This window comes from Eubacterium sp. 14-2, assembly GCF_000403845.2.
Taxonomy (GTDB): Bacteria; Bacillota; Clostridia; order Lachnospirales; family Lachnospiraceae; genus Petralouisia.
In genome coordinates this window covers 1,243,071-1,300,741 of sequence record NZ_KE159568.1, presented here as the reverse complement: position 1 = coordinate 1,300,741, position 57,671 = coordinate 1,243,071, and the positions used below count along the sequence as shown (strand labels likewise).

Here is a 57,671-nt window from a genome sequence, read left to right as displayed (position 1 = left end):
AAGCAGGAATTTACCCGCCGGTTAAGCTGCTGTAACCGGGGGGAAATGATTGTGATTATATATGACATACTTTTTTCCCATCTGGAGGATGCCCTGGCAGCACAGGAAAAAGGAGCTTATGAGGAATTTCGGGAGGCAACAGGAAAAGCCGGGCAGGTGGTTAGAAGACTGATGGATGATCTGGATTTCTCTTATCCCATAGCCGGAGAGCTGTATCCCATTTATCAGTTTGTCAGCAGGCTGCTGGCTCTGGCGGTATGTAAAAATACAGCTCAGAATATACAGGATGCACAGAGGATTCTGAAGGAACTCTATGAGAGCTTTGTGGAGGCGGCAAAGCAGGATTCTTCAGAACCCCTGATGCAGCATGCCCAGCAGGTTGTGGCAGGTATGACATATCAGAAAGGAAGTCTGACAGAGACCGTTCAGGGCTCTGACAGTTCAAGAGGATTCTTTGCGTAAGAATCCTCATTGTACTGTTTGGCCTTGGTCAGCAGGAATTTGTAACGCATCTGCATGGCGTTTACCTGATAAATACAGCAGTCAATCAGGTCCGGATCCATGGCGTTTTCAAAGTTATTGTAGGCCAGGTCCAGATCATATCTGGCCTGCTCCAGGTCATCTAAAAGTAAAGAGTAAGCAGTTGTATGAGCGATTCGCTTTTTTGAAATTTGAAACATATGCGTCCCTTTCCTTTTCTGTAACGATTCTCCAAAAACTCGGAGGATACCGTTTTCTTACTTAAAGTATAAGCAAAAAGTTCCGGCTCTATACAAAAAAGTCATAAATTTTTCCAGAAAGTATATAAATAATATCAGGAGAATTCTGGTTCAGAGAAAGGGACAGCCATGGAAAAATATTATGGAATTGCAGCTATCGGTCTGATTTGTCTGGTGGTACTGCTGATGGGAAATATGAAGCAGAAAGCAGGGATGATTTCCACCTTTGTGCTTCGTGCATTTGCAGGGGCTCTGGGCATCTGCGTGGTGAATGAAATTTTAAAAAGCCAGGGGATTGCAGTGGCGCCGGGCATTAATCCGGTAACGGTTTTGACAGTCGGAACCCTTGGTATCAGCGGGTTTGCGTTGATTTACGGACTTTTTTTCTATCGTTTATTGTAACATTCTGACAAAAATAAAAAAGTTTCTCCAATCTACTTTACAGGAGCCGGAAGCTGGTTTATAATCCTAAGAAATCGTCCGCTTTATACTTACGGACAGAAGGGAAAGAGGTGGTAGATTGGAGGAATCAGAATTGTCATCAGCCTGTTGCTGACAACTGCAGCGGTGGTGACGGACATACGAACAGGCAGAATCAGTAACCGGCTGATTGTAAGCGGCCTGACAGCAGGACTGTTTTTTCGGATTGCAGAATCCGGATGGACAGGAATTATCGTTTTTCTTTTAAACGTATCTTTACCGGTTATCTTATGTTATCTTTTATTTCTTATGCATGCCCTTGGGGCAGGCGACATCAAACTGTTTTCCGTAATAGGTGGAATATGGAGTTTAAAAATTCTTATGGCAACCCTGGCAGTATCTTTTCTGGCTGGCGCAGGAATGTCCCTTTGCAGACTTCTGTATTATCATGAACTGGTTCCCGGGCTGAGCAGGTTCGGCACATATGTACGCCGGTGCATTGCAGAGGGAAAACTGGCAGAATATCCCGCAGAATACAGGGGAAAACAGCATATCATTCATTTTTCAGCAGCAATATGGATTGGATTTATCATTGCTTTGGAGGTGGCTTATTGAAAAAAATTTCAGTTGCCGTCTGTGATACGGATCAGGCATATGGAAAAAAGCTGGGGGAATGGATTTCCCTGGAAAAAGGAGAAAGACTGCGAGGCTGCAGTTTTTCCGGACCGGAAGGGTTTCTGGAATTCCGGAAAGAGCAAAAGACGGAGATTGTGCTTCTGGGCACCGGATTTTGGGAAGATGTGCGGATTCTGGAACAGATAAAAGAACCAAGGATAGAAGAAGGAGAGGAAGAACCGGAAAACCTGCAGGGAGATACGGTGTGGATATATCTCCATGACCCGGAGCAGGAGGCAAAAGTGCCGGAAGCAGTAAAGAAGCTGCCCGCCATAGAGAAATATCAGGCAGCGCCGGACATTGTCAGAGAGATTTTCCTGTATTACCGGAAATACGGACAGGAAACACAGGAAATCACAGGTTCCGGGAAAGAAGTTCTGGGGATATACTCGCCTGGACACAGCATTCTGCAGACGCCCTTTGCCCTGACGCTGGCTCAGGCCTTCACCCAAAAAGGCAGGGTACTTTATGTGAATTTAAAGGAATGCGCCGGGTTTGCCAGATGGCTTCAGGAAAATTATCAGCGGGATTTACTGGACGTCATGTATCTTTGCCTGAACGGGGAGCGGAATATCCCTGACTGTATCAGAAGCGCAGCCTGCTCTCTGGAAGGGTTTGATTATATCCCTCCGGCAGAGGATGGAATCTGTCTGGGGGAGACGGACAGAAAGGATTATGTGGAATTTGTCACACTGCTGGCAGAAAAAAGCGGGTATGATGTGGTGATACTGGATTTCGGCATGATGATTCCCGGATTTTTTGATATTCTGGAGAAGTGCAGCCATGTATATATTGCATTGGAACAGGAGGAACTGCAGGAGGAAGCAGTCTGCCATTTCAGGCAGATGATGTCCAGGCAGAATCGTCCTCTGCTGGAGGAACATGTTACTTTTCTCCGGCTGCCTGCTGCCAAAACAGGGAGATACCATGGGGTACAGAGGCTGCAGCAGTGGATCTGGGGAGAACTGGGGGACTGTGCCAGACAGCTGGCGGGGGGATAATGTGGAACAGATCAGAAAACGTGTACTGGAACAGCTTGATATGACCAGAGAGCATGAGGAGGAAGAGGTGCTGGCAGTTATTGATGAGGAAATCTGCCGGGCGGCCAGGGAACGGGTGATACCGCTGAACTGGAGGAAAGAGCTGCGGATGCAGGTATTTCATTCTCTGCGAAAACTGGATGTACTGCAGGAGCTGTTAAATGAAGACGATATTACGGAAATTATGGTAAATGGAGCAGATCATATTTTCTATGAAAAAAAGGGGGAGATACTGTCATGGGACAAATGTTTTTCCTCCAGAGAGAAGCTGGAAGATATTATTCAGCAGATGGTTGGAAATCATAACCGAATGGTCAACGAGGCGGAACCCATAGCAGATACCAGACTGGCGGACGGCTCCAGGGTAAATGTGGTTCTGCCGCCGGTGGCACTGGAAGGCCCGGTGATATCCATCCGCAAATTTCCGGAGCACCCTATTTTGATGGAGCAGATGACAGAGAGCGGTTCTATCAGCAGGGAGTGTGCCGAATTTCTGAAAAAACTGGTGGAAGCCGGTTACAATATTTTCATTTCCGGGGGAACCGGGTCAGGGAAAACAACATTTCTGAATGCCCTTTCTGAATTTATTCCAAAATCAGAGCGTGTAATTACAATTGAAGATTCCGCAGAGCTGCAGATTCAGGGAATTGCCAATCTGGTACGTCTGGAGACCAGAACAGCCGGAGCAGAGGGAACCCTTGCCATTACTGTACGGGATCTGATTCGAACTGCTTTGCGTATGCGGCCGAACCGGATTATCGTGGGTGAAATCCGGGGCGGGGAATGTCTGGACATGCTTCAGGCCATGAATACAGGTCACGACGGTTCTCTGAGTACGGGCCATGCCAACAGCTGTCAGGATATGATCAGCCGTATGGAAACCATGGTGCTCATGGGCATGGAACTGCCTTTGACGGCCATCCGCGCCCAGATTGCAGCCGGAGTGGATATACTGGTACACCTGGGCCGGCTGAGAGACAGAAGCAGACGTGTTCTGTCCATCGTGGAAGTTGCCGGGGTGGAACAGGGAAATATCATACTGAATCCCCTGTATGAATTTGTGGAAATGGGAGAAAAGAACGGGAAAATTACCGGAAGCTGGCAGAAAAAGGGAGAGCTGATCCACCAGGGTAAGCTCTATCGTGCAGGAATGGAGGGGACAGGTGCAGGATTATAGATATTATGTGCTGAACTGGAAAGAAAAGCTGCTGTGTATAGGTATCACCGTCACAATGGCGGGAGCCATATCCTGGCTGTTTTATCGAAATGTTTATGTAATGGCAGGGGGCGTGCTTTTGTATCGTCCGGTAGAAACCAGCGTCCGTACCCGCCGGCTGGAAAAGCGGAAAAGTGAGATGCTGTTTCAGTTTAAGGATATGCTTCAGATGATATCGGCAGCATTGAAGGCAGGCGCTTCCATGGAACATGGATTTGTACATGCCAGGGAGGAATTTGAAAAGCTGTATGGGACTCAGGCTGTTATGACACAGGAACTGATCTGGATAACCCATCAGGTTAATCTGAATGTGCCGCTGGAAGAACTGGTGGAGAATCTGGCAGAAAGAAGCGGTCTGGAAGAAATAAACAGTTTTGTTCAGGTGTTCGTTTTTGCCCGGCGAAGCGGCGGGGATTTTATGAGGATCTTCCGGAATACAGCAGATAAAATCAGGGAAAAGGCAGAGGTGACGCGGGAAATTGAAACGGTAATGGCCGCGAAGCGGCTGGAGATGAATATTATGAATCTGGTGCCTTTTGGGATTCTGCTGTATGTGGGGATCAGTTCTCCGGAATTTCTGGAGCCTCTTTACGGAAATCCAGTGGGAGCGGGGATTATGACCGTTGCCCTTGGAGTTTATGGCTGCACCTGCAAAATGGCAGAGAAAATGGTAAAGATTCAGGTATAGGAGAGAGGGACATGTATGGATATATTGTGGGTGCTGTCTGCAGCGGCGGAGCTGCCTGGTACATAAAAAAGAGTTCAAAGAACAGGAAATGGTACGAGGCATGTCTGATTCTGACAGCAGGGTTTTTTCTGGCAGCGGTGCTCTGGCAAATGGATAAAAGCACCGGGAATCAGCAGAAAATAGCAAGAAATCTGCCGGGGCAGGGAGTGGAAGAAAGGGAATATCTGGTGGATGTGGAAGGGGTACTGGAGGAATATCCTCTCCATGTTCAGGCAGAGGAAAAGAAACTGACCCGGAAGGAGAAACAGGAATATCTGGAGCGTGCAAAACAGGAACTGGATCAGGTTATTTCAGGAGAAAATCCTTCTGTGGACCATGTGAGCAAATCTCTGTACCTGCCAAAAACCCTTCAGGATGGGGCTGTGGAAGCAGAGTATACTTTTTCCGATTATGAGGTATTTGACCCGGAAGGAAATCTCACCGGAGAAGTAGACGCTCCGGTTCTGGCAGAACTTACCGTAGAACTGGCCTGTCAGGGAGAGAAATGTCTGTATCAGTTTTCTGTGCAGGCAGAACCGCCGGAGCAGTCTGTTGAAGAACGGTTTGTGAAGTATCTTAAAGAGGCTTTGTCTGCAGAAAACCAGAAGACAGATGCTGAATATCTGGAACTTCCGCAGAAACTGGAGGGGAAAAAGATTATCTGGAAAGAACAGACAGAAACCAGGAGCACAGGAGGCCTGATTCTGGGTGCAGCGGGAGCGGTGGGAGTTATTCTGGCAGAAAAAGAGAAACAGAAACGCCAAATCCTGGCCCGTCATCAGCAGATGCTTCAGGATTATCCGGAAATTGTCAGCAAACTTTCTCTATTATCCGGTGCAGGTATGAGTATGATATCAGCCTGGGAGAGGATTGCCCTGAGTTATCAGGCCGGCAGGGAAAAGAAAGGCGGAAAACGGCGGGAGGCCTATGAAGAGATGCTGACAGTTCTTCATGAAATACAGGCCGGGACAGGAGAACTGCAGGCTTTTGAAAATTTCGGGGAACGGTGCGGACCGGATGTTTACCGCAAATTGTCTTCTCTGATTGTACAGAACATCCGAAAGGGTGCAAAAGGTATGCAGCGTCTGCTGGAGGAGGAAGAGAGGGAGGCTTATGAACAGAGAAAAGCCAGAGCCAGGAAAGCAGGAGAGGAAGCAGGTACCAGACTGCTTCTGCCCATGGGGATTATGCTGATTCTTGTGCTGGTTCTTCTGGTGGTTCCTGCAGGTCTGACTCTGCAAATCTGACGGAAGGTTATAAAATTAATGAATATTTAAAAAGGAGATAAGGTATGAAAGAATTTACAGCAAAATTATCGAAGGGATTCAAAAGAGAATGGAAACGTTTTTTACAGGAGGAAGAGGGCATGGGCGTAGTAGAAGTGATTCTTATTGTAGTGGTGCTTATCAGCCTGGTTGCTTTATTTAAAACTCAGATTCAGAAGCTGGTGACAGATATTCTGAAAAAGGTAACAGAAAATGCAAAGAAAATCTGAGGGAAAAGGAAAAAGGTGTCAGGGAAGTATCACCTTGTTTCTGGCCCTGATTCTGACCCTGATTTTTTCGGTACTGTTTTCTCTGCTGGAAGCGGCCAGGGTACAGAATCTTCAGATGATTGCCCGGCGGAATTTGCAGCTTCGTCTGGAATCTCTGTTCAGCGCTTATAATCTTCCCATGTGGCAGAATTATCACATGCTGTTTCTGGAGGGGGCTTCCGAAGAAGGTCAGCTTAAGCTGACAGGAATGGAGGGAATCGTGATGAAAGAAGGGGCTCAGGAACAGAAGGGAGCCGGATTTTATCAGATGGAATTAAAGGATTTTCGCATTACTGCCTGCGCACTGGCTACAGATTATCAGGGGGCATATTTTAAGGAACAGGCAGCCAGGGCAGTCAGAGATGGATTTGCAGCAGATATGAGCGGGCTCTGGAAGAAAAAGCTGGAAGAGGGCGGTAAACTGGCGGACAGCCGGAAAGAACTGGAGAAAACGTGGGAGGCAGCGCAGGCTGCAGAAGAGGACGCCAGAAGATCCCAGGAGGAAAGCATGGAAGATGAGGGAAGGAAAGACAGTGGGGAAAATGTTTCTTCCGTAAAACAGCCGCTGCCGGAAAACCCCATGGAACTGGTGAAGCTGTGGAAAAGTTCTCCCATACTGGGACTTGTTGTGGAAAACCCTTCCGGGTTATCTGCCGCAGGAGTTTCTGTGGAAGAATGTCTGCAGAACAGAAAAAAGAAACAGGGAAATCTGGAAAAGCCCCGGACAGACACAGGGGCAAAGCTGTGGCTGATACGGTATCTTTATCACTATTTTTCCTGTCAGAACGGAGCCGGAGAGAAGGGTGGCAATACCCACGCACTGGAATATGAGCTGGAATACTGTATCGGCGGAAAAGGGAGTGATCGGGAAAATCTGGAGCAGGTGGTCAGAGAACTGTTATTGCTGCGGGAGGCGGGGAATTTTGCCACTATTCTAAAAGACAGCGGGAAACAGGCGCTGGCTCTTGAAATAGCCACAGCAGCAGTGGGATTTACCGGTCTTTTGCCTCTGATACAGGCAGTGCAGACAGGAATCCTTCTGGCCTGGAGCTATATGGAAAGTATACTGGATGTGCGGTGTCTCCTGGCAGGAGGAAAGGTGCCGCTGATAAAAGAGGTATCTGAGTGGAAAAGTGATGTGTCAGCCGGATATAAGGTACTGGAAAATCAGACGGGGGCCGAATCAGAGGAGCGGGGGCTGACCTACCGGGATTATCTGCAGATTCTTCTGCTTTCAGTCAGGGAATCGCTTCTGACCGGCCGGGCCATGGACATTATGGAATATAATATCAGACTTCTGCCGGGAAGAGAAGGGTTTCGCATGGATCATCTGCTGCAGAAGGCGGAAGCAGAGGGAACCTACGGGGCAAATCCCCTGTTCCTGGGATTTATCACCGGCGGAAAAGGAAAGGACGGGATGTATCATTTTGATGTCAGCTGCAGAAGTTCCTATTAACAGTAAGAGGCGTTACGGAAAGAAGGATGATATTGGCAGTAAGAGGTGTTTCGGAGGGAGTAGCGATATGGGCAGAAAGAGACATCCTGAAAGGAGGGATGAAAAAGTGCCCTGGATAACAGGAAAGGAAAACGAAAAATTCTCTCTCAGGCAGCAAATAAAAAACGAAAAATGTTATGGAATAATTTGCGGAGCACATTCGGAATGTTATTCCCGCTTTTGGCCAGGGGCACTTTTTCATTCCTCTGTTTCAGGCAGTCTGACGGTAGAGGCAGCGCTGGCACTCCCTGTTTTTCTGTTTGCTGCGGTTATGATACTGTTTATTTTTCGAATCATGCAGATTCAGTATATTGTGGAAAACTCTCTGGACAAAGCAGTGGCAGAAGTGTCCCTTATAGATGGGATTTCCAGGCAGCAGGCAGAAAATCTGACAAAGGCTGCATTTTACAGGGAACTGGCAGTGCAGAACTGCCCCCTGTCCCATATTGAACGGGAAATCGGCGGATTTTCCTGGAAAAATACCTATGTGGATGAAACGATGATTGATGCGCAGGTGGGGTATTCGGTGTCTTTTCCGCTGAGATTTTTTGGCAGAAAGAGGATAAAGCTCCAGGATGTGTGCAGAATGCGCAGATGGATTGGGGAGCGGGCGGTCAATTCCGGAAATCAGGAGCAGGAATGGGTGTATGTGACCCCCAAAGAACAGGTTTATCATGTAAGCCGGGCATGTACCCATCTGAAGCTGTCTGTAAAAGCGGTGTCCTCTGACGGGCTGAAATCCCAGTGGAAAACCTGCGGAGCCTGTGGGCACTGTGCAAAAGGAAAAAAAACGGGGGCTGTGGTTTATGTTACCCGTGAAGGAGAGTCTTACCATCTGAATATAAACTGCAGCGGATTAAAGAGAACAGTGTATATGATACCAAAAGAACAGACAGGGGGAAAAAGGCCCTGTACAAGATGTGGAGGAAAATAAAATGCAGAAATATGTATTGCTGGGGTTGTTAAGTTTATGTACCTGGGAAGATATCAGACAGAAGAAAGTTACATTGATTTACATTCTGATATTTGGGATTATCGGTGTCTGGATGCACCTGTTTGCACCTGCATGTTCTGTTTACAGTATGCTGTGGGGAATGGTTCCGGGAGCAGTGATGATAATGGTAAGCCGGTTCAGCCATGGCAGTGTCGGAGTGGGAGATGGGATTCTGCTGACAGTAACAGGAATCTATCTGGGCAGTCCTGGCAATCTGGAACTGTTTCTCACAGGGCTTTTGCTGGCCGCCTGTTGGGCGCTGTTTCTTCTGGCCACCGGCAAAAAGAAAGGAAAGGAAACAATCCCTTTTATTCCCTTTCTTCTGGCTTCTTATGTGGTCATGATAGTCAGGTGGCAGATATGAAGGTCAGAGGCAGTCTGACGGTGGAAGCTGCGCTGATTCTTCCGATTGTTCTGTTTTGTATTCTGCTGATTCTGAATCAGGGGCTGGAACTGTACAGAGAGGTCACTGAGACTGGGAAAAAGCAGGAAATGTGGGAAGAATCTGACCCGGCAGAACGGTTTCGCGTGTTAAAATTACTGGAGGAAATATAAGAGTGAGGAATGAGAGTATGGAGGAGAACAGAGAAGAAAGGGGAACAGAAAAGAGGCCGGGTATACATGAAGCAGGTCTGACAGTAACTTACAGAAGAAATCTCCGCAGAAGTCATATGTATATCAGGGAACAGGGGACGGTTGAAAGGCATGAAGTAAAAGTGCTGGAGGGCAGACAGGTGCCTCATTTGCTGAAGGTGGAAACCAGTGTTGTGGAAGGAGAAACGTATTATCTTTATGATATCAGCGGAAAACAGCAGATAGAAGATTATCTGTCCGGGAAAAGGATGGGATATGAAATACTCTGGCAGCTGCTGTTCTCCATCGGGGAATTGTGCAGAGTGCTGCCGGATTATCTGCTGCGGGAAGAAGGAGTCTGCCTGCGGGAAGAATACATTTATGTGAATCTTGAGGACGGCAGCCTGTATTTCACCTACCTGCCTTTCTGGCAGGAAAGCCTGACGGAATCATTTGAACGCTATATGGAAGGTGTGCTCAGAAAAACAGATCATCAGGACCAGGAGGCCAGGGAGCTTGCGTATCAGGTGTACCAGATGTGCCTGGTGGAAAATACCAGTATACATAAAATACTGGAAGCTGTAATGACAGACAAAAAGAAAGAAGAACCTGGTCTGGAAAAACGGGATAAGCCTGCGGCAGAGTATTTTTCGGAGGAAGAAGCAGAAGAAACTGTGAAGGAAAAAAGAAAGCTGTGGGAGCAGGCAGCTGACAGAATGATCAGTGGTCTGAGCAGCATAGCCCTGTTCAGTCAGCTGTCGGAACAACTGGAAAAACTGCTGAAAAAGGAACCGATTCATCTTAAACATAAAATTTCCGGACAGGAGAAAAAGGCAGATAAAAGGAAGAAATTCCGTAGTAAAGGGGGTGGGAAAAAATGGTTTCGGAATGCAGGTATCCGAAGCAGGAAGGAAGAAACGTCCCATTCGTCTTTCGATGAAACTTCTGCCCCAAAGAGGAAAGGGTTCTGTTTATCTGAGACTTCTGCTTATCCTGCAGAGACGGGAGAAGGAAAGACAGGGGAATGGGGCATGAAAAAGGAAAAGGCAGAGGAATATACACCGGTTCATCCCACGGAAATCCTGGCGGTCCGCGGAGGGGAACCTGTGGGAAAACTGATGTATCAGGGCATACACGGGTGCCAGGATATTTTCATTACCGGGGATGAGTTTCTGATTGGAAAGAACAGACGGCAGGCTCAGGGAATTATTGAAGCCCAGGGAGTCAGCCGGCTCCATGCCAGAATCAGCCGGCAGGAAATGCGGTATTATCTTGAAGATCTGAATTCCACCAATGGTACATATCTGAATGAAATCCCTCTGGAGTATCATCAGAAGAAGGAACTGTGCAGAAATGACCGTGTTCGTTTTGGGCTGGAAGAATATCTGTTTTTCTGAATTCGGGATATGCAGGCAAGCCCGTAGTTGACTTTGCCCCCAAAAATTTATATACTAAGGATATTGAAAAATTTGGAGGCTCTGGTATGAAAGTAAATATTTATTATGGCGGACGGGGATTACTGGATGATCCCACCTTATATGTAATTAATAAAATGCAGGAAGTTCTGAGGGAGCTTCGGGTGACAGTGGAGCGTTACAATATATATGAACATAAAAACAGTATTTCTACCCTGCCCCAGACCATTAAGAATGCAGATGGAATCGTTCTGGCCACTACGGTGGAATGGCTTGGAATTGGCGGCTATATGCAGCAGTTTCTGGATGCCTGCTGGCTCTATGGAGATAAGGAGAAATTTGCCACAACCTACATGCAGCCCATCGTAATGTCTACCACATATGGAGAAAGAGAAGGAGAGATTACCCTGGCAAGTGCATGGGAAATTCTGGGCGGACTGCCCTGTGCAGGTCTGTGCGGGTATGTGGAGGATTTGATTTCTTTTGAGATGAACCGGGATTATACAGTGCTGATTGAGAAGAAAGCAGAAAATCTGTACCGTACGATTTCTCAGAAACTGAAAAGTCTTCCCAACAGCAATCAGGCGGTAAAACAGTCTGTTCTGCGGCCTCAGCAGCTGGAACTGACGCCTCAGGAAAGCGAACAGCTCTCGAAGTTTGTCTCAGATGATGTCTATGTGAAGAAACAGAAAGAGGATATTGAAGAGCTTAGCAGCATGTTCCGGGATTTGCTGGGACAGAGTGAAGAAAATGCGGAGATGGCTTATGTGATGGAGCTGGAAGCCCATTTTGTTCCGCAGGAAGATTTTTCCGCTACTTATCTGTTTATGATAGACGGGAAGAAAAAACCCCTGACCGTGGAAGTGCACAATGACGAACTGCGGGTACATTACGGACAGGGAGAAAAAATTGACGTCTATACCAAGCTGACCCCTGCAGTTATGGATAATATTATTCAGGGCAGAATGAGTTTTCAGCGGGCCTTCATGACAGGGGAAATGACTGCCAAAGGAAATTTTAAAACATTAAAAATGCTGGATCAGATATTTATTTTCAGCTAGACAGGAGGATAGGAATGAAAGAAGACTGTATTTTCTGTAAAATTGCTGCAGGTGAGATTCCGTCGAAAACCATATATGAGGATGAAGAATTCCGGGTAATTCTGGATATCAGTCCGGCAGTGAAAGGACATGCACTGATTATTCCAAAGGATCACTATGCAAATCTCTTTGAACTGCCGGAAGCGCTGGCAGTAAAAGTAATGATTCTTGCCAGAAAACTGGCTGCTCACATGAAAGAAGTGCTGCAATGCGATGGATTTAACCTGGTGCAGAACAATGGAAAGGCAGCAGGCCAGACCGTATTCCACTTCCATATGCATCTGATTCCAAGATTCGAGAATGATGGAAATCAGGACAGGCTGTGCTGGAATCAACTGGAAGTATCGCCGGAAGAAATGGAAGAAATCTGCAGCAAACTTAAATTGAAGGAAGAATAGTTCATCAATGGGATAAAATGTACAGGATACATTTTCTGCCGGCTGTCTGCCAGGAAGCCGGGACAGTATTTTTGTTTCACAGGAAAGACACTTTCACGATTAATGTGCCAGGTCCTTTCCTGTGAAAGGAAAAAGCGCCCCTGTTCTCTGTTTTGAGTTCAGGACTGTCCGGCAATCTGTTCTAAAAGCTGCACCACCGTTTCCACAGAATTGAGCTGTTCACTTTTTGCCATGGCATCCGCATACTGGCTGCGGTTTTTGAACAGATTCCGAACAGATTCCAGAAGTATTTCCTGGCTGAGCTGTTCTTCTTCAATAACCATGCTGAAGCCCTGACGTTGAAAAGAGCGGGCATTTAAAATCTGATCCCCCCGGCTGGCGCTGGCTGAAAGGGGAATCAGAATATTGGGCTTTCGCAGAGCCAGCAATTCGCAGATAGCGTTAGCCCCGGCTCTGGAGATTACAATATCTGCCAGTGCAAACATATCACTTAATTCTTTATTTGCATATTCGAACTGTGCATACCCTTCTGTTTTGTCAAGTGTTTCGTCCAGATTTCCTTTTCCGCATAAATGCAGTACCTGATAATCTTTCAGCAGTTCCGGAAGAAGGCCCCGGACAGTTTCGTTAATAAACTGAGAACCACTGCTTCCGCCGATAATCATAATTACCGGTTTTCCTGCCTTAAAATGACAGTATGTAAGAGCGCTCAGGGGATTTCCGGAAAGGAGTTCCTGGCGGATGGGGGAACCTGTCAGTACAGCTTTGTCCGCAGGAAGATAGTTTAAAGTTTCCGGAAAATTGCAGCATACCCTGGAAGCATTTGGAATGGCCAGCTTATTGGCAAGTCCCGGCGTAATATCAGATTCGTGTATGACAGCCGGGATTCTGCGGTGTTTTGCGGCCATGATTACAGGAACGGAGACAAACCCTCCTTTGGAAAATATCACGTCCGGTTTCAGCTTTTTGAGCAGGGAACGGGCCTGTCCGTATCCTTTGATGACCCTGAAGGGATCGGAAAAATTTTTCCAGTCGAAATACCGGCGCAGTTTTCCGGAGGAAATGCCATAGTAAGGAATACCGCACTGCTCTATCAGTTTTTTTTCAATTCCGTCACAGGAACCAATGTAACGGATATCATAACCCAGTTCTTTTAATCGGGGAAGCAGGGCGATGTTGGGCGTCACATGCCCGGCGGTGCCTCCTCCTGTTAAAACAATTCTTTTCATAATAACCTCCTGACCGTTTTCTGATTTGCCATACTCTTATCTTATACTGTTCTGGCAAAAAGTCAAGAGAAGCAAATTGTCGGAAATGGTTGAAACATGCGGCGAAAAAAGCCCTTTGGGCACTTCACAGACAGGACAGGAATATTTATAATAAAATATGAAAAGGAGGGACATGCTTATGGAAGAATTGATGAAATTCTGGCAGAATTATAATGGAATTCTGACACAGGCGGCCATTGTCTTTGCAGGAATGCTGCTTTTACTGCTTCTTGCAGGGATTTTACGACAGATAAAAAAGCTGAATAAAAGCCTTGGAAATATTACAGGAAAAATACAGGCTTATTTTGATGTGATACTGAGAGAAGAAGAGGAATATGAGGAAGAGATAAAACCGGGTCCGGAACCGGTACAGGTACATACCAAAGAGCAGGAAAGAACAAAAATGTCCGAGGAGCAGGAAAAGAAGAGGAGGGAGGATGAAAAAATATTTAATGCAGTGCTGCAGGAATACTTTTCCTGAAAGGTCTTTTCTGTTTGACGAAGCAGAGCATATTTGTTACAATATTGTGGTAGATGTTGGCAGATATTATGACCTTCGGGCAGTATGAGATGACAACACAACGAATGGATTCTTTTCGAAATGGATGAAAAACAAAGGAGTGGAAATCATGGAAAAAGTATCATTTGATTATGGAAAAGCTGCAGGATTTATCAGCCAGGAAGAAGTTACTTATATGACAAAACTGACAGAGGATGCCAGAGAACTGCTGGTTTCCAAAACCGGAGCAGGAAATGACTTTCTGGGATGGCTGGATTTGCCGGTAGAATATGATAAGGAAGAGTTTGACAGGATTAAAAAAGCAGCGGCGAAAATTCAGGGTGATTCAGAAGTGCTTGTTGTGATTGGAATCGGCGGTTCCTATCTGGGTGCAAGAGCTGCCATTGAATTTCTGAGACATGGATTCTACAACAATGTGTCAAAGGAAATCCGTAAAACACCGGAAATTTATTATGCAGGAAACAGCATCAGCAGCACATATCTTGCCGGACTGATTGAAGTAATCGGTGACCGTGATTTCTCAGTTAATATTATTTCCAAGTCGGGAACCACTACGGAGCCGGCCATTGCATTCCGGGTATTTAAGGAAATGCTGGAAAAGAAATATGGCAAAGAAGGCGCGGCAAAGCGTATCTATGCCACAACAGATAAAGAAAGAGGGGCGTTAAAGGGCCTTGCCACAGAAGAAGGATACGAGAGCTTTGTGGTACCGGATGATGTAGGCGGACGTTTTTCCGTACTGACAGCAGTTGGCCTCCTTCCCATTGCAGTCAGCGGCGCTGACATTGACAAACTGATGGAAGGTGCAGCGAAAGGGCGCGACATGGCTTTGAATCAGCCTTTTGCTGAAAATGACGCCATGCAGTATGCGGCAGTGCGCAATATCCTGCTGAGAAAAGGCAAAGCAGTGGAGGTACTTGCCAATTATGAACCGGCACTTCATTATGTTTCAGAATGGTGGAAACAGCTTTACGGAGAAAGCGAAGGAAAGGATCAGAAGGGTATCTTCCCGGCATCCGTGGATTTGACCACAGACCTCCATTCTATGGGACAGTTTATTCAGGACGGTGCCAGAATTATGTTTGAAACTGTAATGAATGTGGAAAAAGCCCGCAGCACCGTGAAGATCAATGAGGAACCGGTGGACCTGGACGGCCTGAACTATCTTGCAGGCAAAGATATGGATTTTGTCAATAAGAGCGCCATGAATGGAACTATTCTGGCTCATACAGACGGAAATGTACCTAATCTGGTAATCAATATTCCGGAGCAGAACGAATTTTATCTGGGCGAACTGTTCTATTTCTATGAGTTTGCCTGTGGTCTGAGCGGATATCTGCTGGGTGTGAATCCCTTTAACCAGCCTGGTGTGGAAAGCTATAAACGCAATATGTTTGCATTGCTGGGCAAGCCGGGATATGAAGCAGAACGGGAAGAATTATTAAAGAGACTGTAAAAGCACAGGAACAATATGATATGCGTCTGACGCAGCAGAGGTGCCTGTTTCCCATAAAATGAAGGGGAACAGGCACCTCTTTTTCTTCTATAGAGGAAATTCCTCTGGATTTCCTATAGAAGAAAAAAACAATGATGCGCAGCTCGCGGGGGTGATGTTTATTGCTGCGCAATCCGCTCGCGCGCGGAGAATGCGCATAGCGCATTTTTTTTTATCTTATAGAAGATACAGTGTTAAAATATGTGATTTTATGAAAAAAACAAAATAATATTACACCGGAGCATTACTGACTTTGATCTAACTGAAAGGTATCCACATTTGTTTCCAGTGAAGAAGCAATCTCCTGCAGTTTGGAGGCATATCTGGAAATTTCCTGCATAACGTTTGCAACTTCCAGAACTGCAGCTGAAGTTTCCTGTGTATTTGCAGCATTTTGCTCTGCGATGGAGGTCAGGTTCTGTACCACATCCACAATATTGACACGGGCAGAATTTAACTGGTCAGTGCGGTTGGCAATGGTATCCACATTTGCAGCTGAGGAGGCGATACCGCCCTGAACCTGAGTAAAGGCAGAACCGGTCTGAGTCACATTTTCATTTTGCTGCATCATGATTTCTCTGACAGATTCCATAGTTTCTACCGCTTTCTGAGAATCTTCCAGCAGATCATGTATAATGGAATCAATCTGGCTGGCAGATTCGTTGGATTGTTCGGCAAGTTTCTGAATTTGGGAGGCAACCACAGCAAATCCACGGCCCGCTTCTCCGGCTCTGGCCGCCTCAATGGAAGCATTCAGAGACAGCAGGCTGGTTTCGTCAGCAATGGCAGAAATCAGACTGGTGGCTTCTCTGATTTTAAGGGCAGATTCGTTGGTGGTATGGGTCTGTTTATATATTATGTTAATGGAATCAATGGCACGCTGGTTCACGGAGTGCAGTTCATGAAGAGTAGAATCTGCCATATCACTGGAAACCCGGATAGACTGTGCAATGCTGCGCAGAGAGGAAACCTCTGAGGAAGTATTTTGCACCATGTTGCCTATAATCAGGATATCGTCAGAGGCTTTCTGAGTTTCTTCGGCCTGACTGGCAGCGCCGACGGCAATTTCCGAAACAGCCCGTTCCACATTCTGAACGGTTCCTGCGGTTTCAGCAGCGCTGCTGTTCAGAGATTCCGATGTGCGATACAGCAGGGCGCTCTGTTCTTTAATATCAGAAATCACATCTGTCAGGGCGGAGCGAAGAGACAGCAGAGCAGTCCCCATAGCCCCTGTTTCATCTTTGCGTCTGCAGATTTGTTCCAGCCGCGTATCTTCTGTTAAATCCATATTGGCAAACTTTTTAATAATTTCAGAAATAGTTACAATAGGCCTGGTCATCCAGGCAATCAGAAGATAGCCGGAAATACTCAGCAGAAGTGCCAGGATACTGCTGTAAAGAAAGGCAAGTCTGCTGACATCTGTGACAGGCTTCAGAACGTCATTTTCATTTGCAATGAGGAACAGAATGGCCTTTCCACTGTTTACTATATAATAGGAAGCATATATGCCCTGGCCTTTGTAATCATAGCTGAGAATATCGGGTTCCGGGAAATCACCTTCTCTGACCTGTTCCAGCAGACTGGAAACAGCCGGAATATCGGCAGTCTGGCCAATGCTGTTTTTATCCGGATGAAAAAGGATGTTGCCCTCCGGGCCCAGCACATAAAAATAACTGGAATCCACATTTTGCAGCCCTACGTTACCCAGAAGGGTTTCCAGGCGGTCTGCATGGAGATAAATAATGGAAATGTTGGTATTCTGGTCCAGAACTTTTCCATAGGAAGCAGTAAGATCCAGCATGTAACTTTGGGTGGTGGATATAATATTTTTCTTAACATTTGGAATAATAATCCAGATACTGAGCAGTACCGTTGCAATAAGCGAAAACAGGAGAACGCTTACAACCCTTGTTTTAATAGAGGAAAGTCTGCTGGTGCCGGATGCTGCAGTTCTTTTCTCCTTTGCAGGAAAGTCTTTTTCTTTCACTGAAATATCCCCCTTTTTGTATATATGACATAATTATAGCAGTATGCATGAAACAATGCAATAAAAGTAGCATCAAATAGTAAATATGCACAAAAATGTACAAAATATCCATAAAATATTACAGAAGCGGAGGCGAAAAATCAGGTTCCAGAAAGGCTGTAAAAAATTGACAGCTTGACAATTTACAACTTCTTTGCTATAGTGTAACAAGTTCGTAACATTTGTAACAAATTTGAATAAAATAACATACAAATTTTTAAAATTTTTTAAATGTTATTTTAGCGGAAATTCAGGAGGTCAACTATGAAATTCAAGAGGGTTATGGAAAGCGGAATCGTTACAGCTTTTGCACTGGTGATGACAGTTTCTTCCGTGTGCGGCACAAACGTAGCAGTTCAGGCACCAGACAGCCAGGAAGTAGAATTATCAGCAGAACCGGCAGGAGTAAGCAATGGGTCAGAGAAAGCTACCAGAGAAAAAGTGGTAAGACAGGTAGTAGCGGCAGCCATGGCAGAAAATGAGCCTGAACAGACAGCAGCAAATACAGAAAAGATTTCAGGTCAGGAGAAAGCGGCCGATTCGGTAGAAACAGCGGAAGAACCGGAACAGGCAGCAGAACCTGTAACATCTGCAGAACAGCCGGAACAGGCCTCTGCGGAAGAGAATACAGAAACAGCAGCCCCGGCGGAACAGACAGAAGAACCGAAAAAGGCAGAAGAACCGCAGGAATCTGAGGAACCGTCACCGGAGTTACAGGAATCCCCGGAAGAATCACAGGAGATTCAGGAATCTGCAGAAGAAACAGCCGGTGAGGCAGCAGCAGTGGACAGTCTTGTGGCAATGGGAAGCGAAGAGGTTTCTCCCTGGGCGTCTAAATTATTACCGAATGTTGAGGATTATCTGAATATCCGTACAGAGCCTTCCGACGAAGCAGAGCTTGCAGGCAAACTGCACAAAGGAGCGTCAGCAGATATTCTTGAAAAAGGTGACGAATGGACAAAAATCAGTTCCGGAAGCGTGGAAGGATATGTAAAAAATGAATTCTGCGTGGTAGGACTGGAAGCAGAGCGTCTTGCAAACGAAGTGGGAACCGTATATGCCACCGCGACTACCGGAGGAGTGAGAGTCAGAGAAGAAGCCTCCGTTTCTGAGGAAACAGAAATTCTGGACGTACTGGAAGAGGGCGGCAGGATTAAGGTGGATACTGAGACAGAAGCCTCCGAGGGCTGGGTAGCAGTAAAACTGGAAGAAGGCACCGGATATATCAGTGCAGAATATGTAGATGTTGAATTAAAACTTGGGAAAGCAATTTCCATTGAAGAAGAGCGTGCAGCCATTGCGGCGGCGGAAGCAGAAAAAGCCAGAAAGGCAGCTCAGCAGGCAGGCAGCGGCATGTCACAGAGGGGAGCAGTATCAGCCTCCTATGATGACGTTACACTGCTGGGAGCCCTGATTCAGTGTGAAGCAGGCAGCGAGCCTTACGAAGGAAAACTCGCGGTAGGAGCAGTTGTTATGAACCGTCTCCGTGCAGGTTATGCAGGAAGTATTTCCGGCGTTATTTATCAGAGCGGACAGTTTACCCCGGCTTCCAGCGGAAGTCTGGCAGGTGTACTGTCAAGAGGTGTGGACGGAAGCTGTCTGCAGGCGGCTCAGGAGGCCATCGGCGGAGCCAGCAATGTAGGCGGATGCACCAGTTTCCGAAGCGTATCTTCCGGAATATCCGGAATCGTAATTGGAAATCATGTATTTTTCTAAACTTAAAATCAGGAATTTATGACCAAAAGGGCAGTGTAGGACTTCTTACACTGCCTTTTATATCTTATAGGGAACACATTTTCACGTTAATGTGTGAAAGTCTTCCTATAGAAGAAAAAACAATGATGCGCAGCTCGCGGGGTTGATGTTTATTGCTGCGCAATCCGCTCGCACAAGAGGTAAAATATTGCTTCGCAATTGTGCTAAAACGCGATACGTTCAGCATACTGCGTATGCTCTGACGCACCGCAAATGGCGCATTCTTTTTAAATTCCGGGAATCTTTCTGTCAGAAAAAGACAGGCAGCGCGATAAAAAATGTAAAAAGCAGCGGGATATCCATAAAAACCTGCCAGAGTTTCAGCATTTATTCTGCCTGTCCTGACACAAAAGAATCAGTGAAACAGGGATTAAATGTTGTATTATGCGTAAAAATATAGTAAGATAGCAACAGAAACCATACCCCTGAAAGGAGGGAATTTATGGAAGGTATTTTCTGGTTAATTGTAGTGGTAGTCATGGCAGTCATTGAAATTATTACCCTGGGCCTTACCACCATCTGGTTTGCAGGCGGGGCTCTGGTGGCATTCCTGGCCAGTCTGCTGGGCGCCGGACTGCTGATGCAGACCATATTGTTTATTGTGGTGTCTGTGATTCTTCTGGCAGTTACAAGACCCCTGGCAGTAGAATTTTTTAATAAGGGACGCATAAAGACCAATGCGGAAAGCCTGATTGGAGAGACAGCTGTGGTTCAGCAGGAAATTGACAACCTGAGGGCAAAGGGCATGGTAAGCATCAACGGGCAGGAATGGTCTGCAAGGTCTGTGGATAATGAGATCATTCCCAATGAAACTCTGGTGGAAATAATGGAGATCAGCGGTGTGAAACTGCTGGTCAGAAAAAAATAATGAATGGAGGATTTATGTATGGCAGGATATCTTGTATTGGTATTGTTTATTATTCTGGCGCTGATACTGGTAGTGTCGTGTATTAAAATTGTACCTCAGGCACATGCCCTTGTAATTGAGCGTCTGGGGGGATATCAGGGGACCTGGGGCGTGGGCCTGCACTTTAAGGTACCCTTTATTGACCGGGTGGCGAAACGTGTGCTGTTAAAAGAACAGGTAGTGGACTTTGCGCCTCAGCCGGTAATCACCAAGGATAACGTAACCATGCGGATTGATACGGTGGTGTATTTTCAGATTACAGACCCCAAACTGTTTGCCTATGGTGTGGAAAATCCCATTATGGCCATTGAAAATCTGACAGCCACCACACTGCGGAATATTATCGGAGATCTGGAGCTGGATGAAACACTCACATCCAGAGAGTTGATTAATACGAAAATGAGGGCCTCCCTTGATGTGGCCACAGACCCCTGGGGAATTAAGGTAAACCGTGTGGAACTGAAAAATATCATTCCGCCCCAGCAGATTCAGGACGCCATGGAAAAACAGGCCAAAGCGGAGCGTGAACGCCGGGCTGCTGTCACCCAGGCGGAAGGTGAAAAAACAGCAACCGTCCTGGTAGCAGAAGGTAAGAAAGAATCAGCTATTCTGGATGCGGAAGCAGAAAAACAGGCGGCAATCCTCCGGGCAGAAGCCAAGAAGGAAGCTACCATGCGTGAAGCGGAAGGCCAGGCAGAAGCGATTCTGAGAATACAGAAGGCAAACGCAGACGGACTTCGTTTCCTGAAAGAGGCGGCTCCGGACAGTTCCGTACTTCAGTTAAAGAGTCTGGAAGCATTTGCAAAAGCTGCAGACGGAAAATCCACAAAAATTATTATTCCCTCTGAAATACAGGGACTGGCAGGACTGGCCAAATCTGTAGTGGAGATTGGAAAAGAAAATTAAATACATTATTTGGAGCATGTTTGAAAAAGTTCCTGTTACAGCCTCCTGAGGCAATGGGATTTACATCTTTTTCCACATGCTCCAGATTGATATAAGGAGCGGAACCATGAATTTAAAAGGAAGAAGTTTTTTAAAATTAAAAGATTTTACCCCGGAGGAAATTACATATCTGATTGATGTGGCAAAAGAACTGAAAGAAAAGAAAAAAAAGGGCGTTGCCCATGATGAATTAAAGGGGAAGAATATAGCTCTGATATTTGAAAAGACAAGCACCAGAACCCGCTGTTCTTTTGAGGTGGCTGCCCATGATCTGGGTATGCACGTGACCTATCTGGATCCGTCAGGTTCCCAGATTGGCAAAAAAGAAAGCATTAAAGACACTGCCAGGGTACTGGGCAGAATGTATGACGGAATTGAATACCGTGGTTTTGGACAGGAAATTGTGGAAGAACTGGCAAAATATGCAGGCGTGCCGGTATGGAACGGTCTGACCAATGAATTCCATCCCACGCAGATGATAGCGGACATGCTTACGGTTCAGGAAAAATTCGGGCATCTGAAAGGAATCAGATTTGTGTATATGGGAGACGCCCGTTATAATATGGGAAATTCCCTGATGGTAACCTGTGCAAAACTGGGTATGCATTTTGTGGCATGTACCAGTAAAAATTATTTTCCGGAACAGGAACTGGTGGAATATTGCCGGGAAACTGCAGCAGCCTCAGGCGGTTCTGTGACACTGACAGAAGATGTGGCGGAAGGTACCAGAGACGCAGACGTGATTTACACCGATGTGTGGGTATCCATGGGAGAGCCGGAAGAGGTCTGGGAAAGCCGGATAAAAGAGCTGCTGCCATATCAGGTAAATCAGAAAGTTATGGAAAATGCAAAAAGTACCGCTGTTTTCATGCACTGCCTGCCGGCTTTTCATGATCTGGAAACCACCATTGGAAAACAGATTCACGAGAAATTCGGTCTTACAGAAATGGAAGTGACGGATCAGGTCTTTGAGGGAGCGCAGTCGGTGGTCTTTGATGAGGCAGAAAACCGGATGCACAGTATCAAAGCCATCATGTATGCAACCCTGAAATGAGGCATTTATGAGAACGAAGATTTTACAGATGCTGCGCCAGGCAGAATCCGGCCGGTTTATTTCCGGCCAGGAACTGTGTGAAACATTCGGAGTGTCCAGAACTGCAGTCTGGAAAGTGATAAAGCAGCTGGAAGAGGCAGGGTATGAGATTGAGGCGGTCCGTAACCGTGGATACCGCCTGGTATCTGTACCTGATATTTTATCGAAAAATGAACTGGAAAGCCGGCTGCAGACCAGATGGATGGGGCACCCCGTCTGCTATTTTGAACAACTGGATTCCACTAATACAGAAGCAAAGCGGATAGCGGAGAATCTGAAAGGCCGGGAGGGACAAGGCACTGTGGTAGTGGCCGATATGCAGACTTCCGGCCGTGGAAGACGGGGAAGAAACTGGAGTTCTCCTCATGGCGAGGGGATTTTTTTTACTGTGCTGTTAAAGCCGGAAATTGAACCGGCCAATGCACCCATGCTGACCCTTGTTATGGCGCTGGCAGCGGCAAAAGGAATTGCTGAGGTAACCGGGCTGACAGCAGAAATCAAATGGCCCAATGATATTGTGCTGAACGGGAAAAAAATTGTAGGTATTCTCACGGAAATGAGTGCCCAGGTGGATTATGTGAATCATATTGTGGTGGGCACAGGCATCAATGTCCACCAGACAGAATTTCCCGATGAAATTGCACAGACTGCCACGTCACTGGATCTGGAGCTGAAACGGGAAGGCCGGACACTGGAAATTTCCAGAGCATGTCTGCTGGGGAAAGTCCTGAGTCAGTTTGAACATTATTATGAAATATATCTGCAGACGCAGGATTTGTCCGCATTGATGGAAGAATATAATTCTCTGCTGGTAAACTGCAAACGTCAGGTGCGGGTTCTGGACCCACTGGGAGAATTTGAAGGAAAAGCGTTGGGCATTGACGCCGGCGGCCGTCTCATGGTGGAACGGGGACAGGAGCTGGTAAAAGTTTCTTCGGGGGAAGTATCCGTTCGGGGAATTTACGGTTATGTATAAGGATTTTGCCGGAAAAATGAAAAATCCCCCGGCAGGCTCAGGATATGGGAGGTTATGATGAGACAACAGGAAGGCGGAGAAATCATACTGTGCGGTTCCAGCGCCTATACCAGGAAATATTATCTGAATCAGGAATTTGAGGGATTGCCGGAAAGCATCAAAGATGATTTGAAAATTATGTGTGTGCTGTATACGGAGGATATCGGAGGTGTGCTCACGCTGCTGTTTGATTCAGAAGGAAGGCTGCAGTTTAGGACGGGAGCCGATGAAGGTGATTTGCTTTATGATGACATCGGAAGCGTGCTGAAGGTAAAGCAGCTCAGGCGGACCAGGCAGGAACTGCTGGAGTCGCTGGAACTGTATTTTAAAGTTTTTTTCCTGGGAGAAGAAATTTCCCCGGAGGATGTGGAGGAATAGAAATGTTATTAGTTGTGGATGTGGGAAATACCAATATAACCTTTGGAGTTTTTGACGGAGAACAACTGGAGGCCACCTTTCGAATGACCACAAAGCTCCAGCGTACTTCTGATGAATACGGAATCTGTGTACGGGATCTTGTGGCTCACAACCGGATTCAGCCGGAGGAAATCAAAGACGTGATTATTGCGTCCGTGGTGCCCAATGTCATGCATTCCCTGTTAAGCTCTTTTATCAAATATTTTGACATTCATCCGGTTATTGTGGAACCGGGGATTAAAACAGGCATCCGGATTGCCACGGAGAACCCCAGACAGATTGGAGCAGACCGGATTGTGGATGCTGCCGCTGCCTATGAACTGTATCATGGCCCGGTGTTTGTCATTGACTATGGAACAGGGACTACTTATGATCTGGTGGACGAAACAGGGGCTTTTGTGTCCGGCGTTACAGCACCGGGAATCCGTACTTCGGCCAAAGCATTGTGGGAGGATGCGGCCAAACTGCCGGAAATTGAAATCCGCAAGCCCCCCAGTATTCTGGCCCGTGAGACCATCAGCAGTATGCAGGCAGGGCTGATTTACGGGCAGATCGGCCAGACGGAATATATTATCAGACAGACGAAAAAAGAGACAGGATATCACGATTTGAAAGTGGTAGCCACCGGAGGTCTTGGGAAAATCATTGCAAATGAGACCGATGCCATTGACATTTATGACCCGAATCTGACGCTGCAGGGGCTGCGCCTGATTTACAATAAACAGAATCGCGGGAAATAGGGCAGAGGAAAAATTCAGACAGAACAGAAATTCAGATGGAAAAGGAAACAGATGGAACAATTAAAGATAGGAAATGTGGAACTGGAGAATAATCTGATTCTGGCACCAATGGCAGGGGTATGTGACCTGCCATTTCGCCTGCTCTGCAAAGAACAGGGTGCGGGACTTCTCTGCATGGAGATGGTGAGTGCAAAAGGGATTTATTACAATAATAAAAATACAGAACTTCTGCTGGCCATTCAGGAGCAGGAGCGGCCCGTGTCTCTGCAGCTTTTTGGTGCGGACGCCGGAATTATGAGCGAGATGGCAAAAAAAATTGAGGAGCGGCCCTTTGACATTCTGGATATCAACATGGGCTGTCCGGTGCCGAAGGTTGTCAATAACGGGGAAGGCTCCGCGTTGATGAAACAGCCAAAGCTGGTATTTGAAATCGTGTCGAAAGTTGCAGGAGCCATTCAAAAGCCTGTGACAGTGAAAATCCGCAAAGGATTTGACCAGGAACATGTGAATGCAGTGGAAATTGCCAGAATTGCAGAGGAGGCGGGTGCTGCCGCTGTGGCAGTTCACGGGAGGACCAGAGAGCAGTATTATTCCGGACAGGCGGACTGGGACATTATTCGTAAGGTAAAAGAAGCTGTTTCCATACCGGTCATTGGAAATGGAGATTTGCTCACAGGGCAGGATGTACTTGCCATGAAAGAACAGACAGGCTGCGACGGGTTTATGATCGGCAGGGGCGCTCAGGGAAATCCCTGGATTTTCCGGCAGATGCTGCATTTTATGGAAACGGGAGAAGAACTGGCCAGGCCAGACGCTGCAGAGGTGGCCAGAATGCTTCTGCGCCATGCCAGAAGCCAGATTGCCCTGAAAGGCGAGGAAACGGGTATTCGCGAAATGCGCAAACATGCTGCCTGGTACACAGGAGGTTATCGGAATTCCGCGAAACTTCGTGGAAAAATTAACGAAGTGGAAACCTACGGGCAGTTGGAAGAACTTTTTCAGACATATGTTTTTCAGGACAGTCATATATTGAAGAAACTGTAAATGGTTCCGGGAGGGACAGCCATCAGAAAGGGTATACAGCAAAGGAAATTTCTGAGAGAGCGCATCAGAGATTTTCTGGGGAAATTCAAAAGAAAACAGCAGAGGGAATCAGAGCCGGAGGAAATACTGCCGGAAGGAAATCCGTTTCTGCCCAGGCTGCGCATGATTCTGGAGCAGGTGCTGGAGCTGTACGGGCTGAATTACCGGAAATTTGCTCCGCTGCTTCTGGATACGGACACGCCTCCGGAGTCCATGCTGGATGAGGATGAGGTGGAACTGGTACTGGAACAGATTTCTTCGGGCCTGAATTTTTTAAAAATAGCCACGGACCGGCCTGCATATTTTCGGGCGTATATAGAAAGAATGTATGAGGATACCGGACTGGTTGTACAGCTGGAAGACAGGGAAGAAATTTCCATGACAGGGGTAAATGTGATTCTGGATATGGAGAAAAAGGGGTTTTGCCATAACCGTTATATGCAGGAAAATATCCTGTATATTCCAGTGTATAAAAGGCCCTGGAGCCGGGTCAAAATGATGGAGAATCTTGACATTTCCATACCTGTCGGGTATAATACGGTAATTGTTAAGGATAAGTATTTTAACAGACATCCCAGATAAGAAGACAGAAAAATCAGGAACAGACGTGGATAAAGATAAATAAATTTTAGGAAGGTGTTGTGTTATGGAAAAGAAAAATTTACTGACTTATGAAGGACTGCAGAAACTTGAAACAGAGCTGCAGGAACTGAAAGTAGTAAAACGAAAAGAAGTTGCCCAGAAAATCAAAGAGGCAAGAGAACAGGGAGATCTTTCTGAAAATGCGGAATATGATGCTGCAAAGGATGAACAGCGTGATATAGAGGCCAGAATTGAGGAAATCGAAAAGATTTTAAAGAACGCAGAAGTTGTGGTAGAAGATGAAGTGGATCTGGACAAGATCAACGTGGGCTGCTGCGTGAAGATTTTCGACTGTGAATTTGAAGAAGAGCTGGAATATAAGATTGTAGGTTCCACAGAGGCCAACAGCCTGCAGGGCAAGATTTCCAATGAATCTCCGGTGGGAAAAGCCTTAATCGGAGCGAAAGTAGGGGATACGGTCAGCATAGAGACTCAGGCGGGTGTCCTGGAATATAAAGTATTGGAAATTCAGCGTTCCAATTAGAACTGCAGGGCTGCATGAGGTATGGACTATTGAAAAACCCGGCAGAACAGATTTTTCAATATAGTGAGTGGAGAAACATGCAGCACGCTGAAAGAACGGGAGACGGAAATCAGGAAGTGAAGTACCGGAATGGAGGAAAAGAAAATGGCGCAGAACAATCAGCCGGCAGAACAGGATTTGAATCAGTTATTGAAGGTTCGCCGCGATAAATTAAAGGATTTGCAGGAAAATGGAAAAGATCCCTTTCAGATAACAAAATATGATGTTACCGGCCACAGCATGGAAATTAAAGATAATTTTGATTCCATGGAAGGGCAGACGGTAAGCATAGCAGGCAGAATGATGTTCAAACGCGTTATGGGAAAGGCATCCTTCTGCAACATACAGGATTTACAGGGAAATATTCAGGCATATGTTGCCAGAGACAGCATCGGAGAGGACAGCTACAAAGATTTCAAAAAATATGATGTAGGCGATATTTTAGGAATCAAAGGAGAGGTTTTCAAAACCAAAACCGGAGAAATCTCTGTGCATGCCCAGGAAGTGACCCTTCTTTCCAAAAGCCTTCAGATTCTGCCGGAGAAATTTCACGGCCTGACAGATACGGATATCCGTTACCGTCAGCGGTATGTGGATCTGATTATGAACAGTGAGGTAAAGGACACCTTTGTGAAGCGCTCCAGAGTTCTCAGCAGTATCCGTAAATTTCTGGATGGACAGGGCTTTATGGAGGTGGAGACCCCCATGTTGGTAAGCAATGCAGGAGGAGCTGCCGCAAGGCCTTTTGAGACTCACTTTAATGCTTTAAATGAAGACCTGAAACTGCGCATTTCTCTGGAACTTTACTTAAAGAGACTGATTGTAGGCGGAATGGAGCGGGTGTATGAAATCGGACGTGTATTCCGGAACGAAGGCCTTGATACCCGCCATAATCCGGAATTTACCTTAATGGAGCTTTATCAGGCATACACGGATTACCATGGTATGATGGACTTAACCGAAAATCTTTACCGTTATGTGGCAAACGAAGTGACCGGCTCTGAAATCCTTACTTACGGTGAACATCAGATGGATTTGTCAAAGCCCTTTGAGCGGATTACCATGGTGGATGCCGTAAAGAAATATGCCAATGTGGATTTCAATGAGATTCATACCACGGAGGAAGCTAAAAAACTTGCAGACGAACATCATATTGAATATGAAGACAGGCACAGGAAAGGGGATATTCTGAATCTGTTCTTCGAGGAATATGTGGAGGATCATCTGATTCAGCCGACTTTTGTAATGGATCATCCCATTGAAATTTCACCTTTAACCAAGAAGAAACCGGAGAATCCGGAGTATGTGGAACGTTTTGAGTTTTTCATGAACGGATGGGAGATGGCGAATGCCTATTCCGAACTGAATGACCCAATTGACCAGCGGGAACGTTTTGAGGCCCAGGAGGCTCTTCTGGCCGCCGGTGACGCTGAGGCAAACCATACGGATGAGGATTTCCTGAATGCGCTGCATATCGGAATGCCGCCTACTGGCGGAATCGGGTTCGGGATTGACCGGATGGTGATGATGATGACGAATTCGCCGGCGATTCGGGATGTGCTGTTGTTCCCGACGATGAAAAGTCTTGAGAAGTAAAAAGGCTTGAAATGCTTATAAATACAGTGTTTCTTGAATGTAATAAAAGTGTATAAGACGTATATTTCCATGATTTTTCCATGAATATGGAATTGTAATGGAAAAGATTTTCTTCTTGAAAAAATAGGAAAGGCGTGTTATATTAGAAATACAAAAGGAACAACCGCCCACAAGGTGGGTTGCCCTAAAATGCGAAATAGAAAAATCCACCCCGTACTCGGTCAAAGTTTAGGGGTGGTTTTTCTATGTATGGTTACTTACAAAACGTAAAAACGAATGTAAGCAATGCCAAAAGGAAAAGACCAAAGGTCATTAAATCCTTAAAATCAAAATGATTTTTCATAGGCATCACCCCCATTCTGTAAAAATGAGAGGTCAGCCCACCCTGCAACACGGTTGTCCTTGTGGAGTATTCTACCATAGAGCAAGGGCAAAGACAATCATAATTTATATATTTACAACGAAACATTATCAAGGTAAGAAAAGACTATCAGCAGTGGGGCAAGCTCCATAAGGAAGATGCCCCAAAGTCTTATTTTTACATATAATTATTCTCGTGTTGTGTGATAGTATAACCTATGGTTAGGCAGTCTTTGGGGATTTTGTGTTCTGTAAATGCTCTTGAAATAATTTTTCCATTTCTTCTGGTAACGGTTCTCTGATGATGCCAACGCCGTTGTAGTAAATATCTAAATTCTGGTGACGCTTACCCTCAATATATTCTGGTTTGGACACAACAATTTTTTCAATAAATTCGTGTATGATTTCGGGCGATAATTCCGTAAGCTGCGTGACATTTTTTACTCTGTCAATAAACCGTTGAAGACTGTCGCTTTTATTTGTTTCGGTTTCGAGGTATTGTTCCATGTCTGGGATTGCATTTTTTAATTTCCGTTGTTCTTCCTCGAATGCGGCTGACATGGTGGCAAAGCGTTCATCGGAGATTCTTCCGTTTATATTATCCTCATAGATTTTCTGAATAAGGCGGTCAATCTCGCTTACACGTTTTTTTGTTACGGTAAGTTCTTTGCGCTTTCGGGAAAGCTCCTTTTTCTTTTCTTTGCCAAATGCCGCCATCTGCTTTCTGGCAAAGTCTTTTTCAAAGCTTTGCACATACCAGAATACCCGCTGCATACTGTCCAATACGATTTCAGAAACAATTTTTTCGCGGATATAATGTGCAGAGCATAAATTGGAATGGTTACGGTAGGTTGAGCAGAAGAAGTTTGCATGTTCCCGCCTATAATTTCCTGTCCCGCTGTAATACAATTTTTTGCCGCAGTCAGCGCAGTATAAAAGCCCTGAAAACATACTGATAATTCCATGTCTGGTTGGTCTGCGGCGGTGTTCCCTTAATTCCTGCACAAGCGCAAAGGTTTCTTCATCAATGATGGCAGGATGTGTGTTTTTGAATATCTTCCATTCTTCCTGTGGCTTTACCACACGTTTCTTGTTTTTAAAAGATTTTGTCGACCCACAGAAATTGACGGTATCTCCAATATATTCCTGCCTTGACAATATATCTGCGACAACACTGGAACGCCAGTTAAACGGTATGGAAGTAAGCTTACTGTGGTTTCTCCCTATGCTGCCCCAATATTCTGTCGGGGTCATTACCTCTGCGGCTTTCAGTTTCTTTGCTATCTGTGTCGGTCCAAAGCCTGCCACACACATATCAAAAATCTGACGGACTACCTTTGCCGCAGGCTCGTCAATAACCCATTCTTTTGGATTTTCTGGATTTTTCATATATCCATAGGGCGGGTTGCTTGTGAGGGGGACGCCTGCCATTCCTTTATTGCGTATTACATTCCGAACTTTTTGGCTTGTGTTCTTGGCGTGCCATTCGTTGAATAAATCCTGCATGGGTACGAGGTCGCTGATGCCTTTGGCGGTGTCAATATTGTCCATAATGGCGATATAGCGTACGTCAAGACGCTCAAAATCTTCTTCTAATAACTGCCCGACAACAAGACGGTTACGCCCAAGCCTTGAATGGTCTTTGACGATAATCGTCCCGATTTTCCCTTGTTCAGCTAAGTCCATCATTTCCATAAATGCGGGTCTGGTGAATGTCACTCCCGAAAATCCATCGTCAACAAAGAGGCGGGGATTACGGAAACGGTTTTCTTTTGCGTATTTTTCAAGTATGGATTGCTGGTTTTTGATGCTGCCCGAAAGTCCGTCCTGCTCGTCGTCGCAGCTCAAGCGACAGTATAAAGCTGTTATTTTATCTGACTGATTGCTCATAGTTCTCCTTTCCACAGCCAGATATGATATGAATTGTAGGTGTCCTTATCATACCATATCTGCCATGATACTTCAACGCTTTAAAGTCCTAATCTTATTTCAACTGCTGCTTTTCCTTTATGGCTTTTGGAGAATACGCTCCGCCTTTTCCTTTATGCTTTCTTTGGATTCTGCATTAAAGTGAGTATTGACTGTATAAATTGTCCCGCCTATCTCTTTTTGAAAATTGAGTGGATGAGGATATTGCGATTTGCGAAACCATGCTAACCGTTCTTCTTTTGTCATGGATGAAAGGCAGTCCGTAATCCCATCAATCATCTGACGGATGGCAGTTTCTTCTGAAAATTCTTCTTTTTCCGTGCCGCCAATAGGTTCACTCATCGCAATAATTCCTCCCTCCTGCGGTCTGTTTTAATTGGCTGTTTCTGCCGATTTAACCGCTGATTTTCAATCGTATCATGGATTTGGTTTAAGCAGTCGTCAATGTGTGCGGAGCGTTTCTCAATCCCGTCTGCATATTTCAGATGCTTTCTAAGCTCCGTTATCCGCTCCGTCACGCCCTGTTTTTCCGCTCGGAGTGTTTCTTTTTCGTCTGGTAAAGCACGGCGTACCTTGTTCCGCAAGTGTTGGCGGTAGTCGATAAGTTTATTCATTTCGGTCTGGTTTTTCTCCCTGTCGGCGTGTAAGTCGGAGAGTGTAGAGATATTATGCTTTGACATATATCGTACCTGTGCGGTAATCTCATCCAGTTTCCGAAGCTCCTCTTTCATCATCGGGCTTGTCGGCTTGTAGTCCGTGCCTTTGGGAAATATCCCTAACTGATAGCACCAGTAGTAATATAACGCTAAGATTCCCGTGGTTTTCTGATGCGGCTTCCATGCGTTTTTATACTGCTCTGGCATATGGGGAGAGTAGGAAATCCTTGCTTTGTAGTTTCCATATCGGGAAGTCCCGCCTAAACATGACCGTATGAAATCGGGAGTCAGCCGCTCGTCAAGCGTGTCTAACCTTGTGAAATGCCTGTACTGCGGCAGCTTCATTTTCCAATGGCTGCCCGAAAAATCAATTTCATATCCCTTGTCGGCAAGGTATTTCATCATGTGCTGTAAATCCCTGCTCCCGTTGATTGCTTCTTTTAAATCCTCCCGATAGACGTTGTAGCGTGTCGGCTTGCCGTTCTTTTCGTCCAGATACAGTGGTCTTGACGGGGCTTTCCTGGGGTTTTCGATTACCGACAAACCGTACTCTCGGCATAAGCGGTCGGACACTTCCCTTAACCGTTTCTGCTCCGATTTTGAGTAATTATATTTGCTCCCATCCAGATAAGAAACGGAGTTGAAGCAGAAATGATTATGCAGATGTCCTTTGTCAAGGTGGGTGGCAACAATTATCTGGTACTTGTCGCCCCACATCTCCCTTGCTAGCTTCAACCCGATTTCATGGCACTGTTCGGGCGTTGCCTCGTCTGGCTTGAAGCTCTGGTAGCCGTGCCAAGCGATATATCCGCCTGTCTTTTGGTACTGTTTTTTTGTCAAAATCATCTGCTGTAATGCTGTTTCTTTCAGACAGTTGATTGCGGAAACATACTCGCCCTCATTTGTTTTTAACGGATTTTTCACATAGAAGAACACGTCAAAAAAATCCTGCATATCTTGATTCGGCACGGTCTTTTCTGGGTTTTCTATATAGTCAATCACGTCTTTTATGCTCCCTTTGACATGCCATAGGCTTGTTACCGCCATATCAGACCGCCCCCTGTTCTGTCAATTCTTCTACGTTAAATCGTTGTGGGAGAGTTGTTTTTTGTTGCAGTTCTAAGATAAAATCCTCAATCTCCTTACAGATTTCGGCGGCGGTTGGATAGTCGGGAACACACTTTTTGAAAGCGTCATGCACTTCATAGAGCTTGTTTAACAGTTCCCAAAACTCGGTTTTAGGCTGTGGCTGCGGGGAGTTTCCCTTGCATAACTGGCGCATAAATTCTGCTGCGGACAGACCGCAGGCGGCGGCGCACTGCTTTAATTTTTCATGTTCTTCCTCGTTCAATCGGACGGTAATCGGGACATTCCGTGCGTCCTTTTCTGATTTTTCTCTGCTCATTTTCCTTAATCCTCCAGTCTTAAATTCCTTTCTTCGGGGTATTCAGGGGCTGTCCCCTGAGTTAGTCCATGCCCGCAAGCGGCATGGATTGGGATTGTGGCTGACACAATCCGATGCTCGCTATCTCTGTGGACAACGCCGCAGAGCATTTTTCTTTGTAACAGCATTCTTCCATACCTGTCTTACCCTCCGAAAAGAAAATCCTATGTCCCTGCACCTCCGTTCTGGATTTGATTTCTCTTGACTTTTGGATAAATGAAAAAGCCGCTACACCGCACCACGAACGACAGGAGTGTTTTCTCCTGCTCGGATTCGCAATGCTATGTAACGGCTTTGAGATTCAAAACCATGCTGCCATACACCAACCGAAAAGGGCAACATACTTTCGGCGGCGGTCAGTCTTGTCCGTTGGCTGACATTTCATTCTTACATTTATGTGCTATTTAATTTTCAATCTTCCAATTCCCTCATGGGTATTTTAGAATACCATAGTGGCTGTACCCATGTCAAGATTTTGGGTAAATTTTTTAGTATTCCCTGTGGACAGAAATTTTATTCACCTATTTTGAAAATTGGGCAGGGGAATTTTATCCCTTACCCAATAGTCCATAAGAAAACAGAAAATATTAGCTGGTTATAAAATCTTCCGCAGCTTTTTCCGCAGATGGTCTAGCCTTGCATAGATAGCCCCTGTTGTCAATCCAACAAGCGGGGCAATTTCCTTTGTGGAATAACCCTGCATTTTCAGCAGGATGATTTGCAGGGTACGCCTGTCCACCGCAAGCAATGCCCAATACAGAGTTTCGTCCTCAATCTCGTCCAGTAAATCAGCAACCGTCTTTACCTCTGTATGCCGTTCTTTGTCTGCCATCCCCTCAAGGTATTCGCCAAAGTCGCTTGTCCAATGGTAAAACCGTCTGTTAGAATTGAAGTCTGCCCTGTCGTCTGTGCGGATTTGTTCAATGGTATTTTCATCAATTCCATGTTCCCGCAATATTTTTTCCTCGGCTTCTTTCCAGATAAGCCATTTCCTGTTCTCCCGTCCGTTGTTGTATGCCATTCTTTTTTCCTCCAATCTGAAATTTTTGAAAATGCTAAAATCCAGATTGGATAGGCGGCGAACGGCAGCCAACAGCGGAAACACCCCCTCGGCACATTACGATAAAAAACGACAAAAGAAAAACCGCAAAGGTTCTGTGACCTCTACGGTTATAGGAGATACATATTCTGTTGAGTTGAGATTCTACTTCTGGTTGCATGGTGAGAAGTAGCCTTGCATGGTCGGGGATAATTTTTTTAACTGGCTTCCTGCCAATCCCCGATATGCTATGTATAAGTCAAATCTGCGTTGCATGAGCAGATAGATTACTGCCCGAAAAAAGAACATAAAAAACCTCCAAACTTCAAAAACAGGTCTGGAGAGTGTCTGTTAAGTCTTTTGGGCATAGCAAAATCGCCCACCACACGCCGTTTTTTTATTTGGTGGGCGGTTGCTTTAAAACCTTATGAAATGAAAGAGAACCGACAGACTATGATATTAACTCACATGTTTATCGGCTCTGCATCTATGTGTCTGGCTCTTTAATAACTTCTATTTCAAATTTCTTGCTTTTCAAGATTGCTCGTTTACCTTTTGGCATATTACTTCATTTCTTGACTTATAATTTTATAAAAGTTCACTATCTAAAGCTCGTAAATTTATGACAGAGACTATTTCCTGTTGTATTCTTTCAACTTCATCAATTCTAACTCTGCCAATACGGTTTCTTTCCATTTTATAATCTACATCTGGAAATAATTTTTCCAGCAAATTATTTATTTCTGGAGATGCCCCCATTGAAGCTGTCACAAGTGATGTCATATCATATTGTTCCAGTATATCTCTTAATTCGTTTTCTGGAACTCTTGATAATTGTTCAAAATCAGTTATTTTTTTAGTCGGTATATTCGGCTCTAAAATATCATTTATTGTAATTCCGTAAAGCTTAGATATTTTTAACAGAACCTCTAAATCTGGAATAGCTGCTCCCGTTTCCCATTTTGAAACAGCTTGTCTGGATATATCCAACCTTTTTGCTAATTCGTCTTGTGTAAAGTTATGTTTTTTTCGCAGTAATTGCAAATATTTTGAAATGATGTTTGTATTCATAAAAATTTCCTCCTTTTTTCTATTATAAAATGACCTTATAGAAAAATAAAGAGCTTGAAAAGTGCCAAAAAGCAATTAGCAGTTGCTGCCATTTACCTTATTTCGATGGATGTCTTGTCTGTATTCAGCTTATCGTTGACTTTCTATGTATTGTAAGATAGAGCAGCAAAATGAAAAATCTTGACTGTCTGCATAAGCAAAAACAGAGCCAACAAACTGTGATTTTATTTCACAAGTTCATCGGCTCTGCGTCTGTGCGTCTGGCTCTCTGATAACAGATATATTCATTTGTCGGACATTTATAAGAGTTTCCTGTTTACATTTTGGGCAAAATAAAGGGAATTTCTCAAGTACCGTATCTTCACGCAATTTCAATCTCGTCTTGTTTCCGCATACAGGACACAATAGCCACTTTTCCTGCTTCATGCTGACACCTCCTGCTGTTCCCTTTCCATGTTCTTAAAGAAGCTCATTGCAGATAATCCTACAATGCAAACTATGATGCCAGTCGGGATTAAGACAAAATATACGGCACTGTAAAATCTGTCAAACAAAAAACCATACACGATTTGTCCTATGGGCTGGACGCACAAAGTAACCGTTGATGTATAAGCCATCACTTTTCCTATTAAATGATTTGGCGTCCTCTGCTGTATGATTGAAACAGCAAAAATAGAAAATATACTGATAATAGCCTGCATACCGCAAAATGATACAACCGTAACTCCATACTTTATAATAACATTTACTGGCAAAAGGAAAACAATGCCGGCAGGGATAATGAAAATACCAAGAGTTGCAAGCAGGACAGATAATTTATGTATTTTCAATTTCTCTGCCAAAACCCCTGCGGCAATGCTCCCTAAGATTGTAGCGACTGCCAACGCACTTTCCGCTGCCCCATAATATTTTGGATTAAATCCGAGGACAGTCCGCACAAGAAATGGAAGTCCGACTATGGTAATGCCCATCACAAAAAACCTTGATAATGCCGTTAAGAGCAACATCTTTGATATGCTGGTCTGTTCTTTTGTAATATACTGCATACTTGATAAAAAATCCTGCTTAACAATCTGAAGCACACCGCCTTGATTTTGAATACGCTGATAGCTCAATTTTATAAAACATTCAAACAGGGCAGTAATAAAAAAACAGACAACGCTCGCATACATTACGGGTTTTAGCCCAAGCATGGCATACAATACGCCGCCCAACATAGGAGCAATCAGATAGGATAAAGATGCCACTTGATTTACAACGGCATTTCCTTTCATAATATTGTCACCTTGTAACATAGTGGGAATACACGCTTGAACAGTAGGCGTTTCAAACGCACCCAAAATAGAAAGAATAATAAGCAACGTACTGATTACAGCAATGGCATTGTTTTCCGAGATGAATAGCGCCGCACATAAAACTGATACGCCAGTCAATACGTCTAACGCCACCATAACATTCCGTCTGTCTGCCCTGTCCGCCAAGATGCCACCAAGCGGTGACAAAAGAATAGTCGGGATTGTAGCAGCAGACAATATCCCTGCAAATATAGCTGCCGAACCAGTTGCTTCCAGTACATACATGGACAGTGCCAGTTTCAATATAAAATTTCCAAACAATGAGGTTAGCTGCCCTAAAATAAGGAGCGTGAAATTTTTGGTAAATAATTTTTCTGTCATGGCTGATTCCCTCCTTTTTCATTGATTTTTCCTGCATTTTCTGGCATAGAAGTATGCCCGCAGGGTGTTTCTGTAATATCAGTGATAAATTTTTCTGTAAATGTTGTCGTATCATCATCATAAAGTGGCAGTCCCATATAGGCTAATACTTCCTTCACAAAATGATATTTATGATACAGTTCTTCCTCTGTTGCAGGGAATACCGAGGGCATGAGCCAGAAGTTGATAAGCGGCAAAAGCTCGGAAAGCTCCTTTGTGTATTCCGTCTTGATAGAACCGTCCCTTTTTCCCTCTTCCAACAATTCCAACCACAAGGGAGTTAATACACGCCTGTTTTCTGCAACTGCCGCCGCTAAAATGTGCGGGTCTTTCAAAATCGGGACTGCCTGCATATTTATCTGGTTTCGTTCAGCGTCCGACTGATTCAGTGTAAGCAACAGCCAGATTTTTTGCAGACCGTTCAAGTCCTCCCTCCCATTGACTGCTTCAAATGGGTTGTCCTCGAAAAACATCTGATTGCCTAATGCGTACATTACTTCCTCTTTGCTTTGAAAACAACGGTAAAACATTCCTTTTGCTCCGCCTACCATGTCCATAATGTCAGAAACCGAAGTTTCTTCGTACCCTTTGGAGATAAACAGTTTCTGTGCTGCATCTAGTATTTCCTTTTTCCATTGTTCTGGTGTCTTTTTTACAGGTCTAGCCAAATGTTATTGCACCTCCTTTGTATTTAGTTATTGACTATAAGTCAATAACTATTTTAGCACAATTCTTAAATTTTTGCAATAGCCATAATTTGTCATAACGCAGAAATCACTTATTTGTAAAATACACAAAATTCTTGACATTTAAAAAGCGACAGAGATTTCTCCCTGTCGCTTTTGTCCACTTATGCAAAAATAATTTCCTTGTTTACAATCTCCCTTGCACAAGCTCTTATGTTGCCTAAATGTCCTACCCATTCTAAGGCGTTTTCAGCCTTTAACTGTTCTGTTATGCCTTGTGCCTGTTTCATGTCCTCAATGAGCCTTTCAAAGCGTTCCTGCGCCTGTCTGTCAATGCTGATAAGATAAGCATTCAGCTTGCCGCTTGTAAGAAGATTGGTGTATGTAACTTTGCAATATTGCTTCAGATAGTCCAGATGCCGCTGTCCCCATGCGCCTATCGGCTGTTCTTCTTCGGCGGGCAATCGCAAATCTGGAATAAAATATTCATTTTCTTCGTGATAAGTACCGCCTAACTGTTTAAATAATGATTCGTTCATTTTGTAATTCCTCCGTGTGATTTGAATTTGCCTACAATTCAATCATTCTGGCTGTTTACAAAATATAAGGAAATCGACTTCCTTATGACGTTTCCTCCGTTGCTGGTAGTCTTTTTTAAATGAATGCACTAATAAGAGTAATTATATACTATCTATTTCTTTTGTTCCATGCCTTTTGAGGACTACAATATTCACAATATTTTTCCGACTTTGACTTGTTAAAAAATATGAGCCGCAACATTTACATTGTTTAACAAGCATAGTTTTTGAAATATCAATTGAATCATTTCCAATACATATCAAACAAAAATAATACACAGATAAATGAAATAAATTATTTGTGCTAATGGCGAAAGTAAAAGCGTGATTGTTGTGTTCAAGCATTATGTAAACTCATATCATTTTTACCAAACTAAAATGATTTGCAATACTTGGAGAAAAGTGTTTCGCCACAGAATCACGATGTTTTATGAAATAGGACATATCAATTTTTAAGTATTCACTAAAACTGGAAGCCATGAGCGTAGCACCAAAGGTGTTTTTGACACCCTAATCTTTATAGCATTATTCGACATAACGTGCTATAATTCTCTTAATCAGATTAGAACGAGTAGGGATAGTCTGCAGTTGTCCTTTCTGGAAACGGAAGGAGGTCGGTATGAACACACTTGAGATATTTACACTGCTGTTGGTCATTTTCGCAGCATTAACATACTTAGACAACAGAAACAACCGCAAGTAACGGAAAAGGCTATCCTCTACTGCAATAGGGGATAGCCTGTAATCCGTTGATTTTTAACGTATTATAAGTTTCCGATTGTACAACCGTCGGACGTTCCAATATCCTTCGGGTTCTAAGATGATTATAAACCAACACTGCGAATTTTGCAAGAGGGTTCAGGAAATGGGGGTGCTTCGGCACTCCTGTTTTTTTGCGAATTTGTAGATTATATTAAAATGATATGAGTTTATGATGACAGGAAAACGGTCTTGTCTGCAAGAAATTTTTCTGATTTTTAAATAGATTAGGAAGGAACTTGTGACGGACAGGGGGATTGAATTGGAAATAAAGAAGTCACCTAAATGTGGTGTGGATTGGAGTAAAGTATGACGGGGGATGAAGCGAAAAGAACTGGAACAATCCAAGAATATGTTGATTGAGAATAAATAAAAGAACCTGCCCCTATAGACAAGCCTGGAACATCAGCCTGATTAAATTTAGAGAAGAGCAAAACGCATTGATTTTAAGATGAGATTTGACTGTTAGACTTTTAATGTTGAGGGAAGACGCTTTTTAGGCATAACAAAGCTAACGTAAGTCCAAAACCTACGAAAATCAGGGAGTATTCAGTTACAAAAGTCAGGCAGTCCGTTTTAAAGATTTTAGCTTGCGGTAGGATTGACCGGAATTGCCAGTAACTGCAGCAATGGCAACAGCCAAAAGACTGATATGGGCAAGTGTGTTTAGGTTTGCAACGGAGGATTTGTTTCTTACCCACATCCGTTCCTGCCCCGTGTTTTTGAAGCGGGAATTGTAACGTTCACATTCCGTGCGGAGAAAATAGCTGCTTTTAAAATACCTGCTGTTCCTGTCGATGGAAAGCCGCAGGTCGTCCGCAATTGTAATGTATCTGGTACAGCCACGATGCTTTTTGCCATTATAAAAGTTTTTGTGATGGCATGGGCAGTCAGCATCTTTGGATGACTTTAATGGACAGCAGAACTTTTGGCGGGTGCGATTTCTATCAGAAAATTTACCATCCTTCCACATGGCAAGTCCTGCTTCACAGATGGGATTTCCCTGAGGAAGAAGTTTGGGATTTTTCGTATTACGTTTGTTTAATGGTATGATGCATTCCCCGTCATAGAGCTCTTTGACCTGGTTGTAAATCTTTTTTACATCATAGCCTTTGTCAGCAAGAAAGGTACACTCTGTAACAGGAAGGAAAGCATGAGTGCCAGCAAGGATATCAAGAGCGACTGTGGAATCTGCCACTTCAGCAGTTGTGGTCATTTCATAAATAGGGAGACCGGAGATGCAGTCTACGAGGACATGGTTTTTGTAACCCCAGTAGAATTCATATTTCTTTTCGTTAGTCTGGTTGGAAGCTGTGTGTACACCGAGTTTACAGTGCTTATCTGCTTTTGGCTGGTTGTCAGGCTGGAATTTGTTAGAGAGGAAAGACTTGGGATTGTTCTGTGATGTATTGGCAGAAACAGGGGTGGAATCCAGTCCTATGAAGGAGGTATCTATGATGCCATCTGCAGCAAGGGAAAGAACCTGTGACTGCATAATGTAGGAAAGAATGGAATGGTCAAAATCTTTCAGGAAGCGGTCAAAAGTCCAGTATGAAGGAAGCGGCAGGGAAATATCAAAGCCGCAGTAATGGGCAATGAGAAGATTGTTGTTGAGATAATCGACAAGGTCAGTAATCATGGGGAAGCCTTCACATTTCATGACAATGAAGGCACAAATCATGGCGTGGTTGGAAAAACCTTTACGTCCCGTTTTTGGGTATTCCTGAACGAAAGACAGATCAAGATTCAGGAAAAGGGAATCATAAAATTTAGCAACAGGTTGAGAGGTAAAAAGACGGATGTCTTGAATGATTTGTTGACGGTAGATAGCAATCAGCTCCTTTCGGTGAATTTGTTTTGGCAACTTAATTATACCATCTGGAGCTGGTTGTTACTATAAATACAGAACCAAAGGTTCTGGGAGTGATAAAAGAGGTTGCCATGCCTCGCAAATCCGCATAAATACTGAATGTGTGGAGTTTTGCTCATGGCTATGATTAAATTATAAAAGGAGTGGCTTAATCCTGTCTGTCATAAAAAGCAAGTCCTATGGCCTTATGGGAAAACAATAATACAATCCGCAATCTGACCGGGGAATATAAAAAGATAGAGCCGGATTGCCGGGAAGGAGTACGAGCGCAGTTGGAGCGTATGAAAGAACTCTGCAAAGAGCGTAATAATCTGTATGAAAAGCAGAATGACTTGAAAGGGCAGAAACAGAAGATTGAAAAGTCATTGGACCGATAAAAAGTGTGGGGCATGGCGGTTGCTGTGTCCTTGTTTTATGGTGGCAAATAGAGAGCGGAAGTGGTATAATCAAGGTCATAAATGAAGAACTTTTAAAGATAAATAAAACATAGAACGTTGGTGATAAAAATGTCAAAATTAACATCAATGCTGAATATTGGTAAAGAAATGGAGAGAAAGTTAATATCTGTTTGTATTGAATCGTCCGAACAACTTATTGAGATAGGTGCAAAAGACGCATTTCTTAAGCTAAAGCAGAAATATCCGAATGTGTGTCTGGTACATTTATATACATTGGAGGGAGCAATTCATGATACAGAATTTAACAGACTTTCAGAAGATACGAAAAAGGAATTAAAGGAGTTTAGCGACTTTCTAAAGAAATAATAAGGCTGATTCCTATTTGTAAGAGAAATGATATTTTTCTTTAGTGATGATTTTATCATGGTGCCAGCACCATGTAAGTCAATGCAGTTAAGGGAAAGGTAGTAATGTGGCAGTTTGCAATATCAGGCGGATTGCCACATTTTATTAAAAAACAGGAGATTATGTGGTAATATACAGGGGCAAAGATAAAAACACAACGCAAGGCAATCTTGTAGAACTGGTAGGTAGTCCAGTCGCATCATTATGGTGTAAGTAGCCCTCCCTCCTTAGGGTCGTCCGTTCTTTGTTCATCACAATTATTTTAGGAGGAATTGTCATGGACAAAGTATCGGGAAAATTGACAGTATTTTTTGAAGAACCGTTTTGGGTGGGAGTGTTTGAACGTGTATCAGATGGAAAGCTATCTGTGTGTAAGATTACATTCGGGGCAGAACCAAAAGATTATGAGGTTTATGAGTTCATTCTGAAAAATTACTATCAGTTAAGATTTAGTCCGGCTGTGGTAACTGACGTAAAAGAAACAAGTCGCAATCCTAAACGGGTACAACGTGCAGTACGGAAACAGGTGCAGAATATCGGGATAGGAACAAAATCACAACAGGCTTTGAAATTACAGCAGGAGCAGTTGAAAACTGAACGCAAGACTGTGAGCCGGGAACAACGGGAAGCGGAGAAACAGCGGCAGTTTGAACTGAAACAGCAGAAAAGGAAAGAGAAGCATAGGGGTAGATAGTACCACCCTGACTTTTCTTCAGGCGTAGTATTCACATGGTGTTAGCACCATGTTTATGTTTTTGAACAAGGGGGAATATGAAAAATTTATTAAGTATATTTGGTAAAAAAGATGATGGTGAGATTGTTGGAAAATCGGGAATTTTAACCAATCCGGGGGATAGATTAGAAGCACGTATTACTGATTCTAATCGTCGAGTAGTTAAAGTACAAAAGGATAATGGAAATTCCAAATATAGTGCAACACAATATCCAAATGGAACTGTAGTGGAAACAAAAGTAACAAAACAAAAATGATTATGTTTATATTATTTGTGATACCCGTATGATACCTGTTTGCTTTGAAACTGTAAATACGGCATAAAATATCAATATTATAGCTACGAAAACCCTTAAAAAGCAATCAAATATTTAACGATTATGTTATAGTTATAGGGAGTTTGATTGTAAGCTGGGGGCGTATTTCGATCGGGCAAGTGATTTTTATGGTTTTCGCAGGAAATTCTGGCACAATCTGGATGCACTGCTAAAAGCGGAACGCAGCACATGAAGCACTATAAATTTTCCATGGAGGAAGTAAAGAAACCATTTTGTTGTTTTGTAACGGTTTTCCATGATTTATCCCTGTTATTCATAGATTCAGGACGGTTTTTCCGGATAACAGAGAATTTATACACAAGGCAATGTATGGACGCATGGTGGCAGTTTTCCGTACTTTTCAGTGCAAACAGTCAGATTAGAGCAGGTAGGGATAGTCTGCGGTTGTCCTTTCTGGAAACGGAAAGGGGGTCGGTATGAACACACTTGAGATACTTACACTGCTGTTGGTCATTTTCGCAGTATTAACATACTTAGACAACAGAAACAACCGCAAGTAACGGAAAAGGCTATCTTCTACTACTGCCATAGAGGATAGCCTTGTAATCCGTATTTTTTACGCTTTATAAGTTTCCGATTGTGCAACCGTCGGACACGCTAATATCCTTCGGCTTCTAAGATGATTATAAACCAACACTGCGGATTTTGCAAGAGGTTTTAGGAAATGGGGGTGCTTCGGCACTCCTGTTTTTTTTACAGATTTGTAGACTATATTACAGGAATATGGTCTTGTCTGCAAGGATTTTTTTGTGGTTTTTTGGAAAAATAAATATGCACACTCGTGCAAATTGTATTATGTCGCTAAAGCGACCGCACTCGGCGCAGCAAACCGTTCAGCTTCCTCATGAGTGAGGGATTCAGGGAGCCCCTGCGGACCTGTCCGCTTTGTTCTTCTACAGGAAAGATCCTGTCACGCGAAAGCGAGAAAATATCTGCAAAACCAGGTATAAAAATCTTAAGGGTGGTTATATTGAAAGTCAGTTATACTTGTGAAATGATATTGTCTTCAGAGAGCCTGGAGAAAGAATTGTTATAATCCGATATCATTGCAGGAAAGGATAAGCCATATATCATGAGACTGCGGGAAAAACTGGCAATTCTGTGCGCAAAAAGTATAAGTATGCTGATTCGCGGACTGACCAGAAAGGATGGGAGTACCATACCAGGATATGCGGCGGGGCTGATTGACCCGAATATTCTGCCTTCCATGGCGAAGAAAGTCCGGTGCGGGATCATTGCGGTAATGGGAACCAATGGAAAAACCACAACCACCGGTATTCTCTGCCATGTGCTGAGAAGTGAAGGAAAAAAAGTGCTTACGAACCGAACCGGGGCAAATATGCTGAACGGGGTAATTTCGGCATTTGTTCTGGCCGCTGACAGAAAAGGAGAACTGGACATTGATTATGCCTGTATTGAAGTGGACGAATTTGCATCTGTGCAGATTTTGCCCCTGCTGCAGCCGGGCTGTGTGCTTCTTACCAATATTTTCCGGGACCAGATAGACCGATATGGGGAAATTGATACCATCTGTGACAGAATCCGGACAGCTCTTTCGGAGGTATCGGAGGAAGTCCTTATTGTAAACGGAGATGATTTTCTCTCCTGGACTCTGGCCGGAAAATGCGGCCGCAGACTGGTAACTTACGGGATTAATGAAAAAATGTTTGACCACAGTTCCAATCCAAAAATCCGGGAAAGTACCTTCTGCCATTTTTGCGGGGAAAAACTGGAATATGACTTTTTCCATTATGGACAGCTGGGAATTTACCGCTGTCCAGGCTGCGGCTGGAAGCGGCCCCTGCCGGATTATACAGCAGAGGAGGTACGGTTTGAAAAAGGACGTTACCGGTTTCGGATTGGAGGAATTCCCATACAGTCTCAGGCCAGCGGCCCCTATAATGTGTATAATACCCTTTCGGCTTATGCGGGTCTAAAGGCACTGGGAGCTCCGGTACACGGGTTCCGCAGGGCAGTGGAAACCTTCGATTATGGAAACAGCCGGGAAGGGAGTTTTCAGATTAATGGCGCGCAGGTAATACTTTATCTGGCCAAAAATCCCGTTGGGTTCCAGCAGAAAATATCCATGATGCTCAAAGACAGAAAGCCGAAAGATATTATTATCCAGATTAATGACGGTTCCCAGGATGGAAAGGATATATTTATATTATTTTAAATTATTCCGGTTTGCTGTCTGCCAACCGTATGCTGCGCAGGCTGCAGCGTATTTCTGACCGGGAAACAGGAAGCAGACAAAAGAGAGGAGAAGCGACGCCATGAAACTGACCATTGGACATTTATATCCGGATTTGCTGAATCTTTACGGTGACCGGGGAAATATATGCTGCCTCAGAAAGCGGCTGGAATGGAGAGGGATCAAGGTGCAGGTGAAGGCTGTCTGCTCCGGTGAAAGGGTGGATTTTACAGGCATGGATATTGTTCTGCTGGGCGGAGGCTCAGACCGGGAACAGGCGCTTGCCTGCCGGTATCTGAAAAAAGAAGAAAAGAATTTTCGGGATTATGTGGAAGATGCAGGTGTGGTACTGGCGGTTTGCGGAGGTTATCAGCTTCTGGGAAAATATTATAAAACCGAAAGGGACAGAATTGAGGGACTGAATATTCTGGACATTTATACGGAATGGGAACCAGGGCGCCTTACCGGTGATATTATATTAGACAGCCCCCTCTGTTTAAATCCTGTTGTGGGATTTGAAAATCACGGCGGGCGGACATTTGCGGAGAAATATCAGCCTCTGGGACGGGTAATCTGCGGCCATGGCAACCGGGAAAACTGCGGGTGGGAAGGCGTCCTTTATAAAAATGTAATGGGCACATATCTCCATGGGCCGCTGCTGCCTAAAAATCCGGAACTCTGCGATTTTCTGCTGGAACGGGCGCTGGCCCGCAAATACCGGGGAACCATAAAACTGCCGGAACTTTCCGACGAGCCGGAGTACAGAGCCAATCACTATATGGTGCAGCGTCTTACTTCAAAATATTTTTGAAAACCATGTGCGAAACCGCCGGTGTGTGATAAAATATATGACAGAATAAATAACATACGGAGGAAACAGTCATGAAGTACGATTTTACTTCTGTCATGGACCGTCATGGCAGAGATGCCATTGCAGTGGACGCACTGGGAACGGAGATGAGCGGTGCTCCGGCAGCACCGGAAGATGGTTTTGACGCTATTCCCATGTGGGTGGCAGATATGAATTTTCCAACAGTCCCCACAGTGCAGGAGGCCATAACAGAGCGGGTGAAACATCCGGCATTCGGTTATTTTATCCCCACTGACGAATACTTTCAGTCCATTATCCGGTGGCAGGAAAGCAGAAACGGTGTAACGGGCCTGAAGCCGGAAAACATCGGGTATGAAAACGGTGTTCTGGGATGCGTGGTGTCCTGCCTGAATGCTTTCGCGGCTCCGGGGGATAAAGTTCTTCTGCACAGCCCCACTTATATTGGATTTACAGGCAGTATTGAAAACAATGGTTACAGAATCATCCACAGTCCCCTGAAACAGGATGAAAATCATATCTGGCGTATGGATTATGAGGACATGGACAGAAAACTGAAGGAACATCAGATTCATGTGGCAGTGTTCTGCAGTCCCCACAATCCCTGCGGCCGGGTCTGGGAACGGTGGGAGTTGGAGCAGGCCATGGAAGTTTACCGGAAAAATGACTGCCTGGTAATTTCAGATGAAATCTGGTCGGACATTATTCTGAATCATCACACGCACATTCCCACCCAGTCAGTCAGCGAGGACGCCAGGAACCGCACGGTGGCGGTCTATGCGCCCAGCAAAACCTTCAATCTGGCTGGACTGGTGGGCAGCTATCATATTATTTATAACCGGTATCTGCAGGACCGGGTGCGGGCCCAGGGCAGTAAATCCCACTACAACAGCATGAACGTCCTTTCCATGCATGCGCTGATTGGGGCATATAAGCCGGAAGGGCAGGAATGGGTGGACGAGCTGCGGCAGGTACTGAGCACAAATGTAAACTATGCCTGCAATTATATGGAGGAGCATTTTCCAGGGGTGCAGGTAAGTAAACCGGAAGGGACCTATATGCTGTTCCCGAACTGTTCCCGGTGGTGCCAGGAACATGGAACCACTGTTGACGAGGTGCTGAAAGCGGGATGGAAGGTGGGAGTTGCCTGGCAGGACGGAAGAATGTTTCATGGAACCTGTTCTGTCCGTATGAATCTGGCACTGCCCTTTGAGAGAGTAGAGGAAGCCTTTGAGCGGCTGAACCGGTATGTGTTTTCACAGAACCGTCATTTTTCTTGACTTTATGGCGGTTCTGTGATAGTCTTTGATAAAATATAAACAAACCAAACACTGTGAAAAAGAGAGTATGCATAAAGGAATGATACAGAGAGTTCCGGCTGGTGAAAGGGAACGCAGGAGGTTATGCAGAAGATGGCTTTGGAGTGGCATTGCCGAACGATGTTTTCCGGCCCGGCGAAGACCGAGGATGCGGAAATACGAACAGGCAGTGACGGGTTCGCCTGTTACAGCGAAAAGTATATGATACTTACCAAGGTCCTTTTTGTGAAAAAAGGGCGAAAAGAAGTGGTACCGCGGAAAACCGCCTTCTGACTGATACAGAAGGCGGCTATTTTATTCTACAGGAAAGACCTTGTCACGCTAACGCGTGAAAGTATTTTCCTATAAGAGAAAAATAATTATGCGTATGCTCTGACGCACCGCAAATGGCGCAGCAAACCCCACACGCTGGAAAATACGCGGCGCATTTGCATTACAGTAATTTAAGGAGGCAGATAATATGTGTACAAAATGCACCAAAGGGAAATATTACATGACAACAGCCATTGCCTATACATCCGGGAAACCCCATATTGGAAATACCTACGAGATTGTACTGGCAGACAGCATTGCAAGATTTAAGCGTCAGGAAGGATATGACGTTTACTTTCAGACCGGAACGGATGAACATGGGCAGAAAATCCAGATTAAGGCAGAAGAAGCCGGCATTACGCCCAAAGAATATGTGGACCAGGTGGCAGGAAAGGTAAAAGAAATCTGGGATTTGATGAATTCCTCCTACGACAGTTTTGTGCGTACCACTGACAAAGACCACGAAGAACAGGTGGCCAGAATTTTCAAAAAACTCTATGAACAGGGAGATATTTACAAAAGCGCTTACGAAGGGCTGTACTGTACCCCCTGTGAATCTTTCTGGACAGAATCCCAGCTTGTGGATGGGAAATGTCCGGATTGCGGCGGAGAAGTGCAGCCGGCCAGAGAAGAGGCTTATTTCTTTAAGATGAGCAAATATGCCGATCGTCTGATTGAGCACATTAACACCCATCCTGAATTTATTCAGCCTGTATCCAGGAAAAATGAGATGATGAACAATTTCCTGCTGCCGGGCCTTCAGGATTTATGCGTATCCAGAACTTCTTTCAGCTGGGGAATCCCGGTGGATTTTGACCCCGGACATGTGGTTTATGTGTGGCTGGATGCACTGAGCAACTATATCACAAAAATCGGGTATGACGCAGAAGGAAATTCCAGTGAATTATTCAAAAAGAACTGGCCGGCGGAACTCCATCTGATTGGAAAAGACATTATTCGTTTCCATACGATTTACTGGCCGATTTTCCTGATGGCTCTGGATCTGCCCCTGCCGAAACAGATTTTCGGCCATCCCTGGCTGCTGCAGGGAGACGGAAAAATGAGCAAATCCAAGGGAAATGTCCTTTATGCCGACGAAATGACGGAGATTTTCGGCGTGGACGCCATCCGTTATTTCCTGCTCCATGAAATGCCCTTTGAAAATGACGGAGTGATTTCCTGGGAGCTGGTGACGGAGCGGCGCAACTCCGACCTGGCAAATACCCTGGGAAATCTGGTAAACCGCACGGTTTCCATGAGCAATAAATATTTTGACGGAATCGTCACCAATGAAAATGTGGCGGAAGACGTGGACGAAGACCTGAAACGGGTGGTTACAGGTGCTGTGGACAAAGTTACAGCCAAAATGAATAAACTGCGTGTGGCAGATGCTCTGACGGAAATTTTCAATCTGTTTAAACGCTGCAACAAATATATAGACGAGACAACTCCCTGGATTCTGGCAAAAGAGGAGGCCTCCAGACCGCGCCTTGCCACGGTTCTGTATAATCTGGTGGAGAGTATCACCATTGGCGCCAGCCTGTTAAAAAGTTTTATGCCGGAAACCTCGGAGAAAATTCTGTCCCAGTTAAATGCTTTTGAAGTGCCCTTTGAAGAACTGGGCAGTTTCGGCCATTATGGAAGCGGAACAAAGGTAACTTCTCAGCCGGAAATCCTGTTTGAGCGGATGAAGCCGGAGGAGGTACTGGCAAAAGTGGAAGAACTGTATCCGGAAATTCAGGAATCGGAGCCGGAACCGGAAGAAGCCGGGATAGATCTGGAACCGAAAGCAGAAATTGAATACGATGATTTTATGAAAATGCAGTTCCAGGTGGGAGAGATTATCGCCTGTGAAGCAGTAGCCAAATCCAAAAAACTTCTCTGTTCTCAGGTGCGTATCGGAAGCCAGGTAAAACAGATTGTGTCCGGTATCCGGAAATACTATTCTCCGGAAGAGATGGTGGGAAAGAAAGTCATGGTACTGGTAAATCTGAAACCGGCAAAACTGGCAGGTGTATTATCCGAAGGAATGCTGCTCTGTGCAGAGAATGAAAATGGGGAACTGGCACTGGTAACGCCTGAAAAGAACATGCCTTCCGGCGCGGAAATCTGTTAGACAGGAGTCAGGCCCTTTTGCGGGAACAGAAAATCGGGCAGCCCAGGGACGGGCTGTTACGGAGGAACAAAAGGATGGATTTTACAAATTACGGGAAAGAAATTCAGGCGCAGGCAGAGGAAATGATGGAGCTCCGCTACGAGAGAGGAGAGCCCTACATGGAAAGCTGCCGCAGGCTGGTGGACATTGGAAAAGAGATGAGTGACCCGTATCTTCTCGGTTTTGCTTATTATTATCTGGCAGAAAGCTATCTCTGCCTGAACGATCATCAGAATCTGATGCTGTGTCTGGCAGAAAGTATTGTAAACCAGCGGAAAGCCTCCCAGTGGGACCTGCTGATACGTTCCCATAACGTGATGGGAATTGATGCTTTTAACCGGGGGAACACCACAGTTGCACTGGATCAGTATATTACAGCGCTGTCTTATGGGGAAAAATATGACTGTCCCTATGAGACAGCTCTGGTTACCAGTAATATCGGACGTCTGTATATGGGATTTGGAGAGTTTGACTCCGCCATCCGGTACCTGAAAAAAGCCCGGAATATTTTCCTGAATTACAGGCAGGAATTTTTCGGAAGAGGAAATCTGGCCAACACATACGCCGCACTGGGAAGATGCAGCCTGTTTCAGAAAAACCTGGAGGAAGCTGTGGAGTATGAAGAAAAAATCCGTGAGATTGGGGAAACGGAAGAATCAGGGATTGATTTATTTATGGCTCTGGGGCTTTCTGCCAGGATACGTCATGCACAGGGAAGCCTTAAGGAGCGGGACCGATACATCGAACATCTGATTCAGAAACTGGAAAATCTCCAGATTATTATGGACAGCCATGAGGATGTTTTCGATTTTCTGGATTTTCTTCTGGAAATTGAAAAGTATCAGGAACTGGAGAGAATTTTTCCAGGGCTGGAAATCCTGGTAAAAGAAACAGGCATCACCAATCTGCGGATGGAGCTGCTGCGCCGGCAGGCGGAGTATTACAGGAATACCGGACAGCGGGAAAAGTATCTGGAATCCTGCGCCAGCCTTTATGAGGACGGAAAGATTCTGAAAGAAGAAAATGTGGGAGTGATTCATCATTCCACCAGGCTGCGGTTCAGCCTGAAAGAAGCCCGTCTGAAAGAGGAAACTCTGATAAAGGAAAAGAAAGAACTGCAGGAGCGTTCCGAGAAGGATGCCCTGACAGGGCTGCCCAACCGTTATAAGCTCAATGATTTTGCAGGAAAGATATTTGACAAAGCCAGTGAAAATCAGGAGCGCCTCTCCATTGAAATTTTTGATGTGGATTACTTCAAACAGTATAATGACACATATGGCCATCAGGCAGGTGATAACTGCCTGCAGAAAATCGGTGCAATTTTAAAAGAACTGATGGAGCGGGACAGGGATATCTTTTGCGCCAGATATGGCGGCGACGAATTTATTATTATCTATTACGGGAAAACCGATAAGGAAATTCTGACGCTGGCCGGTGAACTGAGGCAGAGAATTTCGGAACTGAAGATAGAGCATAAAGGTTCTCAGGTGTCAGAGTATGTAACGGTATCACAGGGAATCCGAAACAGCGTTCCCACACATCAGAACAGGATGTGGGATTTTCTCTATGCTGCAGACGGAGCTCTGTATAACGTGAAGCGGAAACAGAAAAACAGTATCTGCCTGATACACAAAATTGAAGATAATGCAGAAAGTGTGATATTATGATATTTGAAAGTCATGCCCATTATGATGACAGAAGATTTGACCCTGACCGGAAGGAACTGCTGTTATCCATGGAGGAACATGGGATTGAAACCATTATAAATGTAGGCTCTGACCTGGAAGGGGTGAAAAAAACCCTTGCCCTTACAGAGGAATATCCCTTTGTATACGGGGCTGTTGGCATCCATCCCAGCGAGATTGGCGACCTGAATGAAGAAGTATATGAATGGATGAGGGAAAGGTGCAGCCAGCCTAAAGTTGTGGCTGTGGGAGAGATTGGCCTGGACTATTACTGGGAAAAAGAGGATGAGGCCAGGCGAAATCAGCGTTACTGGTTCTGCCGGCAGATGGAGCTGGCCAGGGAACAGGAACTGCCGGTGATCATTCATTCCAGAGAGGCGGCAGAAGATACGCTGAAACTGGTGCAGGGCATTCACGGAGAGCAGATACCGGGGGTGATACACTGCTTTTCCTATTCGCCGGAACAGGCCATGGAATATATCAGAATGGGCTATTACATTGGAATCGGCGGAGTGATAACCTTTAAGAATGCCAGGAAATTAAAGGAAACCGCAGCTGTTATCCCCCTGGAACATATTCTGCTGGAAACGGATTGCCCGTATCTGTCTCCGGAACCGGAGCGGGGAAAACGGAATTCTTCTCTGAATCTGCCTTATGTGGCTCAGGTAATTGCAGAACTGCGGGGAATTACCAGTGAAGAAGTGATAGCTGCTGCCAGAGAAAATGCCCGGAGACTGTTTTCCAAAGTAAAATAAAACTTTTTGGAATATCTGAATAAAGTATTGACATATCTGTGCATATACTGTATATATAAACATATACAGTATATGCACACTTTGTTTCTGCAGAAAGAAGGGAGGTACTCATGCAACCAGTATTACGAATCGAAGGTGCCGGGGCAGAACGTGGAACCACCTTCTGGCTGCGGGATATCAATCTGACACTGGAGCCGGGAATGCTAATGGGAGTAATTGGCAGAAACGGAGCCGGAAAGACAACATTGTTTCATATGATCTGCGGCCTTTCCCGTATCAGTCAGGGCGACCTGTGGCTGAAGGGAGTCAGTATGAAACAGGAACCGGAACGGTGTAAAGGGGAACTGGGAATTATTTTTGACGATGATTACTTCCGGCTGGATTTATCTGTAAAACATGCGGGAGCCATTTATGGAAGATATTATGAAAAATATGTGCAGAATGATTTTCTGGCATACTGCAGACAGTTCGATGTGGATGTGAAGCAGAATCTCAGAAAACTGTCAAAGGGCAGTTATATGAAGTTCCAGCTTGCTTTTGCACTGGCTCACCGCCCTGGCCTGATTCTGATGGATGAGCCGGAGTCAGGTCTGGACCCGGTGTTTCGCCGGGAATGGATGAATCTTTTGTATGACGTACGGAAAGGTGGCTGCAGTATTCTTTTTGCCACTCATCTGACGGAGGAACTGGAACAGTATGCAGATGCGGTTACCATGCTGTCCAAAGGTCATCAGATTTTTTCCCTGACCATGCCGGAACTGGAAAAACAGTACAAAATTGTGCGCGGCAGCAGGGTGCAGATGGATTATCTTAACAGCCGTCTGATTGGCAGACGGAAGATGGAATATTATGAGGAGGGGCTGGTTCAGGAAGATGGCCGGGAACTGTGGGTGGATGTGAAGGTGTCCCGTCCTGGGCTGGCAGACCTGATATATTATCTGGATGGAAAATTCTGACAGATGGTTTGGGTGATGCCGGTACTGTAAACAGCACCGGGAGAAAAGAGGGATGAGAATGAATCGTATAGAAACATGCTGTCAGAATCAGAAAACAGGAAATTTTACACCAGCAAAATTTCTGTTTACAGGACGGGAGATTCTTGTGGAAATCCGTGGTTCCCTGCATACTTTTCGTGGAAAATTTGCATTTGCACTGTTTCTGGCCGGAATTATCGTGGGATTCCTTCCGGCTGCAGGAGGGGCAGAGAACAGACGGGAACTGGCAGATCGGCTGATGATCAGTCTTTGCTTTAGCAACATAGGGCTGATTATTATGATGAGTCTTCAGAATCACAGGCTGACGTACCTGCTTCCTGTGGGCAGAAAGGAATTTGCTGCCATGCAGATACGGAAAATGGCCTGGGTGAGTATGATTCTTTTGCTGATTGCATCGGCAGAGTTTGCCTGTGCAGACCAGAGGGCAGAAAAATTCTGGTGGGATATAGTTGCGAAAGCAATACCGGTAAGTCTGGGCCTCAGTTCCTGTCAGATTGCAACGGTGCAGCCCATAAAGGGAAGTGAGAGGAACGACGGGACAAAATGGCCGGGATGTTCCATTATGGTACAGTCTCTGGATGTGGGAATTACTTTTATTAATCTTGTGTCAACCGGCGGGTTCTGGAGTATTCCGGCATCCATATTGCCGGCTTTGAATTATCTGATCAGCTTTCTGGCAATCGGGTATTTTTACCGGAAGACTGCCGATGCCAGTCTGTACTACGATGAACTGTAAGAGTCTGAATCAGAACAGGAAGGGACTGCATCATGAAAATTATAATTTCCAATACAGGTAATCTGGCAATTTATGAGCAGATTGTCCGTCAGATAAAAGATGCGGTAATTGCGGGAGAATTGCAGGCAGGAGAGGCTCTTCCGTCCATCCGTTCTCTGGCCAGGGATTTGCAGATCAGCGTGATTACCACTAAACGGGCCTATGAAGAACTGGAACAGGAAGGACTGATTTATCCGGTGGCAGGAAAAGGCTTCTATATATCCAGCCAGAATACCGGTATGCTCAGAGAAAAAAAGATACAGATGCTGGAAGAAGAACTGGGCAGGCTGGCGGCAGAGTGGAAAAAAGCCGGACTTTCCAGAGAGGATATGACGGACTATATAGAGGTATTGTTTGAGGAACTGTAACCGGGGGCTGACCTTCTGCCAGGGAGAGCAGGAAGGAGCTGAGGAGCTGCCGGAGGAACCGGCAGCTGTAAAGGCGGCAGTCAGTAATATCCCATAACAGCCCTGAAAGGGAGGAGAGAATGGAAAAGCTAAAGGCGGGTCACACAGGCAGCAGTTCATATGGTCTGAAAGTGGAGGGACTTTCCAGAAAATACAGACGGTTTCGGCTGAAAAATGTTTCCTTTGAAATACCGCCGGGAAATATTCTGGGCCTGCTGGGCAGAAATGGGGCCGGAAAGACCACTACCATCCGGATACTGACAGGCCATACCTCTGCAGACAGGGGGAACATCTGGTTAAACGGGGTGAATATGAGAAAAAACCGTACAGATGTGCAGGCCCGGACCGGGTTTGTATTGGATGAACACATGTTCCTGGAAACAGAGAGCCTCTGGAAAAACGGACTGGTGTTCGGAAGGTTTTACCCGGATTTTACAGAAGAGAGATGGAAGAGATGGCTGTCTGTCTGCGGCCTGGATAAGTCTGAACGGCTGGGATGGCTGTCTCAGGGCAGCCGGATGAAGTTCCAGTTCGCCTTTGCCATGGCGCACAGGCCCAGGCTTTTACTGCTGGATGAGCCCACGGGAAATCTGGACGCGGTTTTTCGGAAGGAATTTCTGGGCATGCTGCAGGAAGCAGTGGAAGAAGAACAGCTCAGCGTACTGTTTTCCTCTCATCTGACTTCAGATCTGGAGCAGGTGGCTGACCGGATTGCCCTGATAGAACAGGGAGAGATCCTCTACACAGACTCTGTGGAGCATCTTCTGTCCCGTTATTGCAGGATAAAGGGAAGCCCGGAAATGGGCCGAAAGCTCCGGGATGAGAATTATCCGGAAATCGTGGGAATTCAGGTGAGCAGCGTGGGATTTGACGCTCTGCTGGACCGGCAGCAGATACCGGAAAACAGGAAAGATCTGTACGACAGAAAATACGGTCTGGCGCGGGACTGGCTGAAAGAAACAGAAAGCGGGATTCTCTGCGAGGATACGGACCTGTCCTGGTGGATGTATCATATGACAAAAGGAGGCGGAGATGGGGAAAAGAACATGGGAAAACATAAGAGAGCTTGACAGAAGGCCTGTGGGAGCCAGATTTATGCTTTTGTTTCTGGGGGAAAGCCTTTATTTTCAGCTGCTTCTTTCAGCAGATTATAAAGAACCCCTGTTTATATGTACGGTGTCAGCCCTGACCATGATGGTATTTCTCCTTGGTGTGATGGTGTCTTATACCAGATGGGAAAAGGAACACTGGCGCTCCATGTATGAGAAGATTCGTTACTTTCCGGTGGACAGGAAGAAATATCTGCTGGCAATAGCGGTATCGGCCGGAAAAATTTTCGGGTTTCAGCTTGGAATGCAGGTCTTTGGCTTTTTGTGCAGAATGCTGATTCGTCAGGAAATTGCACCAGGTACAGCGGGAGGAATCCTTTTGTGCACCGCAGTAAGCGGAATCTGGTTTTTTCTCAGTTTCCTGGGCCTGCTTGCGGCAGGTGAACGGGCATTGTTCCTGTTTCCCGTATTTTTATCAGGGGGAATGGCGATAACAACAGGGCTGTGCAGGATACTTTACTGACAGGCTCTGGAACAGAAAGGGCTCCATATGCCGCCATGCCGGTTTCAGAAACTGGCAGAAATTTTTGGAAATGGCCGGCGGGGCAGGCAGTTAAAACAGACAACAGCAGAAAGAAGGTAACAATGGCTGATTTAGGAAAACCACAGAATACCATTGCGGTATTACAGAAATATAATTTTAATTTTCAGAAAAAGTTCGGACAGAATTTTCTGATTGACCCCAGAGTTCTGGAGAAAATTATCCAGGCGGCAGAGATTACGCAGGAGGATTTTGTACTGGAAATCGGTCCGGGAATCGGAACCATGACCCAGTATCTCTGCGAAAATGCCAGAGAGGTGGCAGCAGTGGAGATAGACCGGAATCTGATCCCCATTCTGGCGGATACTTTAAGTGCATATGAAAATGTAGAGGTACTGAATGAAGATATCCTGAAAGTGGACATTAACCGTCTGGCGCAGGAAAAGAATCAGGGCAGGCCCATAAAAGTAGTGGCAAATCTGCCTTATTATATTACAACTCCCATTATTATGGGATTATTTGAAAGCCATGTCCCGGTGGACAGTATCACGATTATGGTTCAGAAAGAAGTGGCAGAGCGTATGCAGGCGGGGCCCGGAACGAAAGATTACGGAGCGCTTTCTCTGGCAGTCCGGTATTATGCCAGACCGGAAATTGTGGCAAACGTACCGCCCAACTGTTTTATTCCCCGGCCTAAGGTGGGAAGCGCTGTGATACGTCTTACCAGGCACAGAGAGAACCCGGTGCAGGTCAGGGATGAAAGCCTGATGTTTCGGATGATACGTGCCTCCTTTAACCAGCGGCGTAAAACACTGGTAAACGGTCTGAACAATGGTGCAGAGCTGAATCTGGAAAAACAGCAGATTGTAAATGCCCTTGGGACCATGGGGCTTGCGCCCGATATCCGGGGAGAAGCCCTGACACTGGAGCAGTTTGCGGCGCTCAGTAACCTGCTGGGAGAGTCTTAACGCTGCCTGGAACTGAATTCAATCACATCCTGCTGGAACCGTTTGAGAATATTCTGGTTCTGGAGTCTGGGGTTAATCCGGGCTTCAATGGCAATACTGTCAAAAAATCCGCACCAGAGCTTCTGATATTCCAGTTCTTCCGGAGAATAACGGTGAATCATTTCCTGATCCAGTTCTCTGGTATCCGTAAGGAAGAATCCCTTTCCCTTTGGGTGGAGGGCGGCCTGGTTATGTGCGGCATCGTAAATCATGAAATTTTCCTGGGGAAGGCGGTCGGAAAAGTGCTCTCCCAGGAAAGGGAGTACATGGTTCCTGGGATGAATCCGGGCGAAAAGAAGTCCGTTTTCCAGTTCCTGAAACCGCAGGAATCCCAACAGGTGATGGGCTTCGTTGCCGGTGCTTCTGGAAAGCCGGAATACCCGGTTTACATAAGGTTCTCCCAGATAATTCAGAACTTTGCTGCCGTCTTCCAGAGCCAGTGCCAGAACAATGGTGCGGTAGATAGCTTCTGCTTTGTTCATGTCTGCTTTACGGCTGTGCTCCTCCAGGGAAGAGGCAGCCTGACAGAGTTCCGTATAAGTTTCTTCTCCAAGGCGGCTGCGCAGAGTGCGGGCCACCTTTTCACTTTTTTCATAATCCGTCTGCACCGTAATGTATTCGCTGAACAGACTGTAGTTATCCGGCGGACAGGTAGTAAGGGAAATATTCCCATGACCGTATCTGCTGGCCCAGGCGTCATATACTCCGGTGAAAATACCGTCAATGCTGTCTTCACAGAGAAATATATACATAAATACCGTCCTTTCTAAAGGGAGACAATCCGCTGTCCGGGAGGGATAATCTGAGCGTCTGTCAGCTGAAAGTCCGCCCGCATATCCTGGTCAAAGAAACTGAGCTGCTGGTAGCCGCCTTCCCGGATATCCTTTGGAATCTGGGTTTTGTCCCGCATAAGGTTCTGGCAGATATAATTTTCTTCCAGTTTGGTGTTGTACATCATTTTTCCGGAACAGGTGATAAAATACAGAGCCCGCTTTAATACCACGCCGATTTTCTTCAGGTCGTCGAAGGACAGGCGGTTTCTTCTGCGGGCTTTTACAATCCGTTCCGCAGATTTATAGCCAATGCCGGGCACCCGCAGCAGCGTCTGATAAGAGGCCTTGTTGATTTCCACAGGGAAATATTCCAGATGGCGCAGAGCCCAGTCGCATTTGGGATCCAGAAAAATGTTAAAATCCGGACGGTCCTCCGATAAAAGCTCCGAAACGTGGAAATGATAATAGCGCAGCAGCCAGTCTGCCTGATACAGCCGGTGTTCCCGAAGCAATGGGGGTCCGCCGGGCAGAGCAGGCAGCATGGAGTTGCCGTTTACATTTAC

Annotated in this window: 60 protein-coding genes and 1 other annotated feature (2 of these 61 cut by a window edge); of the genes, 44 read left to right on the top strand and 16 right to left on the bottom strand. The window is 45.3% G+C overall.

All coding sequences use genetic code 11. The features are described 5' to 3' along the window. On the top strand, nt 1-462 hold the 3' portion of the coding sequence (locus C805_RS22835; RefSeq protein ID WP_016216408.1) for a flagellar export chaperone FliS. 15 nt of this gene lie to the left of the window's left edge; 462 of the gene's 477 nt are visible here — the last part of the coding sequence; its start codon lies off the left edge, out of view; its stop codon occupies nt 460-462. On the opposite strand, the gene C805_RS22830 is transcribed toward C805_RS22835, so the two are convergent. Then, on the bottom strand, nt 426-680 hold the full coding sequence (locus C805_RS22830) for a YaaL family protein (RefSeq protein ID WP_016216407.1): 255 nt from the start codon (nt 678-680) through the stop codon (nt 426-428). The two genes, C805_RS22835 and C805_RS22830, sit on opposite strands and share 37 nt — an antisense overlap. A 168-nt stretch (nt 681-848) precedes the next feature. Here C805_RS22830 and C805_RS22825 point away from each other — a divergent pair, with 168 nt between their 5' ends. The 14 genes from C805_RS22825 (at nt 849) to C805_RS22760 (ending at nt 12,306) form a co-directional block, all read left to right on the top strand. Then, nucleotides 849-1,121, top strand: coding sequence for a pro-sigmaK processing inhibitor BofA family protein (locus tag C805_RS22825; protein ID WP_016216406.1), 273 nt, complete (start codon nt 849-851; stop codon nt 1,119-1,121). Between the two features lie 147 nt (nt 1,122-1,268). Beyond that, nucleotides 1,269-1,754 carry an A24 family peptidase gene (locus tag C805_RS22820; protein ID WP_016216405.1) on the top strand — a complete coding sequence of 162 codons (486 nt, stop codon included), beginning with the start codon at nt 1,269-1,271 and terminating at the stop codon, nt 1,752-1,754. Next, nucleotides 1,751-2,815 (top strand): P-loop NTPase family protein, encoded by a 1,065-nt coding sequence (locus tag C805_RS22815; RefSeq protein WP_016216404.1) that lies wholly within the window; start codon nt 1,751-1,753, stop codon nt 2,813-2,815. The genes C805_RS22820 and C805_RS22815 overlap by 4 nt, the downstream gene beginning before the upstream one ends. Before the next feature lie 40 nt (nt 2,816-2,855). Next, entirely contained in the window at nt 2,856-4,031 is a 1,176-nt protein-coding gene (locus C805_RS22810) for a TadA family conjugal transfer-associated ATPase (protein WP_051135869.1), read from the top strand. Then, the gene (locus C805_RS22805) at nt 4,018-4,758 is read left to right on the top strand and encodes a type II secretion system F family protein (RefSeq protein WP_016216402.1); all 741 of its coding nucleotides are present in this window, start codon (nt 4,018-4,020) and stop codon (nt 4,756-4,758) included. Before C805_RS22810 ends, C805_RS22805 begins: the two co-directional genes overlap by 14 nt. Before the next feature lie 11 nt (nt 4,759-4,769). Next, nucleotides 4,770-6,044 carry a type II secretion system F family protein gene (locus C805_RS22800; RefSeq protein WP_016216401.1) on the top strand — a complete coding sequence of 425 codons (1,275 nt, stop codon included), beginning with the start codon at nt 4,770-4,772 and terminating at the stop codon, nt 6,042-6,044. A gap of 44 nt (nt 6,045-6,088) precedes the next feature. Continuing rightward, nucleotides 6,089-6,292, top strand: coding sequence for a Flp1 family type IVb pilin (locus tag C805_RS22795; RefSeq protein ID WP_016216400.1), 204 nt, complete (start codon nt 6,089-6,091; stop codon nt 6,290-6,292). After that, nucleotides 6,276-7,787 carry a DUF5702 domain-containing protein gene (locus tag C805_RS22790; RefSeq protein ID WP_016216399.1) on the top strand — a complete coding sequence of 504 codons (1,512 nt, stop codon included), beginning with the start codon at nt 6,276-6,278 and terminating at the stop codon, nt 7,785-7,787. The genes C805_RS22795 and C805_RS22790 overlap by 17 nt, the downstream gene beginning before the upstream one ends. 67 nt (nt 7,788-7,854) lie before the next feature. Further along, entirely contained in the window at nt 7,855-8,760 is a 906-nt protein-coding gene (locus tag C805_RS22785; RefSeq protein ID WP_016216398.1) for a TadE/TadG family type IV pilus assembly protein, read from the top strand. A gap of 1 nt (nt 8,761) precedes the next feature. Beyond that, complete coding sequence (locus C805_RS22780; protein WP_016216397.1) at nt 8,762-9,184, top strand: prepilin peptidase; 423 nt, start codon at nt 8,762-8,764, stop codon at nt 9,182-9,184. Next, on the top strand, nt 9,181-9,375 hold the full coding sequence (locus C805_RS22775; protein ID WP_016216396.1) for a TadE/TadG family type IV pilus assembly protein: 195 nt from the start codon (nt 9,181-9,183) through the stop codon (nt 9,373-9,375). The genes C805_RS22780 and C805_RS22775 overlap by 4 nt, the downstream gene beginning before the upstream one ends. 17 nt (nt 9,376-9,392) lie before the next feature. Continuing rightward, entirely contained in the window at nt 9,393-10,790 is a 1,398-nt protein-coding gene (locus C805_RS22770) for a DUF6382 domain-containing protein (RefSeq protein ID WP_016216395.1), read from the top strand. 86 nt (nt 10,791-10,876) lie between these two features. Then, entirely contained in the window at nt 10,877-11,869 is a 993-nt protein-coding gene (locus C805_RS22765) for an SCP2 sterol-binding domain-containing protein (RefSeq protein ID WP_016216394.1), read from the top strand. 14 nt (nt 11,870-11,883) lie between these two features. Next, entirely contained in the window at nt 11,884-12,306 is a 423-nt protein-coding gene (locus C805_RS22760) for an HIT family protein (protein ID WP_016216393.1), read from the top strand. A 158-nt stretch (nt 12,307-12,464) separates the two neighbouring features. Here C805_RS22760 and C805_RS22755 read toward each other — a convergent pair whose 3' ends face one another. Further along, nucleotides 12,465-13,535, bottom strand: coding sequence for an undecaprenyldiphospho-muramoylpentapeptide beta-N-acetylglucosaminyltransferase (locus C805_RS22755; protein ID WP_016216392.1), 1,071 nt, complete (start codon nt 13,533-13,535; stop codon nt 12,465-12,467). A 178-nt stretch (nt 13,536-13,713) separates the two neighbouring features. Here C805_RS22755 and C805_RS22750 point away from each other — a divergent pair, with 178 nt between their 5' ends. Both C805_RS22750 and C805_RS22745 read left to right on the top strand, forming a co-directional pair. Then, nucleotides 13,714-14,055 (top strand): hypothetical protein, encoded by a 342-nt coding sequence (locus C805_RS22750; protein ID WP_016216391.1) that lies wholly within the window; start codon nt 13,714-13,716, stop codon nt 14,053-14,055. A 148-nt stretch (nt 14,056-14,203) separates the two neighbouring features. Beyond that, entirely contained in the window at nt 14,204-15,550 is a 1,347-nt protein-coding gene (locus tag C805_RS22745; RefSeq protein WP_016216389.1) for a glucose-6-phosphate isomerase, read from the top strand. A 283-nt stretch (nt 15,551-15,833) separates the two neighbouring features. Here C805_RS22745 and C805_RS22740 read toward each other — a convergent pair whose 3' ends face one another. Further along, on the bottom strand, nt 15,834-17,576 hold the full coding sequence (locus tag C805_RS22740) for a methyl-accepting chemotaxis protein (RefSeq protein WP_016216388.1): 1,743 nt from the start codon (nt 17,574-17,576) through the stop codon (nt 15,834-15,836). 303 nt (nt 17,577-17,879) lie between these two features. On the opposite strand from C805_RS22740, the gene C805_RS22735 reads away from it, so the two are divergent. From C805_RS22735 to lysS, 11 genes are all read left to right on the top strand, one after another. Then, nucleotides 17,880-19,331, top strand: coding sequence for a cell wall hydrolase (locus tag C805_RS22735; RefSeq protein ID WP_016216387.1), 1,452 nt, complete (start codon nt 17,880-17,882; stop codon nt 19,329-19,331). Between the two features lie 481 nt (nt 19,332-19,812). Next, nucleotides 19,813-20,238, top strand: a complete 426-nt coding sequence (locus C805_RS22730) for an NfeD family protein (RefSeq protein ID WP_016216386.1) — start codon at nt 19,813-19,815, stop codon at nt 20,236-20,238. A gap of 18 nt (nt 20,239-20,256) precedes the next feature. Continuing rightward, the gene (locus tag C805_RS22725) at nt 20,257-21,183 is read left to right on the top strand and encodes an SPFH domain-containing protein (protein ID WP_016216385.1); all 927 of its coding nucleotides are present in this window, start codon (nt 20,257-20,259) and stop codon (nt 21,181-21,183) included. A gap of 106 nt (nt 21,184-21,289) precedes the next feature. Further along, nucleotides 21,290-22,276 carry an ornithine carbamoyltransferase gene (argF, locus tag C805_RS22720; RefSeq protein ID WP_016216384.1) on the top strand — a complete coding sequence of 329 codons (987 nt, stop codon included), beginning with the start codon at nt 21,290-21,292 and terminating at the stop codon, nt 22,274-22,276. 7 nt (nt 22,277-22,283) lie between these two features. Further along, nucleotides 22,284-23,291: a biotin--[acetyl-CoA-carboxylase] ligase gene (locus C805_RS22715; protein WP_016216383.1), complete on the top strand. Its 1,008-nt coding sequence runs from the start codon at nt 22,284-22,286 to the stop codon at nt 23,289-23,291. 54 nt (nt 23,292-23,345) lie between these two features. After that, nucleotides 23,346-23,708, top strand: a complete 363-nt coding sequence (locus C805_RS22710; protein WP_371197675.1) for a DUF6145 family protein — start codon at nt 23,346-23,348, stop codon at nt 23,706-23,708. Between the two features lie 2 nt (nt 23,709-23,710). Further along, nucleotides 23,711-24,487: a type III pantothenate kinase gene (locus tag C805_RS22705; protein ID WP_016216381.1), complete on the top strand. Its 777-nt coding sequence runs from the start codon at nt 23,711-23,713 to the stop codon at nt 24,485-24,487. Between the two features lie 51 nt (nt 24,488-24,538). Continuing rightward, entirely contained in the window at nt 24,539-25,531 is a 993-nt protein-coding gene (gene dusB / locus C805_RS22700) for a tRNA dihydrouridine synthase DusB (protein WP_016216380.1), read from the top strand. Continuing rightward, nucleotides 25,532-26,152 carry a hypothetical protein gene (locus C805_RS25530; RefSeq protein ID WP_016216379.1) on the top strand — a complete coding sequence of 207 codons (621 nt, stop codon included), beginning with the start codon at nt 25,532-25,534 and terminating at the stop codon, nt 26,150-26,152. Nucleotides 26,153-26,216: 64 nt separating this feature from the next. Beyond that, a complete protein-coding gene (greA, locus tag C805_RS22695; protein ID WP_016216378.1) occupies nt 26,217-26,696 on the top strand; it encodes a transcription elongation factor GreA in 480 nt (159 codons plus the stop codon). A gap of 144 nt (nt 26,697-26,840) precedes the next feature. Then, the gene (lysS, locus tag C805_RS22690) at nt 26,841-28,331 is read left to right on the top strand and encodes a lysine--tRNA ligase (RefSeq protein ID WP_016216377.1); all 1,491 of its coding nucleotides are present in this window, start codon (nt 26,841-26,843) and stop codon (nt 28,329-28,331) included. Nucleotides 28,332-28,913: 582 nt separating this feature from the next. Here lysS and C805_RS22685 read toward each other — a convergent pair. The 11 genes from C805_RS22685 to C805_RS0106760 all read right to left on the bottom strand — a co-directional run bounded on the left by C805_RS22685 (nt 28,914) and on the right by C805_RS0106760 (nt 40,432). Then, nucleotides 28,914-30,581 carry a recombinase family protein gene (locus C805_RS22685; RefSeq protein WP_016216376.1) on the bottom strand — a complete coding sequence of 556 codons (1,668 nt, stop codon included), beginning with the start codon at nt 30,579-30,581 and terminating at the stop codon, nt 28,914-28,916. A 117-nt stretch (nt 30,582-30,698) separates the two neighbouring features. Continuing rightward, entirely contained in the window at nt 30,699-30,962 is a 264-nt protein-coding gene (locus tag C805_RS22680) for a transposon-encoded TnpW family protein (RefSeq protein WP_016216375.1), read from the bottom strand. Then, on the bottom strand, nt 30,959-32,323 hold the full coding sequence (locus C805_RS22675) for a relaxase/mobilization nuclease domain-containing protein (protein ID WP_016216374.1): 1,365 nt from the start codon (nt 32,321-32,323) through the stop codon (nt 30,959-30,961). The genes C805_RS22680 and C805_RS22675 overlap by 4 nt, the downstream gene beginning before the upstream one ends. Nucleotide 32,324: 1 nt before the next feature. Then, nucleotides 32,325-32,681 carry a plasmid mobilization protein gene (locus C805_RS22670; protein ID WP_016216373.1) on the bottom strand — a complete coding sequence of 119 codons (357 nt, stop codon included), beginning with the start codon at nt 32,679-32,681 and terminating at the stop codon, nt 32,325-32,327. A 634-nt stretch (nt 32,682-33,315) separates the two neighbouring features. Further along, nucleotides 33,316-33,741: an RNA polymerase sigma factor gene (locus tag C805_RS22665; RefSeq protein ID WP_016216372.1), complete on the bottom strand. Its 426-nt coding sequence runs from the start codon at nt 33,739-33,741 to the stop codon at nt 33,316-33,318. Between the two features lie 606 nt (nt 33,742-34,347). After that, nucleotides 34,348-34,830: a helix-turn-helix domain-containing protein gene (locus C805_RS22660; RefSeq protein ID WP_016216371.1), complete on the bottom strand. Its 483-nt coding sequence runs from the start codon at nt 34,828-34,830 to the stop codon at nt 34,348-34,350. Between the two features lie 237 nt (nt 34,831-35,067). Continuing rightward, on the bottom strand, nt 35,068-35,256 hold the full coding sequence (locus C805_RS22655; RefSeq protein WP_016216370.1) for a cysteine-rich KTR domain-containing protein: 189 nt from the start codon (nt 35,254-35,256) through the stop codon (nt 35,068-35,070). After that, on the bottom strand, nt 35,253-36,506 hold the full coding sequence (locus C805_RS22650) for an MFS transporter (RefSeq protein WP_016216369.1): 1,254 nt from the start codon (nt 36,504-36,506) through the stop codon (nt 35,253-35,255). Before C805_RS22650 ends, C805_RS22655 begins: the two co-directional genes overlap by 4 nt. Then, the gene (locus C805_RS22645; protein WP_016216368.1) at nt 36,503-37,213 is read right to left on the bottom strand and encodes a TetR/AcrR family transcriptional regulator; all 711 of its coding nucleotides are present in this window, start codon (nt 37,211-37,213) and stop codon (nt 36,503-36,505) included. Before C805_RS22645 ends, C805_RS22650 begins: the two co-directional genes overlap by 4 nt. 182 nt (nt 37,214-37,395) lie before the next feature. Continuing rightward, entirely contained in the window at nt 37,396-37,770 is a 375-nt protein-coding gene (locus C805_RS22640) for a TnpV protein (protein WP_016216367.1), read from the bottom strand. Nucleotides 37,771-39,130: 1,360 nt separating this feature from the next. Further along, entirely contained in the window at nt 39,131-40,432 is a 1,302-nt protein-coding gene (locus C805_RS0106760) for a transposase (protein ID WP_022750937.1), read from the bottom strand. Between the two features lie 185 nt (nt 40,433-40,617). Between C805_RS0106760 and C805_RS0106755 the strand changes: the two genes are divergently transcribed. The 16 genes from C805_RS0106755 (at nt 40,618) to rsmA (ending at nt 56,296) form a co-directional block, all read left to right on the top strand. Next, on the top strand, nt 40,618-40,815 hold the full coding sequence (locus tag C805_RS0106755; RefSeq protein WP_022751439.1) for a hypothetical protein: 198 nt from the start codon (nt 40,618-40,620) through the stop codon (nt 40,813-40,815). Between the two features lie 129 nt (nt 40,816-40,944). After that, nucleotides 40,945-41,202, top strand: a complete 258-nt coding sequence (locus C805_RS22635) for a TfoX/Sxy family DNA transformation protein (protein ID WP_016216366.1) — start codon at nt 40,945-40,947, stop codon at nt 41,200-41,202. Nucleotides 41,203-41,518: 316 nt separating this feature from the next. Beyond that, on the top strand, nt 41,519-41,935 hold the full coding sequence (locus C805_RS22630) for a YjdF family protein (protein WP_016216365.1): 417 nt from the start codon (nt 41,519-41,521) through the stop codon (nt 41,933-41,935). 77 nt (nt 41,936-42,012) lie between these two features. Then, nucleotides 42,013-42,231 carry a hypothetical protein gene (locus tag C805_RS22625; protein ID WP_016216364.1) on the top strand — a complete coding sequence of 73 codons (219 nt, stop codon included), beginning with the start codon at nt 42,013-42,015 and terminating at the stop codon, nt 42,229-42,231. 1,153 nt (nt 42,232-43,384) lie between these two features. Next, nucleotides 43,385-44,488, top strand: coding sequence for a MurT ligase domain-containing protein (locus C805_RS22620; protein ID WP_016216363.1), 1,104 nt, complete (start codon nt 43,385-43,387; stop codon nt 44,486-44,488). A gap of 100 nt (nt 44,489-44,588) precedes the next feature. After that, nucleotides 44,589-45,317, top strand: coding sequence for a type 1 glutamine amidotransferase (locus tag C805_RS22615; protein ID WP_016216362.1), 729 nt, complete (start codon nt 44,589-44,591; stop codon nt 45,315-45,317). Nucleotides 45,318-45,388: 71 nt separating this feature from the next. Then, on the top strand, nt 45,389-46,615 hold the full coding sequence (locus tag C805_RS22610) for a MalY/PatB family protein (RefSeq protein WP_016216361.1): 1,227 nt from the start codon (nt 45,389-45,391) through the stop codon (nt 46,613-46,615). Nucleotides 46,616-46,659: 44 nt separating this feature from the next. Further along, nucleotides 46,660-46,927, top strand: a binding site (T-box leader). 187 nt (nt 46,928-47,114) lie between these two features. After that, entirely contained in the window at nt 47,115-49,082 is a 1,968-nt protein-coding gene (gene metG, locus C805_RS22600) for a methionine--tRNA ligase (protein WP_016216359.1), read from the top strand. 74 nt (nt 49,083-49,156) lie between these two features. Next, a complete protein-coding gene (locus C805_RS22595) occupies nt 49,157-50,788 on the top strand; it encodes a tetratricopeptide repeat-containing diguanylate cyclase (protein ID WP_155957669.1) in 1,632 nt (543 codons plus the stop codon). Then, nucleotides 50,785-51,561 (top strand): TatD family hydrolase, encoded by a 777-nt coding sequence (locus C805_RS22590; RefSeq protein WP_016216357.1) that lies wholly within the window; start codon nt 50,785-50,787, stop codon nt 51,559-51,561. Before C805_RS22595 ends, C805_RS22590 begins: the two co-directional genes overlap by 4 nt. 110 nt (nt 51,562-51,671) lie before the next feature. Next, nucleotides 51,672-52,517 carry an ATP-binding cassette domain-containing protein gene (locus tag C805_RS22585; protein WP_016216356.1) on the top strand — a complete coding sequence of 282 codons (846 nt, stop codon included), beginning with the start codon at nt 51,672-51,674 and terminating at the stop codon, nt 52,515-52,517. 58 nt (nt 52,518-52,575) lie between these two features. Then, complete coding sequence (locus C805_RS22580; RefSeq protein WP_016216355.1) at nt 52,576-53,292, top strand: hypothetical protein; 717 nt, start codon at nt 52,576-52,578, stop codon at nt 53,290-53,292. Between the two features lie 32 nt (nt 53,293-53,324). Continuing rightward, on the top strand, nt 53,325-53,699 hold the full coding sequence (locus C805_RS22575; RefSeq protein WP_016216354.1) for a GntR family transcriptional regulator: 375 nt from the start codon (nt 53,325-53,327) through the stop codon (nt 53,697-53,699). 119 nt (nt 53,700-53,818) lie between these two features. Further along, complete coding sequence (locus tag C805_RS22570) at nt 53,819-54,808, top strand: ABC transporter ATP-binding protein (protein ID WP_016216353.1); 990 nt, start codon at nt 53,819-53,821, stop codon at nt 54,806-54,808. Next, entirely contained in the window at nt 54,771-55,310 is a 540-nt protein-coding gene (locus tag C805_RS22565) for a hypothetical protein (RefSeq protein WP_016216352.1), read from the top strand. Before C805_RS22570 ends, C805_RS22565 begins: the two co-directional genes overlap by 38 nt. Nucleotides 55,311-55,432: 122 nt before the next feature. Further along, complete coding sequence (rsmA, locus tag C805_RS22560) at nt 55,433-56,296, top strand: 16S rRNA (adenine(1518)-N(6)/adenine(1519)-N(6))-dimethyltransferase RsmA (protein ID WP_016216351.1); 864 nt, start codon at nt 55,433-55,435, stop codon at nt 56,294-56,296. On the opposite strand, the gene C805_RS22555 is transcribed toward rsmA, so the two are convergent. Beyond that, nucleotides 56,293-57,087 carry a TIGR03915 family putative DNA repair protein gene (locus C805_RS22555; protein ID WP_016216350.1) on the bottom strand — a complete coding sequence of 265 codons (795 nt, stop codon included), beginning with the start codon at nt 57,085-57,087 and terminating at the stop codon, nt 56,293-56,295. The genes rsmA and C805_RS22555 overlap by 4 nt on opposite strands. A 14-nt stretch (nt 57,088-57,101) precedes the next feature. Continuing rightward, nucleotides 57,102-57,671: the 3' portion of a putative DNA modification/repair radical SAM protein gene (locus tag C805_RS22550; RefSeq protein ID WP_016216349.1), read on the bottom strand. Its footprint extends 783 nt past the window's final position; only the last 570 of its 1,353 coding nucleotides appear in the window; its start codon lies beyond the right edge, outside the window; it ends in the stop codon at nt 57,102-57,104.

Coding starts and splice junctions, on each gene's coding strand:
- C805_RS22750 (WP_016216391.1), top strand. CDS start 13,714: ATGGAAGAATTGATGAAATTCTGGCAGAATTATAATGGAATTCTGACA.
- lysS (WP_016216377.1), top strand. CDS start 26,841: ATGGCGCAGAACAATCAGCCGGCAGAACAGGATTTGAATCAGTTATTG.
- C805_RS22685 (WP_016216376.1), bottom strand. CDS start 30,581: ATGAGCAATCAGTCAGATAAAATAACAGCTTTATACTGTCGCTTGAGC.
- C805_RS22715 (WP_016216383.1), top strand. CDS start 22,284: ATGAGAACGAAGATTTTACAGATGCTGCGCCAGGCAGAATCCGGCCGG.
- C805_RS22705 (WP_016216381.1), top strand. CDS start 23,711: ATGTTATTAGTTGTGGATGTGGGAAATACCAATATAACCTTTGGAGTT.
- C805_RS25530 (WP_016216379.1), top strand. CDS start 25,532: ATGGTTCCGGGAGGGACAGCCATCAGAAAGGGTATACAGCAAAGGAAA.
- C805_RS22680 (WP_016216375.1), bottom strand. CDS start 30,962: ATGAGTGAACCTATTGGCGGCACGGAAAAAGAAGAATTTTCAGAAGAA.
- C805_RS22625 (WP_016216364.1), top strand. CDS start 42,013: ATGAAAAATTTATTAAGTATATTTGGTAAAAAAGATGATGGTGAGATT.
- C805_RS22795 (WP_016216400.1), top strand. CDS start 6,089: ATGAAAGAATTTACAGCAAAATTATCGAAGGGATTCAAAAGAGAATGG.
- metG (WP_016216359.1), top strand. CDS start 47,115: ATGTGTACAAAATGCACCAAAGGGAAATATTACATGACAACAGCCATT.
- C805_RS22775 (WP_016216396.1), top strand. CDS start 9,181: ATGAAGGTCAGAGGCAGTCTGACGGTGGAAGCTGCGCTGATTCTTCCG.
- C805_RS22580 (WP_016216355.1), top strand. CDS start 52,576: ATGAATCGTATAGAAACATGCTGTCAGAATCAGAAAACAGGAAATTTT.
- C805_RS22585 (WP_016216356.1), top strand. CDS start 51,672: ATGCAACCAGTATTACGAATCGAAGGTGCCGGGGCAGAACGTGGAACC.
- C805_RS22565 (WP_016216352.1), top strand. CDS start 54,771: ATGGGGAAAAGAACATGGGAAAACATAAGAGAGCTTGACAGAAGGCCT.
- C805_RS22575 (WP_016216354.1), top strand. CDS start 53,325: ATGAAAATTATAATTTCCAATACAGGTAATCTGGCAATTTATGAGCAG.
- C805_RS22800 (WP_016216401.1), top strand. CDS start 4,770: ATGTATGGATATATTGTGGGTGCTGTCTGCAGCGGCGGAGCTGCCTGG.
- C805_RS22630 (WP_016216365.1), top strand. CDS start 41,519: ATGGACAAAGTATCGGGAAAATTGACAGTATTTTTTGAAGAACCGTTT.
- C805_RS22555 (WP_016216350.1), bottom strand. CDS start 57,087: ATGTATATATTTCTCTGTGAAGACAGCATTGACGGTATTTTCACCGGA.
- C805_RS22660 (WP_016216371.1), bottom strand. CDS start 34,830: ATGAATACAAACATCATTTCAAAATATTTGCAATTACTGCGAAAAAAA.
- C805_RS22615 (WP_016216362.1), top strand. CDS start 44,589: ATGAAACTGACCATTGGACATTTATATCCGGATTTGCTGAATCTTTAC.
- argF (WP_016216384.1), top strand. CDS start 21,290: ATGAATTTAAAAGGAAGAAGTTTTTTAAAATTAAAAGATTTTACCCCG.
- C805_RS22620 (WP_016216363.1), top strand. CDS start 43,385: ATGAGACTGCGGGAAAAACTGGCAATTCTGTGCGCAAAAAGTATAAGT.
- C805_RS22650 (WP_016216369.1), bottom strand. CDS start 36,506: ATGACAGAAAAATTATTTACCAAAAATTTCACGCTCCTTATTTTAGGG.
- C805_RS22635 (WP_016216366.1), top strand. CDS start 40,945: ATGTCAAAATTAACATCAATGCTGAATATTGGTAAAGAAATGGAGAGA.
- C805_RS22825 (WP_016216406.1), top strand. CDS start 849: ATGGAAAAATATTATGGAATTGCAGCTATCGGTCTGATTTGTCTGGTG.
- C805_RS22670 (WP_016216373.1), bottom strand. CDS start 32,681: ATGAGCAGAGAAAAATCAGAAAAGGACGCACGGAATGTCCCGATTACC.
- C805_RS22755 (WP_016216392.1), bottom strand. CDS start 13,535: ATGAAAAGAATTGTTTTAACAGGAGGAGGCACCGCCGGGCATGTGACG.
- C805_RS22665 (WP_016216372.1), bottom strand. CDS start 33,741: ATGGCATACAACAACGGACGGGAGAACAGGAAATGGCTTATCTGGAAA.
- C805_RS22760 (WP_016216393.1), top strand. CDS start 11,884: ATGAAAGAAGACTGTATTTTCTGTAAAATTGCTGCAGGTGAGATTCCG.
- C805_RS22780 (WP_016216397.1), top strand. CDS start 8,762: ATGCAGAAATATGTATTGCTGGGGTTGTTAAGTTTATGTACCTGGGAA.
- C805_RS22790 (WP_016216399.1), top strand. CDS start 6,276: ATGCAAAGAAAATCTGAGGGAAAAGGAAAAAGGTGTCAGGGAAGTATC.
- C805_RS22595 (WP_155957669.1), top strand. CDS start 49,157: ATGGATTTTACAAATTACGGGAAAGAAATTCAGGCGCAGGCAGAGGAA.
- C805_RS22735 (WP_016216387.1), top strand. CDS start 17,880: ATGAAATTCAAGAGGGTTATGGAAAGCGGAATCGTTACAGCTTTTGCA.
- C805_RS22590 (WP_016216357.1), top strand. CDS start 50,785: ATGATATTTGAAAGTCATGCCCATTATGATGACAGAAGATTTGACCCT.
- C805_RS22785 (WP_016216398.1), top strand. CDS start 7,855: ATGGGCAGAAAGAGACATCCTGAAAGGAGGGATGAAAAAGTGCCCTGG.
- C805_RS22830 (WP_016216407.1), bottom strand. CDS start 680: ATGTTTCAAATTTCAAAAAAGCGAATCGCTCATACAACTGCTTACTCT.
- C805_RS22745 (WP_016216389.1), top strand. CDS start 14,204: ATGGAAAAAGTATCATTTGATTATGGAAAAGCTGCAGGATTTATCAGC.
- C805_RS22810 (WP_051135869.1), top strand. CDS start 2,856: ATGACCAGAGAGCATGAGGAGGAAGAGGTGCTGGCAGTTATTGATGAG.
- C805_RS22770 (WP_016216395.1), top strand. CDS start 9,393: ATGGAGGAGAACAGAGAAGAAAGGGGAACAGAAAAGAGGCCGGGTATA.
- C805_RS22610 (WP_016216361.1), top strand. CDS start 45,389: ATGAAGTACGATTTTACTTCTGTCATGGACCGTCATGGCAGAGATGCC.
- C805_RS22730 (WP_016216386.1), top strand. CDS start 19,813: ATGGAAGGTATTTTCTGGTTAATTGTAGTGGTAGTCATGGCAGTCATT.
- C805_RS22570 (WP_016216353.1), top strand. CDS start 53,819: ATGGAAAAGCTAAAGGCGGGTCACACAGGCAGCAGTTCATATGGTCTG.
- rsmA (WP_016216351.1), top strand. CDS start 55,433: ATGGCTGATTTAGGAAAACCACAGAATACCATTGCGGTATTACAGAAA.
- C805_RS22640 (WP_016216367.1), bottom strand. CDS start 37,770: ATGAACGAATCATTATTTAAACAGTTAGGCGGTACTTATCACGAAGAA.
- C805_RS22765 (WP_016216394.1), top strand. CDS start 10,877: ATGAAAGTAAATATTTATTATGGCGGACGGGGATTACTGGATGATCCC.
- C805_RS22675 (WP_016216374.1), bottom strand. CDS start 32,323: ATGGCGGTAACAAGCCTATGGCATGTCAAAGGGAGCATAAAAGACGTG.
- C805_RS22655 (WP_016216370.1), bottom strand. CDS start 35,256: ATGAAGCAGGAAAAGTGGCTATTGTGTCCTGTATGCGGAAACAAGACG.
- C805_RS22710 (WP_371197675.1), top strand. CDS start 23,346: ATGATGAGACAACAGGAAGGCGGAGAAATCATACTGTGCGGTTCCAGC.
- greA (WP_016216378.1), top strand. CDS start 26,217: ATGGAAAAGAAAAATTTACTGACTTATGAAGGACTGCAGAAACTTGAA.
- C805_RS0106755 (WP_022751439.1), top strand. CDS start 40,618: ATGGCCTTATGGGAAAACAATAATACAATCCGCAATCTGACCGGGGAA.
- C805_RS22725 (WP_016216385.1), top strand. CDS start 20,257: ATGGCAGGATATCTTGTATTGGTATTGTTTATTATTCTGGCGCTGATA.
- dusB (WP_016216380.1), top strand. CDS start 24,539: ATGGAACAATTAAAGATAGGAAATGTGGAACTGGAGAATAATCTGATT.